Consider the following 44,585-nt stretch of genomic DNA (forward strand, 5'->3'; position numbering starts at 1 on the left):
CGTGCAGGAGGCGCCGCACCTTCCGATCGAGTCCCACGCGATCAAGATCGGCGGACACTACGACAGCAAACTCGTCGCCACCCAGCCGTGCCGGAAAACACCCACCGTCGCAGGCGACACGCAAACGATCGGCGACACAGCGTAATACCGCATCACCAGCTGCATGGCCAAGAACATCGTTGACGTCCTTGAACCCGTCGAGGTCGATCAGAAGCACTGCCACGTCGTTGTCCGCAGCGGGCGCCTCACGCAGCCGTGCATCGAGAACGCAGTGAAACTCCGCTCGGTTGGCCAATTGGGTCAGGTCGTCAGTGCGGGCTTGGTGGCGTAGGCGCTGCTCCAGCTCGTACCGCTCGGTGATGTCTTGGATCAGACCAATGAGCGCGACGGGCTTACCATTGGCCAACTCGATCTCGCACGAGCACCGCACGCGCCGCGCGTTGCCTTTGGCGGTTACGAGGTCGGCATCCATCTCGAACGGTTCGCCCGTGTCCAACGTGCGCATCACCGCAGCGACGAACGTCGAGCGGTCCGGCTCGGGAAAGTGGTTCATGATTTCGCCGTTCGGCACACCGCCGCTGACCGGTCGCTCGTGGATGGCAAAGACGCCGTCCGACCAAGCGGTAGTCCCCTGCTCGATGTCGTACCGGTACGATCCCATCTCGGCCATGCGCTCGGCCTGCTTGAACTGACGCCGCTCGCGCTTCAGCCGTTCAACGACCAGACGGTGCTCCTCGGCAGCCTCGGCGGCGCGTAGTGCAACGGTCCGAGCCTGGATCAAGGCCTCGGCGACACATGCCAACTGCTCCAGAACCTCCAGGTCGGTCGGTGTTGGCTCGCGTGGCCGCTCGTCGAGGACGCAGAGCGTGCCGATCGCCACTCGGTTACCGTCGGGCTGCTGGATGCGAACCGGAACGCCCGCGTAGTAGCGGATGTTCGGTGAGCCGGTGACGAACGGGCTTGCGGCGAACCGAGGATCGAGGCGGGCATCCGCTACGGTGAGCGGCGCGTCGGTCTCGACTACGACTGGGCAGAACGTCTGAGCCCGCACAGTCTCCGGTGCCAGAGGCCCGCAGCGTGCCTTGAACCACTGACGCTCCGGAGCGATCAGGGTGATCGAGGACATGCTGGTGCCGAGCATGCGTTGTGCGAGCTTGGCCAGCACATCGAACTCGCGCTCGGGCGGCGTGTCGAGGAGGGCGATCTCAGCCAATGCCTTCTGGCGAAGCGATTCGCGCTGATTGTCCGACATGCGCCGCTCTAACCTACGTGGCCCTGTATAAGCCACGATGCAGCACTGTTTTTATGCTAGGTCGAGTTAAGTAACCGTGAATTAGACCGAAATGCTATCATCCCGTGAGTTTAGATGGCCCGATTACTGCCCTTTCACCATCGATGTAAAGCCCTCGCTTGTACTTCACATCCCTGCGCTAATTACAGATCGCAATCAGGCGACCATGGACCGATTAGCTAAACAAGCTGCTTGCAGCGCGGAGAGCGGACCGGGTTTGCCGAGGAGGTAGCCCTGACCCCTGTCGGCCCCGATCAATTTGAGCGTTGCGAGTTCAGCTGCCGTTTCAATCCCTTCGGCGACGACCTGCGCGCCGGTCTCGCGGGCATAGAACACCATCGCGCTAGCCAAGGCGCGCCGCGCCGGGTCCGTATCGACCGAGCGGGTGAGGCTCATGTCCATCTTAATCAGGTCCGGAGCCAGTTGCACGATATGCTGCAGACCGGAATACCCCGCCCCGGCGTCATCGACGGCGATGCGGACGCCAGCCCGCTTCAGGGGGGCGAGACACGTGTGCAACGCGGGATAGCTCGGAACTGGAGCATGCTCGGTTATTTCGACAATCGTGCGTGCCGCGAACTCGTTGGGAATCAGCTCGACCAAGCGTCCGGTGAGGACGGCCAGAGGCGAGGCGTTGATCGAAAGCGAGAGCGCGGGAGGTAATTCCGGAAACATCGCCAGCGTCGTTCGGATCACGGCCAGTTCGAGGTCGATGCCGAGGTCGACCGAGGCGGCATCGGCGAACCACTGGTCCGGCGAGCGGTAGGGTGTCGGTCGGAAGCGACAGAGAGCCTCGCAACCGGCGATCTGTCCGGTTGGCAGATGGACAATCGGCTGGAAGACAATGTCGTAGTCCTGTGTGGCGATCAACGTGGAGAGGGCGGCGTGGACCTGTTGCGTGCCGCGGTGACGCTGCAGGTCTGCATCGACCTGCTTGGCGGCCAACCCGGCGAACACACGCATCGTCGCCAGATCGCGTTCATTGAGCGATGGGATCGGCCGCGGGCTGAGGCAGCAAAACATCCCGAATGGCGTCCCGTCAGCGAGCCGGATCGGAATGCTGACGTGCGAGCCGATCGGTACGGCGGAAGTGATCGGCAGGTCGCGGGCGAAGGGTAGCTGAGCGGTGTCTGGGATCAGTTCGGGAAGGCGTCCAGCGAGGATGTGGTTGCAGTACACATCGTCGAGGGACTGAGAGTCACCCGGTTTGATGAGGTGTTCGAGGCCCGGGGCATCCACGCGGCGGAACACGGTGCGGCCGGCAACAAACTCGGAGAAATAGGCGATCTCCATACCCAAGTGGTTGCGGATCGCTACGAGCGCTTCTTGGATCACATCAGCCCCAGCCGCAGCCCTTGCAGCGATCGGGCGCAAACGTTCGGATGACTGGAGCATAAGTGGCTCTGCGAGCTGGAATGGTTTCCTTTTGTTTTATACCGAACAAAAAAATAGAACGTTAAAATGGATAAATCCGCGCTGTTACGCTTCAAAGGGCGAAAGATGATGCCCCCCTGCAGCTGCACGACTTGGTCGACTAGTTGACCCTGCGCGACGACTGCGATGGTCCGTACCGGGAGGAGTGAACGGCTAGGCTCCGATCCGCAAGAGGAGCCATGGCAGCAATCCGCTCGACCCGGTTCACACCGTTGTGATGGACTGGACCGCAATACGGTCTGCATCGTGCGTGAGACCCTATCGCCGTCCGGCGGAACTCGTCGTAACCGCCGGACGGCATCGAGACTTCAAAAGCCGATACCGAAAACCTCAGGAGCCGATCAACGATGCAGATGAAGCCCGTTTCCTACGCCATGATCGCCGTGTTCGCCTGTGGCCTTATCGTAACGGTCATTGGCTCGGCGAGAGTGCTGATGGGCATCTGACGGCACCGTAGCTGGAACAGGGTTTGGACGGCGGGGCGCAAGCTTCGCCGTTTCTGCATCTGCGACCTGCTAGAGCCCTTGGCCGGGTGAGGCGGATGGCTCGGATACCGGCTGCAGGCAGTCCGCTTGGTCCTGTCGATGATTAGCAGCACGATCAGGATGCCGGCCCAGGTCGAATTCAGTTCCGTAAGCCGCCTGAATGCGAACGGCCCTGCTGCAGGGCCTGTGGCGATGCCCTATGCCGGTCTCAGGATTTTCAGCCCGCCCATCATAGAACCCCGGCAGCGGCTCAGCAGCTGCTTTCTGCTACGGTTTTGATTTCTACATGGGGTTTCTGCGCATATCTGAGTGACTCGAAAACGGTCGTTTTCTGCACATTAGTTGCCCTATGGACCACACCTCCCAAAATCCTCGACGGCGAGCAGCCTAACGCATTGACGTGGCTGCAAGCTTAACCATACGCCACGTTATGCGCGCGAGTCGGACAGGCTGGGCAGTCTGCCGCGCGGCCATCGCCGTGGCCGCGCTTTACGTGCTCGTGCTGCATGCTGTGCTCGGCAGTTTGATCGTTCTGGCTACGGCCGACCCGCTGCATGTCCTCTGTCTGACAGAAGCCACGCAGAGCGATGCGCCGGTCAAAGCCCCCACTGCGCATTGCCAGTTGTCATGCTGCACGACCGCCTGATCGGCCCCCACGCGGTGGTCCAAGTTCTAAGTTAGTGCAGGGTCGGCCTTTGCTCCACGGATAGCTTGGCCGGCGGAGCCGACCGGGTGAGCGCAGCCGGCCAAGCGGTGAAGGCCGGCACGAACACCTCCGGGGCTGGCGGCCGGTAGCCGAGCGAGGCGTGCGGGCGCACGCTGTTGTAGTGTCGACGCCAGCTCTCGATCACAATCTGTGCCTCCTTGAGCGTGTGTAAGCGCTCGGTGAGAGGCCGGCCGGTCAGGCGGCGTGCGCGGCCGGCTGGGCGAGCGTCCAGTTCCAAGGTAGCAGGTCGGCCAGCCGCTTGGCGGGGTGATCGGCGATGCGCGTGAGCACGTCGCGCAGGTAGACCTCGGGATTGAGCCGGTTCAGCTTGGCCGTCTCGATCAGGGTGTAGAAGACGGCCGCGCGCTCGGCCCCGAGGTCGGAACCGGCGAACAGGTAGTTCTTGCGCCCGACCGCCACGCCGCGCAGTGCCCGTTCGGCCGCGTTGTTGTCGAGCGCGATGCGTCCGTCGTCGAAGGCGCGGGTCAGCGCCAGCCAGCGCGCCAGCATGTAACGCAATGCCTTGGCCAGTTCGGATCGACCCGGCAACTGGGTCAGGCTCCGTTCCGCCCATACCTTCAGCGCGGCCGCCACCGGCTTCGCGCGGGCCTGTCTCTCATGGGTGCGGGCGTCGGGCGGCTTGCCGTGCAACTCGCGTTCGATCCCGTAGAGCGCGCCGATCCGCGCCAGCGCCTCCGCGGCCAGCGCCGAGCCGGTCGCGGCATGCACGTCGAAGATCTTGCGGCGCACGTGCGCCCAGCAGGCCGCCTCGGTGAGTGGGCCGCCCGGTCGGGCCTTCTCGTAGAGCCCGTTGAAGCCGGCATAGCCGTCGGCCACCAGCACGCCGGAGAAGCCTACCAGATGTGCGAGCGGACGCTCGCCCCGACGGTCGGGCGAGGCGAAGAACACCGCCGCCGGCGGACGGGCGCCACCGTGGGGGCGCTCGTCGCGCACATAGGTCCAGAGCCGGCCGGTCCGGGTCTTGCCGCTGCCCGGCGCCAGCACCGGGATCGGCGTGTCGTCGCCGTGCAGGACGGCCGAGCCGGCGATCACCTCCCGGCGCAGGAGATCGACCAGCGGCCTCAAGCTGGCCGCGGTGGCGCCGAGCCAGCCCGAGAGCGTCGAGGTGGCCAGGTCCACCCCGTCACGGGCATAGATCTCGGCCTGGCGGTAGAGCGGCAGGTGATCGTCGAACTTCGCCACCGCGATGTGGGCAAGCAGTCCGGGTCCGGCCCGCCCGCGGGGAACGGCGTGGTGAGGCGCGGGCGCCTGCATCACCTGCTCGCAGGCGCGGCAGGCGAAGGCCTCGCGCACGTGGCGCACGACCTTGAAGCGGCCCGGCACATAGTCGAGGCTCTCGGTCACGTCCTCGCCGATCCGGCGCAAGGCCCCGCCGCAGGCCGGGCAGGTGCAGGGGCCGGCATGAACCACGCTCTCGCGTGGCAGGTGCTCGGGCAGGGCCCGCCGGGCCGGTCTGAGGCGTGCCGCCTCCACCGCCTCGGCCACGACCGGCGCGGCACTCAAGCGCTCGGCCGCGTCGGTCTCCAGCGCCTCGATGGCCAGTTCGAGCTGCTCGACCCGCTCGCCGAGCTTCTCGGAGGAGGCGCCGAACCGCGCCCGCTTCAGCCGGGCGAGTTCGAAGCGCAGCTTCTCGATCAGGGTGTCGGCCTGGACCGCCTCGCGCGCCATGCCGACGATCAGACGCTTGAGCGCGTCGACGTCGTCGGGCAGCAGGGCAGGATCGAGAGCCACGCCAACAGCTTAGGCCTTGCTGAAGGCGCTCGCCACATCCATGCGCCCGGACGCTGCCGCCTCGGTAGTCTACCTCAGCCCGCGATCCTCGGCCGGTCGGTGCGCAGCGGCGTGCGCCAGTCGATGCCCTCCAGCAGCATGGCGAGTTGGGCCGGCGTCAGCGCCGCCGCGGCCCCGGCGGTGGCCGGCCAGACGAAGCGGCCCTTCTCCAGGCGCTTGGCGAACAGGCACAAGCCCTGGCCGTCCCACCACAGCACCTTGATCAGGTGCCCCTGCCGCCCGCGGAACACGAAGGCCTGCCCCGAGAACGGATCGCGGGAGAGATGGTCCTGCACGAGCGCGGCCAGACCGTCGAAGCCCTTGCGCATGTCGGTGTGTCCGGTGGCCAGCTAGACGCGCGAGCCGGACGGGACCGGGATCATCGGTGAAGCAGCGCCGCGATCACGCCCTGCAGCAGCGCCAGGTCCGCCCCAGCTTCGGCCCGCAGCCGGTGACCGCCGGCCAGCTCGATCTCGACGACGCCCGACCCGGCCGGCCTCTCGGCGGTCGCAGCGGCGGGAGGCGGCAGGGCGAGCGGGACGAAGGTCGGCGGGGCGGAGGGCGTCCGGGCCTGCTGCTCGGCCAGCACGGCGCGCCGCCAGCGGAACAGCAGGCTGGAATGCAGGCCGTGTCGACGCGCCACCGCCGAGGCGGTCGTGGCGGGATCGTCCGCCTCGGCCAGGATGGCGCGCTTCTGCTCGGGCGACCAGCTTCGGCGCGTGCCGGCGACGATGATGTGAGGATTGGTCATAGGTCCAGACACAGGGCCGATACAGCGTCATCCGACGCCAGTTCCTGTATCCAGAGCGGAGCGCTACCCACACAAGGCGGCCGTCACCGAGCGCTTACGAGCGTGTAGAAGATCTCACCGTTCAACAGCTCGTCTCGTAGTCGTGCGTTGAAGCTCTCAACGTAACCGTTCTCCCATGGCGAGCCGGGTGCGATGTAGGCTGTTCTGGCGCCGACACCGGTGATCCAGGCTTGCACCGACTTGGCGATGAACTCCGGACCGTTGTCCGAGCGGATATGGCCGGGCACGCCGCGCAGGATGAACAAGTCAGACAGCACGTCGATCACGTCCGCCGCCTTGAGCTTGCGTGCGACGCGGATCGCCAAGCACTCGCGCGTGAACTCATCGACCACGTTCAGCATCCGGAACTTGCGGCCCTCGTGCGTGCGGGCTTCGACAAAGTCGTAGGACCAGACGTGATCGCGATGCTCCGCCCGCAGTCGCAGGCAGGAACCATCCCCGTCCCAAATGCGGCCGCGCTTGGGCTGCCGAGCCGGGATCTTCAGCCCCTCGCGCCGCCAGATCCGCTCGACCCGCTTGTCGTTGACCAGCCAGCCGGCCGCCTTCAGCAAGGCGCTGATCTTCCGATAGCCGTAGCGACCATACCGCTCCGCCAACTCGACGAGATCGGCTGTGAGAGCGGCCTCGTCGTTTCTCCCCCGCGGCGCCTTGCGCTGCGTCGAGCGATGCTGCCCGAGCGCCCGGCAGGCCCGGCGCTCGGACACCTTCATCGTCTGCACGATGTGCTCGACACACGCTCGTCGGCGCGCGGGGCTCAGAAGTTTCCCTTTGCCGCCTCCTGCAGGATCAACTTGTCGAGCGTGAGGTCGGCAATCGCCCTACGCAGCCGCTGGTTCTCGACCTCCAAATCCTTCATCCGCCGGACCTGATCCCTCTTTAGGCCGCCGAACTCCTTGCGCCAGCGATAGTACGTCACCTCGGTCACACCGAGGGCTCGGATCACATCGGCTACGCTCTGGCCCTGCACGATCAACACGTCCGCCTGCCGCAGCTTGGCGACCACATCCTCGGGCTTGTGTCGCTTCGTTCCCATCTGTCCGTCCTCGTCCTGGCTCGAAAGCCATACCTCAGGGCGGACCACTTCCATGGGGGCGGATCACCTCGCCAGCCTCGCCGGGTTGCATCCCGCCGGCCGTCGGCGGAGGTTGCCAAGCAACTGGGGGATGTACTGCCGTCCCGGAGAGCACGCCATGACCCAACCGGACATGCTGCCTCGCGCTGTCGAGACCGTCCTCACTGACTACCTGGAGCGCCTGGATGCAGAGCGGGTGCCGTCGCTCCATGGTCTCTACCTTGTCGGCTCGGTCGCGCTGGACGATTTCCGGGCCGGTGCGAGCGACATCGATTTCGTCGCAGTCATGGACTCTGAGCCTTCGTCTGGGTTGCGTGAGCGGCTGGCCCAGGTCCACGCGGGCCTGACCGAAGCGGGAGGGCCGCACCTCGACGGCCCCTACCTCACCGTCGAGGTGCTCCGGCGGGTGCCAACCGATTACGCGTCGGTGCCCTTCAGCCTGGAGGGACGCTTCCGCGACGGCGAGGTCTGCCGCGAGGTCAACCCGGCCGTCTGGCGTTGCCTCGCACGCCACGGGCGGACGGTGCTGGGGCCGCCGCCGTCCAAACTCGGCATCGCCGACGACGGCGAGGTGCTGCGAGCCTACCAAGTCGGCAACCTGCGAACATACTGGTCGCGGTGGATCGAGCAGGCCGAGACCGCACTCGCTGCGAAAGCCCCCGGCGATGATGCGAGCGCAACCGCGCTGGCTTGGGGCGTGCTGGGGGTGGCCCGCATCATCTGCGCCCTGGAGACAGACAGGGTCGTCTCAAAGTCCGGCGGGGGACGCCACGCGCTGGCCGAGCATCCGGGCCGCTGGCATCCGGTCATTCGCGAGGCACTCGCGGCACACGAAGGCGCAATGGAACGTGTGCCGGTCGAGACCGTCCGGGAAGGACTCGCCTACATGCGCGCGGCCATCGCGACCGCGACCGGTCAGACCGCCGCCTGCAACGACCGGACCTGAGGCGGATGGCCTCTCTACGTCCGGCATGATCCTTTCAAAGGCCATGGTCCCGTCATGACGAGCCGGTGGTAGCGCCTCGTCGCCGAAACGCCCGTTTCGAGGCTGAACCTGGCCGCCGCGGATCGAAGGAGCAGCCGTCGGCGTGGGACGACGACATTACCCTCTCATCGCGGATTGCAAGCCCTCAATTCGCGACCGCGGTCTATCGTTCTACGATTTCAGACCCGGGCATAACCGGAAGCTCTCACCGTTGCCGCCTGTCAGATCAGTGTAGCGATCAGGTCCATCGACGCGGATCGTGGAGCGGTCGGTGCTTCGCTCGACCTTCGGGCCGCCGAACTGACGGCAATCCTGCTCGATCTCAAACACGTTTCCCTGCTTGGGCAGCACCCGGCTCCGGCAACCATTCGCCTTCGAGCTTCCCAGGCCGCCGCCGTCGTAGGTGCGCAGCGCGACGTTCGGCGGGTCCTTGCAGTCGGTGCCCACGTCGACATACGCGCCGTGGCGCAGGGGCAAGGTGTCCGCCAGCGCCGGTCCGACGCCCAGAAGGAGGACGCAGGCCACAATGATTCGAGCAGTCATCGGTCATTCTCTTGGATGTCAGAATATCGGAGATCGGCCACGGTTGAGGAGCGCCGCTCAGGTTCCGACTGGGCCCAGCAGTCTGGCGAGGAAGCGGTAGTAGACCGGCTGCTTCTGACGCAGTTCGTCGCGGGTGAAGGGCTCACGCGCCAGCTTGCCATGCAGGTAGACGCTCGCCGTCATGGCGAAGAACTCGCCTTGGTTTTTCAAGAGATAGGCGTTGGCCGGGTAGAAGCCGCCATCCTTGGCGCGACCGTAGAATGTCAGGATCTCCGGGTTATTCCGGCCGCCCGGCATCTTCCGGAAGTGGTAGACGTGCATGTACTCGTGCAGCAGGATCGGGCGGTCGTCCTTCGGATCGTCGACCGTGATGTTGACGCTGTCGCCGCCGCTGTAGTGGCTGCCCTCGCCGGAGCCGGACCGGACGACGACCGGGAAGCGACGGAGGAACGCCTTCGTGCCTTCGTTCAGCACCGTCGCCTCGACGATGTCGACCTGATGCTCGGCCGCCTGCCACAATTGGCGGATCTCGGCGTTGGGGACGTCCTGGGCCATCTCGATGCGGTAGCCGCGGTAGGTCTCGCCCCCGTCGTCGAAGTGCTGCGCCCCGGCGGTCGCTTGCCGCGGGGCCGCGTGCGCCGGCCCGCCGTGGACCGCCAATGTCCCGGCCACGGCCACGGCCACGGCCAGGGCCGACACGACGTGCCGGATCGGGGATGTCGCCATGCTGATCCTGCCTCCGTTGCTCTCGCCCCGGCGAAGGGCCGGTTTCGATATCGGCGACCATCGCGCCCGCGCCGTTCCACGATGTGACGGGATGCCGGGGACGTGTAACGATGTGTAACGACGTCGGTTTTCGCGTTGCCGCTCCATCCGGCCGACCTATCCTCGGGACATGACCGACGCCGCCACCATCGCCATCGTCGAGGACGACGACGACATCCGCTGCCAACTCGCGAGCTACCTGGAGGACGAGGGTTTCCGCGTGATCTCCCTCGAAGGGGGCGCCGGGCTCGACCGCCTCATCGCGACGGGTCCGAGGCCGAACCTCGTCGTTCTCGACTGGATGCTTCCGGGTGAGGACGGGCTGTCGATCTGCCGCCGCCTGCGCGAGGCGGGAGGGCCGCCGGTCGTCATGCTGACCGCCAAGGACGAGGACATCGACCGCGTGCTGGGGCTTGAGATGGGCGCCGACGACTACGTGTCGAAGCCCTTCAGCTCCCGCGTTCTCCTGGCGCGCATCCGTGCCGTGCTGCGCCGGGCGAACGGCGCGCCGGCCGCCGCGGAAGCTGCCGCGGAGCGGCTCGCGGTCGCCGACCTCGTGGTCGATCTCGCGGGCCGCGCCGTCACCCTCGGCGAGCCGGCGAGGGATGTCCCGCTCACCAGCGCCGAGTACGACCTCCTGCACTGCTTCGTCACCCGACCGCAGCGGGTGCTTTCCCGCGACCAGCTTCTCGACTGGACCCGCGGCCGGACCGCCGACGCCTTCGACCGCACCATTGACGTGCAGGTGAGCCGCCTCCGGCACAAGCTCGATGACGCCGGGAGCACGGCGTCATCCCTGATCAAGACCGTCCGCAACGCCGGCTACATCCTCGCGGCGCCGGTTAAGGCCGCCCCGTGATGGCCCGCGTCGGCCTGCTCGGGCGGATCATGCTGGTCCTGCTGGGGGCGCTCTCGCTGCTGGTCGTGGCGACCTTCGGCATCGACCAGTGGCAACGCGGCCAGGAACGCTCGCCCTACGGCTCACGCTTCCCCCGCCTCGACCAGGCGGCGGGCATCATGGCCCTGATGAAGGACGCCGATCCCGGAAAGTGGCCGGCAATTCTCCGGGCTGTGAGCGGCGAGGCCCTCAGGGCCGAGATCGTCGACGCCCCGCCGGACGAGGATGCGCTGATCCGCGAACCGGTGCTCGAAGCGCGCCTTCACCGCCTGTCGGGCGATGCCGGTGACGGCATCCGGGCCTTCACCACGGCCGACTTGCTCTACCGCGGCAACGGGCCAGCGGATGCCGGCAACCGGCACAAATCCATCGGCAGCCTCGCCCAGGCGACCTACCGGCTGCCGGACGGGCGCACCCTGGTCGTCTCCGCCATCACGCGGCACCGCTCCCTCATGCCGTGGCTGCTCGGCCAGCCGTTGAGCCTGTGGGTGGCCGTCCTGGGCTTGGCGGTGGCCGGCCTCGTCACCATCGGCGCACGGCACGAGCTCGGCCCCCTGCGCCGCCTCACCGAGGCGGTCTCCCGGTTCGACGGCCGCGCGGCGGAGCCGGCCCTCGCCCGCCGGGGAGCCCCGGAGATCCGGCGCCTCGCACAGGCAGTGCAGGCCATGCAGGAGCGCATCGTGGGGCTGATGGGCGAGCGCTCGATGCTGATCGGCGCTATCTCGCACGACCTCAAGACCTACCTGACGCGCATGCGCCTTCGGGCCGAGCGCGTGGCAGAGCCGGAGCGCCGCGACCGACTGGTCGAGGACGTCGACGCGATGACCGCGCTGATCGAGACCTCCCTCGGCTTCGCCCGGGGCACCGCCACCGAGGTCGGCCGCGCCCCGGTGGACCTCGCCGACATCGTGGCGGTTGAGGTGGCCGAGCACGCCGCCCAGGGTGCGCGGATCAGCCTGTCGGGCGAGGAGGTGGCGGACGCCACCGTGGCCGGCGATGCCGTCGCCCTGCGCCGGGTGGTGGCCAACCTGATCGGCAACGCCGTCAAGTTCGGGCGCTCCTCCGTCGCCGTCGCGGTGCGGCGGGCCGGGGGAGCCTGCGAGGTCGTGGTCGAAGATGACGGACCCGGGATCCCGGAGGACGAACGGTCGGCGGTGTTCAGCCCGTACTACCGGGTCGAGCGCTCAAGGAATCGGCGCACCGGCGGGACAGGGCTTGGCCTCGCCATCGCCCGCCAGATCGCCGAGGCGCACGGCGGCACCATCGTTGCCGAGGCGGCCCCAACGGGAGGAGCCCGGCTCGTGGTGAGGCTGCCCGCCCTCGCGTGACGCCGGGCAACGCTTCGAGAGCGACCGTTACACGACGATAAGATCCGGCGAGGACCCGTCACACCCGGGATCATCGCGGGAGCGAACCTCCCTCTCGACCCGATGCGGCCCCGCCGCCGGGACGGGGCGGCATCGAGCCGTCCCGGTCCATTCGAGAGGGAGATCCCCGATGCTGAAGATCCTCGCCCCCGCCGTATTGCTGGCCACCCTCGCGGTGCCCGCCACGGCCATGCCGCTGGTCCAGGACGCGGTTTCCGACGGGTCGGACGGGGAGCAGGTCATCCAGGTCTACGGCGGCTGTGGCCCCTACGCTCACCGCGGTCCCTATGGGGGCTGCCGGACGGGCGGGCAGTGGGGCGGGTACGTCCGCGGCGCGTCCTGCCCGGCCGGCTTCCAAATCGGCCCCTACGGCCGTCGCTGCTGGCCGAACTGAGCCTCTCATTCCCGCAACCCTCCTCGTCCGGCCTGACGCCGGACGCCTATGGAGCGCGTCATGATCCGCAAGCTCATCGTACCCCTCGCCCTGGCAACGGGCGTGCTACTCACCGCACCCGCCGCGGAGGCCCGCGACGGGTGCGGTCCCGGCTTCCATCGCGGCTATTACGGCTACTGCCGACCGAACTGGCGGCCCTACGTCTATCGTCCGTTCGTCTACGGTCCCGGCTATAGCCGCTTCGGCTACCGTCGCTGGGGCGGCTACCGCTGGCACTATCGCTATCGGTACAGCTGGCACCGTTCGTGGCACCGCGGCTTCGCCTGGCACCGGGGCGGGCACCGCTGGGGCGGCTTCCGGCACGGCGGCTGGCACCGGCGCTTCTGACGGGTGGAGGTCGATCCGCCGGAGCGCGGGTCGGCATGCGGCTGTGACCTCGCATCGATTGGCTCGCCTCCGGCCGCTCGTCGGCCGGCCCCGAAACAATCCGCGGCCTACCGCCAGCAGTAGGCCCGGAAGGACTCGACGAGGTGGCTGAACAGGGCGTCGATGCGCGCGCTGCGCCGCACGTCCTCGTGCGCCACGATCCAGGTGTCGAGGTCGAACACGACGCGGTCCGGCAGGACGCGCACGAGATCGCGCTCGCCGACCGGCACCTGCACCATGCCGATGCCGAGGCCGGCGCGGACCGCGGCGAGCTGCGCGGGATGGCTGTCGCTGCGCAGGGCGATGGGCAGTGGCCCGCCCGCCTCGCGGCCCAGGGCATCCAGAACCGCGACATAGGCCGGCATGCGGTCGGGCCCAACCATCCCGTGCCGGGTTAGGTCCGCGACGGTCTCGGGAATGCCGTTCCGGTCGAGGTAGGCTGGCGACGCGAAGAACCCGAGCGGGATGCTGCCGACGTGGCGCGCCACGAGCGAGTTCTGGCTCGGCTGCGCCATGCGCACCGCCACGTCCGCCTCCTGGCCGGGTAGGTCGGTGTTGATGTTGGTGAGAACCAATTCAACCACGAGGCGCGGGTGGCGCTCGCGCAAGGCCACTAGCATCGGCGGTACGACTTCGATGCCGACGAAGTCCGAGACGCTGAGACGGACTGGGCCGGCCACCTCGGACGCCGCGCCCTTCGCCTCGCGCCGGAACGCCTCGGACGCGTGGGCCATGCGCCGGACGTGCCCAACCAAGCCGAGCGCCTCGGGCGTCGGCGCCAACCCGTTCACACCGCGGACGAAGAGCGGTTGCCCTACGGCCCGCTCCAGCGCCTCGACCCGGTGCCGGACGGTGGGCTGGGTGAGGCCCAGCGCCCGCGCCGCGGCCGACAGGCTGCCGGTGTCGAGCACGGTCAGGAATGCCCGCTGATCGTCCCAGTCGAAGTCCGCATCGCTCATAAAAATTCGATAGGCGGCCCAACGGAGCTCGTCAATTTCATGGATCTCCCTCTGGGCGCATCAAGGCGGCGGCGAACGGAGGAACAGATGATGGGAACGGCTCTGGTGTTGGGTGCGACGGGCGGTGTCGGCGGTGCGGTGACCCGGGCGATGTTGGCACGCGGGTGGCACGTCACTGCCCTGGTGCGTGATCCGAGTCGAGCGGCGATTACCTGGGGCGCCCGGGTGGCGCCGGATTGGCAAGCGGGTGATGCCATGAGCCGGGCGGACGTGGTCCGCGCCGCGGAAGGGACGAGCGTCATCGTCCACGCCGTGAACCCGCCCGGCTACCGCAATTGGGACCGGCTGGTCCTGCCGATGCTCGACAACACGCTCGCGGCGGCGCGCAACGCCGGCGCCCGAATCGTCCTGCCGGGCACGATCTACAATTACGATCCGACCCTCGCCGCGGTGATCGACGAGACCACCCCGCAGCAGCCGCGCGGACGGAAGGGCGCCATCCGCGTCGAGATGGAGAAGCGCTTGGCGGGGGCCGCCCCGGAGGTGAGGAGCCTCATCGTGTGGGCGGGCGATTTCTTCGGACCGGGGGCTGGCCAGAGCTGGTTCGCGCAGGCCCTAGCGAAGCCGCCGCTTACGCGCATCCTCAATCCCGGAACGCCGGGCGTCGGGCATGCCTGGGCGTACCTGCCCGACCTCGCCGAGACCATCCTCCGTCTGCTCGAACTGCCGCCGGATCGGCTGATGCCATGCGAGCGGCCGCAGTTTCCCGGCCACTACGATGCCGACGGCGGCGGGATGGCGGCTGCGATCCGTCGGGCCTCGGGTCACCCAAACCTTCCCGAGCGGCGCTTCCCCTGGCCCCTGATGCGGGTGCTCGCGCCGTTCGGCGGGTTCCCCCGGGAGGTTATGGAGGTCCGTCCGCTCTGGGCGCACGCGATGCGCCTCGACGGAGGTCGGTTGATGGACCTTCTCGGCGATGTGCCGTGCACTCCGCTGGATGCTGCGGTTATCACCGCATTGAGAACTTGAGAGGTTCAGGACGCTCGTCTCTTCTTCACCTCAGTCAGTTCGTTTCAAGGCCGTTCGATTTGGCGACGAACGATCTCCGCCAGGTACCGCTATTTTCAGTCGGCTAAGCCCAATCGCCGGACGTCCCCTTTCTCCGATCTGCATCATAAAGCGGAAGGGCAGCAAACCATCCCATCCGGTCCTTCAGCGACAGCGCCGCGAATGTCTGCTTGGGGTCAGGAGTTCGCATCCCGCTTGTTCGGCTGTGCGCCATAAACAGACCTCGCCTGCAGGCCAGACTCCGCGGCGCCTGCCCGCGCGGGGTCCACGACACCGAGTGCCGTTCGCGGGCAGTGTCCGCGAGCGACGGCTTGACATCATTCTTCACGCATGAACCATTCACGATTGAAGGATATGTCAGCAATGGGCGCTCGCAAACGCCGTCTCAGGCTCGACGACCAGCTCTGCTTCGCGCTCTACGCCGCGACGAACGCGGTGGTGCGCGCCTACCGGCCCCTGCTCGGCGAACTGGGCCTCACCTACCCGCAATATCTCGTGATGCTGGCGCTCTGGCAGGACGGCGCCGCGCCGGCCCATACGCTCGCCGCGCGGCTGCAGCTCGGCGCCAGCGCGATCACGCCGCTGGTCGACAGGCTGGAGGCGGCCGGTCTCGTGACCCGCGCGCGAGGGACCGACCGGCGCGTCGTGCTCGTCGCGCTGACGGAAGCCGGCAGGCGTCTGGAGGAGAAGGTCGCCGTCGCGCAGCAGGCCGTCGTCTGCCGTACGGGCCTCGAAGAGGACAGCCTCGCCGCGCTGCGTCAGGAACTGAAGGCCCTTGCCGATCGCATCGCGGGGTCCGGCAGCGTGCCGCAGGACGAAACGGTCTGACGAAGGGCGGCATCCGCCGCGCCGGCCCGACGACGACGAAGGTCCGAAAAAGGGCCGACTTGGGAGGGACGCCAGTGATCGGGGTGACAACGCGGCCGTCGCGGACGGGCCTGCTCGCGGCCGTGCTCGCGCTCGCCCAAACCGTCCTGGGCGTCGCGGCGGGGCGCGCCGAGGATCGTCCGCCCTTCGTCTTCACCGGCATCCCGGATCAGGATGAGAGCCGCCTCGTCGAGCGCTTCGGCCGGGTCGCGACGTACTTGGAGGCCAAACTCGGCGTGCCGGTGCGCTACATCCCGGTGAAGAACTATCCGGCCGCCGTCACCGCCTTCACCAACGGGCAGGTGCAGCTCGCGTGGTTCGGCGGCTTCACCGGGGTCCAGGCCCGCAAGGCGGTGCCCGGGGCGCACGCCATCGCGCAAGGAGCCGAGGACGCGTCCTTCAAGACCTATCTCATCGCCAACGCCCGGTCCGGGCTCACCCCCTCGAAGGACTTCCCGCAGGCGGTCGCGGGGAAGACCTTCACCTTCGGGGCACGGGCCTCGACCTCGGGCCGGCTGATGCCGGAGCACTTCATCCGGCAGGCATTTCCGGGGAAGACGCCGGAGCAGGTGTTTTCCCGCGTCGGCTTCTCGGGCGACCACTCGCGCACGATCCAGCTCGTCGTGTCCGGCGCCTTCGAGGTCGGGGCGGTCGATTACACGGTCTGGGATCTCGACACCAAGGCCGGCAAGCTCGATCCCTCAGTGGTCAAGGTGATCTGGGAGAGCCCGCCCTACCCGGACTACCAGTGGACGGTGCGCGGCGACGTCGAGGCGACCTACGGCGCCGGCTTCACCGAGCGGCTGAGAGCCGCACTCGTTGGGATTGAGGACCCCGCAATCCTCGAACCGTTCGGGCGCTCGAAGTTCGTGCCCGTGACCGATGCGGCCTACGACCCGCTGATCGCGGTCGCCAAGTCCACCGGGCTGCTCGACTGACCCGCCCGTGGCCGCGCCCGCGCTCACCCTCTCGAACGCCTCGGCCGCCTATGGCGGGCGGACCGTACTCGCCGGCATCGACCTGACGATCCGGGCGGGCGAGCGCGTCGCGCTGCTGGGCCGTTCGGGCGCGGGCAAGTCGACGCTGCTCGGCCTCCTCCACGCGCAGGCGCCCGAGCGCATTGCCCTGGTGCCGCAGTCCGCCGCTCTGGTGCGGACGCTGTCGGTGTTCCACAACGTCTATATGGGCCGGCTCGACCGCCGCTCGACCCTGCACAACCTGCGCACCCTCGTCCGGCCGGCCTCGGCCGATTGGCGCGAGGTCGGCGGCGTTCTCGCCCGCGTCGGGCTCGCCGAGGCGATCCGCACCCGCGCCGGGGCGCTGTCGGGCGGGCAGCAGCAGCGGGTCTCGGTCGCCCGCGCCCTCTACAATCGCGGGCCGATCCTGATCGCCGACGAGCCGGTCTCGGCCCTCGACCGCGTCCAGGGCGCGGGCATCCTGGCCGAGATGGCCCGCACCCACGAGACGCTGGTGCTGGCGCTGCACGACGTGGCCCTGGCGCTCGCGGCGACCGACCGCATCGTCGTGCTGGATGCCGGCCGCATCGTCCTCGACGCGCCGGCCCGCGACCTCGATGCCGCGCGGCTTAGCCCCTACTATGCGGGGACGGCGTGAGCGGGCCCGGGCGCCTTGCCCCGCACGGGCCGTCCGCCGGCTACAGCGCCGTCAGCCGCTGGTTCGCGGCGCTCGCGCTCGCCGCCCTGCTCGCCGCCGACCTCCACGTATCGAGCCTGCAGCCCTGGGCCGAGCTGCGGCGGCTGCTCGCGGGATTCGTGCGCGCCGACTTCCCCTCGGTCGAGGCCTGGAGCATCGTCCACACGGTCGCCTTCGCCGTGCTCGGCGTCGGGATCGGCGCAGGGGCGGGCTTCGGGCTCGCGATTCCCTTCGCCCACTCGCGCGCGGTGCGCGGGCTCTGCGCGGCCCTGCGGTCCGTGCACGAGCTGTTCTGGGCGCTCCTCCTGATGCAGGTCTTCGGCCTCTCGGCGACGACCGGCATCCTCGCCCTCGCGCTGCCCTATGCCGGCATCTGCGCCAAGGTCTATTCGGAGATCATCGAGGAGGCCGACCTCGCGGCGCTCCGCGTCCTGCCGCCCGGCACCGGCGCGGTCTCGGCGTTCGCCTACGCCCGCCTGCCGGACGTGGCGGACAAGCTGCGCCACTACACCCTCTACCGGCTCGAATGCGGCCTGCGCGCGACCCTGGTGCTCGGCTTCATCGGCCTGCCGACCATGGGCTTCCACCTCGAATCCGCCTTCCGCCAGGGCCGCTACGGCGAGGCGGGCGCCCTGCTCCTCGTGTTCTATGTCCTGATCGGCACGCGCCGGCTGTGGCTGCGCCCGCTCACCTTGCCGTTCCTCGCGGTCGCGAGCCTGCTCGCTTTGCCCGCCACGGTCGGCAGCACCGCAATCGGCGCGAGCCTCGCCCGCTTCCTCGAGCACGACATCGTGCCGGCCCCGTTGCGCGGCGCGGCCCTGTCCGATCCCGACACCTGGGCCCAGTTCGGGGCGTGGCTGCGGCCGATCCTGACCGATCAGGTCGGCCCGGGCATCCTCCAGACCCTGATGCTGGCGCAGGTCGCGCTGGTGGCGACTGCGCTTGGGAGCCTCGTCCTATTCCCCCTCGTGTCCCGGCGCTTTGCCGGGCGCATCGGCCAGCCGCTCGGCCGCGTCCTCCTCGTCACCGTGCGCTCGACGCCGGAATACATGCTGGCCTACGTCGCCCTCCTGCTGCTCGGGCCCTCGATGCTGCCCGCGATCCTGGCGCTGTCGATCCACAATGCCGGCATCGTCGGCTACCTCATGGGCCGCCACGCCGACGACCTGCCCTACCGCCCGGACGCGCCGCGGGGGCTGAACCTCTACGCCTACGAGACCGTGCCGCGGCTCTACGGCCAGTTCCTAGCCTACCTGCTCTATCGCTGGGAGATCATCCTGCGCGAGAGCGCGATCCTCGGCATGCTCGGCGTGGCCACGCTCGGCTTCCACATCGACGCCGCGATCTCGGAATTGCGGCTCGACGTGGCCGTCATCCTGATCGCCGCGACCGCCGCGATGACGATGGCGGTCGATGCCCTGTCGCGGGCGCTGCGCCGCACCTTACGCATCGCCGACCTGCCGACGCGCCTGTCGCGGCCGCTGGCTCCGCGCACGGGGGCCTGAGATGGGCGCCCGCATCATCGTCGCCACGGCCGGACACATCGACCACGGCAAGACTTCGCTCGTGAAGGCGCTGACCGGCATCGATGCAGACCGGCTGCCCGAGGAGAAGGCGCGCGGCATCACGCTCGACCTCGGCTTCGCCTACCACCACGGCGACGATGGGACGACGCTCGGCTTCGTCGACGTGCCGGGCCACGAGCGGCTGGTGCGCACCATGGTGGCGGGCGCCACGGGCGTCGACGCCGCGCTCCTCGTCGTGGCGGCCGACGACGGCGTCATGCCCCAGACCCGCGAGCATCTGGCGATCCTCGACCTCCTCGGGATCGGCCGCGGCGTCGTCGCGATCACGAAGAGCGACCGCGTCGAGGAGACCCGCCTCGCCGCGGTAAGGCAGGAAGTCCGCGCCCTCGTCGCCGGCACCGCGCTGGCTGACAGCTTGATCCTGCCCTGCTCGGCTCGCACCGGCGCCGGGATCGCGGCGCTCGCCGCCGGTCTCGCCGCGGCGGTCGGAGAGAGCGCCGAGCGCGCGCCGCAGCGGGGGTTCCGCCTCGCGGTGGACCGCCACTTCACCGTGCCGGGCGTCGGGCTCGTGGTCACCGGGGCGGTCCATGCCGGGACGGTGGCGGTCGGCGACCGGCTCCTGCTCTCGCCCGGCGGGCGCGAGGTGCGGGTGCGTGGGCTGCGTGCGCAGGACCGGGAGACAGCAAGCGGCGCGGCGGGCGAGCGCTGCGCCCTCAACATCGTCGGCGCACGCCTGTCCCGCGAGGACGTGCACCGGGGCGACTGGCTCCTGGCTCCCGACCTGCACGCGCCCGCGACCCGCCTCGACGTGCGCCTGCGCCTGCTGCCCTCCGAGGCCGGGCCGCTGCGCCACCGCACCCCCGTCCAGGTCCATCTCGGCGCGGCCGCGGTCGCGGGCCGGGTGCTGCTCCTCGACGGGTCCTCGCTCGAACCGGGCCGGGAGGGGCTGGCCCAACTCACCCTAGACGCGCCGCTCGGTGCGCTCGGCGGCGATGCTTACGTGCTGCGCGACGCCTCCGCCCGGCGGACGCTGGGCGGGGGCCGCGTCCTCGATCCGTTCGGCCCTCGCCGCGGCCTGCGGACCCCGGGCCGCCGGACGCTGCTCGAAGCGCTCGGGGAACCGGACGACGCGCGCGCGCTGTCGCGGGCGCTCGACGGTACTGAGGGCGGGCTCGACCTCGACCACTTCCGCCGCGTCCGCAACGTCGTGCCTGCCGCCGAGGCCGCCTTATTTGCAGCAGCCGACCTGCGCGTCGTGCCCGGACCATCGGGCCGGCTCGGCTTCGTGGCTCCCCGCCTCGATGCGCTGGCCGAGCGGCTGCGCGCGAGCCTCGACGCGTGCCACCGGGACGAGCCGGACAATCCAGGCCTCACTTTCGAAGAGTTGCTGGGCTCCATCCCGCGGCCGCTGCATCCGGCCGTGCGCCCCGCCCTGCAGGGTGAGCTCGAGGCCGGCCGCATCGTGCGGCGCGGCGCCGTCCATCACCGCCCCGGCCACGTCATCCGCCTCGCCCCGGTCGATGTCGAGCTGTGGGAGCGGGTCCGCGCGGTCCAGCGCGCGGCGGGCCGCGACCAGCACCGTCTCAGCCGTCTCGCCGAACGGCTCGGCCACGAGCCCGACGAGATCCGGCCGCTGCTCGACAAGCTCGGGCGGATCGGCTGGCTGCGGCGGGTCTCGAAGGCCTACTACGTCCTGCCCGAGGCCGCCGCCGATCTCGCGGGCGTGGCCGAGGCGGTCGCCGCCGAGCATCCCGACGGGCTCCTCACCGTCGGCAACTTCCGCGCGGCGGCGGGGATCGACCGCCACATCACCATGCCGCTCCTCGAACATTTCGACGCCGCCGGCTTCACCACCCGCCTTGGCGAGGGCCGGCGCATCACCGGCGACCGCCGGGCGATTTTTTCGCCCGACGGGGCCGTCGCCGGCACGGAATCGACCCTTCCATGAACGCACCCGCGAAAAGCCCATCGGCGCCTACGCGCCCGCGACCACCCTCGGTCGAGCGCCTGCTCACGCATCACGGGGCGGCGGCACCGCTCGCGGCCTACGGGCGCACGGCGCTGACCGGGGCGATCCGGGCCGAACTCGCCGCGATTCGGGCGGGCGACGCCGAAATGGCGCCGGAAGCCGCGCTGCTGGCGCGTGCGGATGCACGTCTCGCCGCCGAGCGGCGCCCGTCGCTGCGCCCCGTCCTCAATCTGACCGGGACGGTGCTGCACACCAATCTCGGCCGCGCCCTGCTCCCGCAAGAGGCCGCGCAGGCTGTCGCCGCCGTGATGACGGGTGCGGCAAACCTCGAATTCGATCTGGAGCGCGGCGAGCGGGGCGAGCGCGACAGCCATGTCGAGGCGCTGGTCCGGCGGCTCACCGGGGCCGAGGCGGCGGTCGTGGTCAACAACAACGCGGCCGCCGTGCTGCTCGTGCTCAACGCGCTCGCCATGCGCCGGGAGGTGATCGTCTCGCGCGGCGAACTCGTCGAGATCGGCGGCTCGTTCCGGGTGCCGGACGTGATGGCGCGGGCCGGCTGCCGGCTACGCGAGGTCGGCACCACCAACCGCACGCATCTGGCCGACTACGCCGAGGCGATCGGCCCGAGGACGGGGCTCGTGATGAAGGTGCATCCGAGCAACTACGCGATCCACGGCTTCACCGCCGAGGCCGCCGAGGCCGATCTTGGGCGCCTGTGCCGGGAGCGCGGCGTGCCCTTCGCGGTCGATCTCGGCAGCGGCAACCTGATCGACTTCTCCTCCTACGGCCTGCCGCCGGAGCCGACCGTGCAGGCGGCGCTCGCCAACGCCGACCTCGTCACCTTTTCCGGTGACAAGCTGCTCGGCGCCGTGCAGTGCGGCATCATCGCAGGCCGACGCGACCTGATCGCCCGCGTGCGAAAGAATCCGCTGAAGCGGGCGCTGCGGGTCGACAAGATGACCTACGCGGCGCTGGAGGCCACCTTACGCCTTTACCTCCATCCCGAGACCCTGAGCGAGCGGTTGCCGACCCTGCGCCTGCTAACTCGCCCCGAGGCCGAGATCCGCGCGCAGGCCGAGCGGCTGCTCCCCCGCGTCTCGGAGCGGTTGACTGGACTGGCCGCGGTCGCGCTCGAGCCGTGCACGAGCCAGATCGGCTCCGGCGCGCTGCCGGTCGAGACGCTGCCGAGTGCCTGCCTCGCCCTCCGCCCGCCCGTCGACGAGCGCCGGGCCGGCGCGTGGCTGAAGCGGCTGGCGGAACGCCTGCGCGCCCTGCCGGTGCCGGTGATCGGCCGCATCGGCGACGGGGCGCTGCGCCTCGACCTGCGCACGCTGGAGGACGAGGCCGTCTTCCTCGCCCAGATCGATGCGCTGGCCGGGGCTGCCTTCCCTTCACGCGAGGAAACGTGACTGTCCTCCCCCATGCCGCGCTGCTACACCGACCGACGGAGGCGAACGGGGTCTGGTGGCCCTCCTGGTCTTCAAAACCAGCGGTACGCCAACAGCGTACGGTGGGTTCGATTCCCATCCGCTTCCGCCAACGCCATCGCATCGGATCGACGATGATCCCGGTCCGGCTCGCCGCCGCGCTCCTGCTCCTCGCCACCGGTGCCGCCAAGGCCGAGGGTGCAAAGGCCGAGGGCGATCCGGTCGCGGGCGCCACCGCCTTCCGGGCCTGCCTGTCCTGCCACGCCCTGGAACCCGGCCGCCACATGACCGGCCCGAGCCTGTCGGGCATCTACGGTGCGCCGGCCGGCAAGGCGGAAGGCTTCGATCGCTACTCGGAGGCGCTGGCCGCAGCGCACTTCGCCTGGACGCCGCAACGGCTCGACGCGTGGCTCGCGAACCCCTCCGCGCTCGTGCCGGGCAGCCGCATGACCTACCTCGTCGCCGACGCGACCGTGCGGGCCGACCTCATCGCCTACCTGAAGGCCCTGCACGACGGCCGGACCGACGGCCTCGCCATCCCCCAGGCGAGCGCGCTCGACCTCAAGTCGCTGGGCCGCGCGAGCAGGGTCGAGGCGGTCCGGCTTTGCCGCGACACCTTCCGCGTGACCCTCAAGAACGGCGTCACCCTGCCGCTGTGGGAGCGCAACCTGCGCCTGCGCGTCGACAGCTCCACGGAGGGGCCCGCTCCGGGCGAGCCCGCGCTCCTGCCCGGCGGCATGCAGGGCGACCGCTACACCCTGATCTTCCACCACCCGGCGGAGATCAGTGCGCTCATCCGAAGCGAGTGCCCGCCGGGCGAGCCGGCGCCCTGACGGCGAAGGCCCCGGAGATCTCTCCCCGGGGCCCTCTCGTTAACGAACGGCTGCAAGCCGATCAGCGCTCGACTACTTGCCCTTGACGATCTTCGTCTCGGCCAGTTCCAGCATGAACGTGTCGTAGGGCTGGAAGCTCACCCGGTTGCTGACCGCGAACAGCGTGTGCGGCGAGTAGAGGAACAGGACGTTGGCCTGGTCGTACTCGTACTTCTCGATGTCGCGCACGATCGGCTCCTGATCCTCGAGCTTGGGCGTCGCGAGGAGCTTGGTGAACATCGCGTCGAACTGCGGATCCTCCGGCATGGCGCGGAAGGCTCCGTCCTTGCCGAAGAACTCGCGATGGACGACGCCCACCGGGAATTGCGGCGACCAGTCGAAATGCCAGACCAGCTTCACGTCGAAGTCGTCGCCCTTCGGGTCGACCATCTTCGTCTTGAGACCGACCTTGGCGAGCTGCTCGGTCATCGCGTCGAAGAGGGCCTTCTGGTCCTCGCCCGCGCCGATCGCCACCGTGGCGTCCGGGATCTTGGCCGCCTTGAGCACCTCGCTCGCCTTGGCGGCGTCGAGGGCGTAGGGCTTGAGGCCGTCGTTGTAGCCGAAGCGGCCGGGCTGGATCATCGCCGGGATCAGTTCGGCATGGCCGCCTTCACCCTTCTCGATCAGCGTCTTGCGGTCGATCGCCATGTTCATCGCCTGCCGGACCTTGACGTCCTTCCAGGGCGAATCCGGCTTGTTCTGGTTTAACACGCCGACGAGCACCGTCTTGGCCTTGGCCATCACGATCTTGGCGTTGTCGCTCTTAAAGGCTTGCGCCTCCGCGGGCGTCACCATCGTCACGATGTCGACTTTGCCGTCTCCGGCCGCGACCGCCTTGAGGGCGTCGGACTTGGAGATGATGTTGTCGAACACGATCCGCACGCTCGGCGTGCGATCCTTGTTCCAGTACTTGGTGTTGGGCTCCATCACCACTTCGGGGGAGCGCTTATCGAGCTGAGAGACACCAGAGGTGAGCACGAACGGACCAGTCCCCCACGGACCGGCAGCGTCGATGACTCACCAGTTGCCTTCAGCCGACTGCTTCGTGGGGCTCACGAAGCCGAGTTTGTCCCAGAACGCGTTCGAGCCGACATGCATGCCGCGCAGCTTCATGAAGGCCGCGCCGTCGGGCTTCGTCATCTTGAACAGGATGGTGTTGTCGTCCACCACCTCCATCTGGTCGTCCTTGTCGTAGTTCAGGAACGAACCCGGCGGATGGGGGCTCTTCCACGACTGGACCTTGTCGAACGCCTTCTTGAAGGCGGCCGCGTCGAACTTCTGGCCATCCTGGAAGACGACGCCCTTGCGCAGATTGAGCTTGAGCGTTTTGGGATCGACCCACTCCCAGCTCTCGGCGAGCGAGGGCTGCTGCAGGCCCTTGAAGTCGACCCGGTTGGCCTCCTCCATCGTGTTCCACGTGATCGACAGCCAGTTCACGGGCGACGGGTCGACCACCGTCACCGTGTTGTCGGGACCTGCGGCACGGGCCCCTCCCGATCCCGCTGCGGCCATGGCGAACGCCGTGGCCGTCGCGAGAAGGGAGAAGCGCCGACGCGAGGGTCCCGCGGAGCGGGCTCCTGCTCTCATCGTGCGGTTTCCTCCTGAGGATGGGGCCTTCCGGCCCCGGTTGCAGGGCGTCCGCCGCGACGCACGCCCATCTCGGATCAGCCGGCGAGCGGGGCGAGGATCGCCTCCAGCTTGCCGTCCGGCGTGTCGCCCTTGATCGTCTCGACCACCTTGCCGTCCCGATCGAGGATCACGGTGAAGGGCACGGCGCCGACGTCGTTGCCGAGGTCGCGCCCGATCTGGATCGCGGAAGTCCCGCCGTAGACCGTCGGGTACGCGACGCCCATCTTCTTGGTGAAGGCGCGGACCTTGTCGGCGTTGTCGAGCGCGATGCCGATGACGACGACGCCCTTGTCCTTGAACTTGTCGTAGAGCCGAACGAGCTTCGGCGTCTCGATCTGGCAGGGGGCGCACCACGTCGCCCAGAAGTACACGACGCTGACCTTGCCCTTGTAGGCCTCCAGCGTCTGCGGCTGGTCCTGCAGGTTCTTGAGTTCGGTCGCGTAGAGGGAGGTGGTCGAGGGGGCAGCGGTTTCGGCGGCCCGGCCCGGCGCGGACAGCGCCCAGCCGAGACAGGCGAGGGCGATGAAACGCCCCGTTCGGCTCACGACCATTCCGGCTCCTCCCGATACCGGTTCCGGGCGCCAAGGCCCGATCCGGCACATCGCGAAATTTTGCACTAATTAGTGGTGTGCAATTGAACCTTTGATAGTACCGCTGGCAGGGACCGTCCAGCAGTCCATGCAGGATTCTTCACCCCGAAAGCTGCCGACCGACCCGGCTTGCGAAGGGCGAACGCTGCGCCGGTCGCGAAGACGTGAGAACACGGAGGCATCCGCATGAGCGCAGCGCGTCGTCTTTGGGCCCTCGTCGCCGCGATCGGCTGTCTCGTTGCCGGTCCCGCCGCGGCCCAGTCGTCCGCTGCGGCCAAGGATCTGGTGCGGGCCGAACTGGTGTCCGAGGCGAAGGCGTTGGTTCCGGGCGCCACGGCGTCGCTCGGCATCCGCCTGAAGATGAAGCCGGGCTGGCACGTCTACTGGCGCAATCCCGGCGATTCAGGCCTGCCGCCGGAGATGGCATGGCGCCTACCCGAGGGCGTTTCGGCGGGCGCCTTCCAGTGGCCGGTGCCCGAGCGCATCCCCGTGCAGCACCTGATGAACTACGGCTACGAGGGCGAGACCGTCCTGCTCGTGCCCCTGAGCGTGCCGGGCACGCTCGCGCCCGGCAGTGCGGCCACGCTCGGTGGCACCCTGTCCTACCTCGTCTGTGAGGAGATCTGCATCCCCGGCTCGACCGAACTGAGCCTGACCCTGCCGGTAGCCGCGGCGGCCGAGCCCGATCCGGACAAGGCGCCCCTGTTCGCTGCGGCGCGACAATCCCTGCCGATCGAGGCGCCCGTGCCGGTGCGGTTCGCGCGCGAGGGCGAGCGGATCGTCCTCACCTACGCGGCGACCGACCTCAAGCCGGAAGCGGTGAGCGCGGCGGCGTTCTTCCCCTACGCCGAGACCGCGCTCGACAACGCCGCGCCGCAGGATCGGCGCGTCGACGCGTCGGGGCTGCATCTCGCGCTCAAGCCGGGCGAGGGCGGCGCCGACTTGGCGACGGTTCCCGGCGTGCTGACCTACACCGAGGACGGCACCCGCCGCGCCTTCACGATCGGCGAGGCAGCGCCCGCGGGGCCCGCTGCGCTGGGGGGCGGGGCGGCAGCGGCGGAGGAGGTCCTGACGCTGTGGAGCGCGATCGGCCTCGCCCTCATCGGCGGCCTCGTCCTCAACCTGATGCCCTGCGTCTTTCCGGTGCTCTCGATCAAGGTGCTGAGCCTGGTCAAGCAGGCCGGCCAGTCGCCGACGCGCATCCGCGTTCACGGGCTGGCCTATACCGCCGGGGTGCTGGGGAGCTTCCTGGCGCTCGCCGGCACGCTCATCGCCCTGAAGGCTGGCGGGGCGACGATCGGCTGGGGCTTCCAGTTGCAGTCGCCGCTCGTGGTCGCGGCGCTGGCCTACGGCATCCTCGCCATGGGGCTGAGCCTGTCCGGCGTCGTGCATGTCGGCGGCGGCATCAGTGGGCTGGGCGACGGGCTGACCCGGCGCGGGGGCTACCAGGGCTCGTTCTTCACCGGCGTGCTGGCGACCCTCGTGGCGACGCCCTGCACGGCCCCCTTCATGGGCGCCGCGGTCGGCTTCGCGCTGACGCAGGGGCCGCTCGTCGGGTTGTCGGTCTTCGCGAGCCTCGGCCTCGGGCTCGCCCTGCCGTTCCTGGCGCTGACGCTGTATCCCGGCGCGGTGCGCCTCCTGCCGCGCCCCGGCGCCTGGATGGATACCCTGAAAGGTGCGCTCGCCTTCCCGCTCTACGCCACGGTCGCGTGGCTGATCTGGGTGCTGGCCCAGCAGGTCGGGCCGAACGGCCTGCTCGCCGCGCTCGTCGGCCTCGTCATGGTCGGGCTGGCCGCCTGGACCTGGGAGCGGGCCCGCTTCGCCGGGCGGGTCGGCGGCCTCCTGGGCCGCGCGGTCGCCGCTGCGGCGCTGGCCGCGACCGTCGGCCTCGCCGTGCTGAGCGACCGGGACCGGGCGACAGGTGCGCGCGGCGCGGTGGCCGAGGGGGTCGAGCCCTTCACCCAGGCCCGCCTCGACAGCCTGCGCGAGGGCGGGCGGACAGTGTTCGTCGACATGACGGCGGCGTGGTGCATCACCTGCCAGGTCAACGAGCGCACTGTGCTGGACCGCGCGGGCGTGCAGGCCGCCTTCAAGGCCGGCAACGTCGCCTATCTCAAGGGCGACTGGACCAACCAGAATCCGGAGATCACCCGCCTGCTGGAGCGGCACGGGCGCAGCGGCGTGCCGCTCTACCTAGTCTATCGCGACCGCGGCGAGGCGCGGGTGCTGCCGCAGATCCTGACCGAGGGGATCGTTCTCGACGCGATCGCGGCAGGGCCGAAGACCTGAGCGGCCGCGCTTCCGCCGATCAGACGACCGCGATGACGGGCGGACCTGTTTCGATGCGACCGACGATGGCAGCCTGCGCGAAGCCAGCATCGCGGATGGTGGAAAGTATCGTCTCGGCGCGCTCGGCCGCGCAAGACACGAGCAGGCCGCCCGAGGTCTGCGGGTCGGTCAGCAGGTGGCGGCGCCACTCCGAAAAGTCGGCCGGTAAGGTGACAGCCTCGCCGTAGGCCGCCCAGTTGCGGCGCGAGGCGCCGGTAACGAAGCCGTCTCGGGCAAGAGCCTCGGCATGGGCGAGCAGCGGCACGGCATCGGCCTCGATCACCACGCTCACGTCCGACCCGCGGGCGAGTTCGAGCCCGTGGCCCAAAAAGCCGAAGCCGGTCACGTCGGTGAGCGCATGCACGTTCGGGTCGCGGGCGAGTTCGGTGCCGATGCGGTTGAGCCGCGTCGTCGTCGCGATGAACTCGTCGTAGCCGCCTTCCGGCAGCGCTTCGCGCCGGATCGCCGCGGAATAGACCCCGACGCCCAGCGGCTTCGTCAGGATCAGCGCGTCGCCGGCCCGCGCGTCGGCGTTGCGGCGCACCTCCTCGCGGCGGCAGGTGCCGATGACGGCCAATCCGTAGATCGGCTCGGGCGTGTCGATGGAATGCCCGCCCGCCACCGGGATGCCGGCCTCGGCGCACAGGCTCGCGCCACCCTTAAGGATCTGCGCGACGATCTCGGATGAAATCTTGCCCACCGGCATGCCGAGGATGGCGAGCGCCATGATGGGCTTGCCGCCCATGGCGTAGATGTCGGAGATCGCGTTGGTCGCGGCGATGCGGCCGAAATCGAAGCCGTCGTCGACCATTGGCGTGAAGAAGTCGGTCGTGGCGATGACGCAGGTGCCGTCGTCGAGCGCCCAGACGGCAGCGTCGTCGGAGGTCTCGTTGCCGACGAGCAGGCGCTCGAACGGGCCGGCCATCGGCTGGTCCGCCAGCAGGCCCCGCAGCACCCCCGGATCGAGCTTGCAGCCGCAGCCGCCGCCATGCGCCAGCGTGCTGAGACGAACCGTCGATCCGCCCATGGTATCGCCTCCGAATGCCGCGGCCGATGGTTTCGAGAATGCCTACACTGTCGTTCCGTCGAAGGGCAGCTCCGTCCAACGGTGCGAAGATCAAAAGTCCGTTCGGTAGCCGGAAGCACGGGTTCGGATGGCGGGCGTTGGACATCAGCTTTGTGCCCCATCCGGACCTTCGGCGGATGTGGCACGAATGCCTGCAACGAGTCGAAAGTAGCGGTTCGAGGTGACCTTGCCCCCTGGCCTGCCCTCGTTCTGAAGCTAGGGTCCGTCGAGCAGGAGACGGACGATGAAGAAGAGCCGGTTCAGCGAAGAGCAGATCATCGGCGTCCTGAAGGAGCAGCAGGCCGGGCTTCCGGTGTCTGAGATCTGTCGCCGCCACGGCATCAGCGACGCGACGTTCTACACGTGGCGCTCGCGCTTCGGCGGCATGGAGGTCTCGGACGCGCGGCGTCTGAAGGCGCTCGATGAGGAGAACCGCAAGCTCAAGAAGCTCCTGGCCGAAGCGATGCTCGACGTGGCCACGCTGCGTGAGGCGCTGGGAAAAAACTTCTGACGCCCGGCGCACGGAGAGCGGCCGTGAACTGGGCCATCGAGGAAAAGGGCTATTCGCAGCGTCGTGCCTGCGGGCTGATCGGCCTGGAGCCGAAGACGTACCGCTACGCCTCGACCCGCGGTGACGATGCAGCCGTACGGGTGCGCCTGCGCAGCCTGGCCGGCGAGCGCCGCCGGTTCGGCTACCGGCGCCTGCTCATCTCGGCTCGCGACGGGAGGGCCTCACGCTGAACCACAAGAAGCTGTTCCGCCTCTATCGGGAGGAGCGGCTGTCCGTGCGCAGGCGGGGTGGGCGCAAACGAGCCCTTGGCACGCGGGCACCGGCCGCCGTGCCGCAGGAGCCGAACCAGCGCTGGAGCCTCGACTTCGTCTCCGACACGCTCGACGACGGTCGGCGCTTCCGCATCCTGGTCGTGGTCGATGACTGCACGCGGGAGTGCCTGGCGCTGGTGGTCGACACGTCGCTGTCCGGCCAGCGCGTCGCGCGCGAACTCGACCGGATCCTCGCGGACCGGGGCAAGCCGCTGATGATCGTCTCGGACAACGGCACCGAGCTGACCTCGCACGCGATCCTGCGCTGGCAGGAGGAGCGTGCGGTCCAGTGGCACTACATCGCCCCCGGCAAGCCGCAGCAGAACGGTTTTGTCGAAAGCCTGAATGGGCGCTTGCGCGACGAGTGCCTGAACGAGCATCTGTTCCGGAGCCTGCCGGCGGCCCGGACCATCATCGAGGCGTGGCGGGTCGACTACAACACCTGCCGCCCTCACACGAGCCTCGGTGGGCTCACCCCGAACGCGTTTGCAACCCGGTCCAAACAGGACCAGAACCAGAACGGACTCTGGTTATGAACGGGGGCAAACAGGGGGCAAGGTCACCAACCATCAGCTGATGTTTGAATTCCCCGAAAACGAGCGCATGCTCAATGTCGGTCATGTGCAGCGGATCGTCACCGAATACCGCAAGCAGGGCTTCCTGACGGCGCTGGACGACTTCGGTGCCGGGTGCGCTGGCCTCAATCTTCTGGCGAGTTTCCAGCCCGACTTAATTAAACTCGATATGGAGTTGATCCGCGGCATCCCAAACTCACCAGCCCGTCAGATCATCGTTGCTGGGGTTGCAACCATCGCGCGGGAACTCGGCATTACGATCCTGGCCGAAGGTGTCGAGACGGATGCCGAACTGATGGCGTTGCGCGCGGCCGGCATTCGCCTGTTCCAGGGCTACCTGTTCGCCAAGCCAGCGCTGGCGGGTCTGCCGCAGGTTCAATTTCCTGGAATGTGCGTCACGGCGACGATCGAAGCATCGAAGGTTGCCTGCGGGGCACTGATAGGGCTGCAGCCGCGCTGACCTATCAGCAAAACGAGCCGAGTGCGGTGCTGGAAAACGGTCGATTTCCCGACATAGGCCTCATTAGGTGGAAGGACCGCGGTTGGGGTGGGGAGCGGACTCTGACCCTCCCCCTAAGCGGACGTTCCGCCTCCGACCCGATTGCACCATCGCAGGGGATTCCTATCAGGCCCACAAGCGGACGTCCGATCGGCTTAGGCGTTCGATCCTGTGGTTCGAGCTTTGTCCTGCAAGGAATGCGCCGTCGCTGTATGCTCTTCAGAAGCGCCCCGATGACCGTGCGGTCGCGGCGCAACCGGACGACTTCGGCGGATGCCCGAAGCGATCTCGGGGGTCGCCTTCTACCGTGTTCCTGGCCGGGCAGGAGGCAACTGGAACAGGTTCGGCGCTTTGATAGGCCGGGCGCGATGGCGCTCGCCAAAAGGGACGCCAGCCATGCCCGGAACCGAGATCCGCCTTGCCCTCGACGCGATCCCGATGGGGGGTATGAAGGAGGGATCGGCCGGGGACGAAAAGGTGCTGTTCGTGCGCGACGCCTCCGGCGTGCGGGCGTTCCAGGCCAAGTGCCCGCATCTCGGGGCACCGCTCGCCAAGGGCGAGATCTGCGGCGGACGCCTCTACTGCCCCTGGCACAAGGCCGCCTTCGCGCTGGCTGACGGAAGCCTCGAAGAGCCGCCGGCCCTCGATGCCCTGACGCGCTACCCGGTCCGCATCGAGGGGTCCGAAGCCGTCGCGACCCTCACGCCGGAGCCGGCGCCGACGAAGACGGCGGGCGCGACTGTGAGGAACGTGCTCATCGTAGGCTCCGGTGCCGCAGCCGTCGCCTGCGTGAAGACGCTGCGCCGCGAAGGCTATGACGGGCCCATCACCATGGTCGGTCGCGAAGCATACCCGCCCTACGACCGGACCAAGCTCTCCAAGCAGTTCCTGGCCAAGCCCACCCCGCCGGAGAAGATGCTGATCGAGCCCGATTTCGACGGGATCAACAAGGTCGAACGCATCACCGCACAGGTCGCCAGGGTCGATCCCACGCGACGCAATATCACCCTGGAGGACGGCCGGACCTTGAGCGCGGACGCGATCCTCGTCGCCACCGGAAGCCGGGCGGTGGTGCCGGACTTCCCCGGCAAGGACCTCGGCGGGGTGTTCACCCTGCGCAGCCTCGACGACGCGCTGCATGTGAGCGAGGCGGCAGGCGAGGGCGGCGGGTCCGTCGTCGTGGTGGGCGCCGGCTTCATCGGCATGGAGGCTGCCGCGTTCCTCACGAAGCGCGGGCTGTCCGTCACCGTGCTGGCGCGCGAGGAAACGCCCTTCGCCAAGCGCTTCGGCGAAGTGGTCGGCACGGCGCTCAAGCGGTACCATGCCGGTAACGGCATCACCTTCGAGACCGGCTCCGTCGCCAGGATCGTCGGCACCAGCCACGTCGAAGCCGTCGAGACGGAGGACGGACGGCGCTTTTCGGCCGACATCGTTCTCGTCGGCGCTGGCGCCAAGCCGGAAACCAGCCTGATCGCGGACGTCGAGCTCGACGAGGCCGGCGGCCTCGCGGTCCCCGGCGACCTCAAGCTCGCGGAGGGTATCTGGATCGCGGGCGATATCGCCGCCTTCCCCGAGACGTCGAGTGGCCAGACCGCGCGGATCGAACATTGGCGTCTCGCGCAGCAGCACGGCACGCATGTCGCCCATGCTATCCTCGGCCGGAGCGGCGTGTTCGCGGGCGCTCCGTTCTTCTGGAGCAACCAGGGCGACAAGCGCCTCGATTACGGCGGATACGCCGAAGGGTTCGACCGGATCGTGATGCAGGGCGATCCTGCCGCCCTCGACTTCATCGCCTACTACGTCACGGGCGACAGGGTGACGGCCGCCTGCAGCATCGGTCGCAACAGTGCCTTCACGGCATTCCTGCACCTGCTCGGTCTCGGCCGTCTGCCCTCGGCGGCCGAGATCGAGGCCGGGGCGGACCTGCCTGACCTTGCGCGGGAGGCTGCCTAGAGCATCAGAATGGGCGAAAAGCCGGTATGCGTCGCACCCTGCGCGAACGTCCGGTTCGCTCGGGGTTGCGTCGAGGTGAGGCAACCCCGTTCCGCAACGTGGCCCTATTCAAACCGTTCGCGTTCTTCCTACCTCCAAGCCCCAGAGCGAGCCGGCTTCGACCGCGCGATGTCGTCGGAGCACTTCAAGCGCTGGAGCGCCCCACCGCCAGGAACCGCTCCGCCGTCCGCAGCGCCAACGCCATGATCGTCAGGGCCGGGTTCGCGGCGAGCGAACTCGGGAAGGTCGAGCCGTCGCTGATCCAGAGGTTGTCGATCTCGAAGCTGCGCCCGTACGGATCGACGACCGCCGTGTCGCCGTCGTGGCCCATCCGACAGGTGCCGAGGGTGTGGGCGACGCGCTCCAGCACCCAGACGTCCTTGGCGCCGGCCGCCTCCCAGAGGTCGCGCATGACCTTCGTGGCGTGCACGTTCAGCCGGTTCTCGTTGGTGCTGTAGCCGAAATCGATCCGCGCCTTGCGCATCCCGCGGGCGTCGGTCTCGTCGGAGAGGGCGAGAACGTTGGCGTCGCAGGGCAGCGTCTCGCCGTTGATGCCGATCCCCGCGAGGTGGTTGTAGCGCCCGAGATAGTCGAGGAGCGGCTGCCCCCACAGGCCGCGGCCGCGGGCGACGGCGTTCGCGAAGGTCACGGGAACCACGCCGAGACTCTGGATCAGGTAGCCCCCCGCGAAGTCCGCGTCCTCCGGGCGGATGAAATCCTCGGTGATGAGGGAGGAGGGGTAGCCCCGGTTCATCCGCACCTCGTGATCGAAGGTGCCCCAGACCTGCGTCGCGACATGGCCCATGTAGTTGCGACCGACCTGCCCGCTGCCGTTGGCGAGGCCGGTGTGCAGGAGGAGGCGCGGCGTCTCGACGGCACCCGCGCAGAGAAAGACTGCCCGGCAGCGCTGGCGGCGCTCTCGCCCATCCTTCATGTAGAGTACCGCCGCGATGCGGCCGTCCCGATCCCGCTCGAAGCCGTGGGCGAAGCTCTCCGGCCGGATCTCGGCGCCGTGGGAGACGGCGAGCGGCAGGTAGGTGACGTCCATGCTCGCCTTGGCGCCGGTGCGGCAGCCCTGGTGGCAGAAGCCGCAATTGATGCAGCCCTGGCGCACCGGCCCGCCCTCGGACTCGAAATCCCGGGAGACGACCGCCGCCGGCGCGTCGGCCCAGCGGATGCCCCGGGCCTCGCAGGCCCCGGCCATCAGCTCGGCCGGGCCGTTGCGAAGCACCGGGGGAAGGGGATACCGGCGCTCGGCATCCCACGGGTAGCTCCGCGGCCCCGATACGCCGAGGAACGCTTCCACCCGCTCGTAGAACGGCCGCAACTCGCCGTGCGAAATCGGCCAGTCGACGCCCTCACCGGTCTCGGTGTGCAGCCGCAGGTCGCGGGCATCGGCCCGGGGGACGAAGGCGCCCCAGTGCAGCATCGAGCCGCCGACGCCGGTGCCGCTGTTGTTCCCGCCGAACGCCTCGGGCGTAGAGCCGCCGCTGAGACGCTCCTCCGTCCAGTAAATCTCCTCGGCAAGGGTCTCGTCGAAGGCGAATGTCTCCGGCGTGAAGTTCGGCCCGGCCTCCAGGGCGACGACCTTCAGGCCCGCCGCCGCGAGGATGGCGAGGACGGGCGCGCCCCCCGCCCCGGTGCCGATGACGACGGCATCGACCGTCTCGTCCTCGGAATGGGTCCGCATCGCGTCGAGATTCATCGTGCGGACTCCTCGGCCAAGGGCTTCGAAGGCTCGGGCTTCCAGGGCTTGGGCTCCCAGGGCTCGGGCGTATCGAGGCGCGTGTTGGTAAAGCCCGGCAGACCCCGGGCGATGGGAGCAGGGCTGTCGCCCCCCGCCCCGATGCCGGAGAAGCCGAGCCGCGCGAGGGCGGCCGGGTGGGACAGATAGAGGCGGGCGGCATCGGCCCGTGCATCCTCGAACCAGAACCGCATCCGGTCGGCGTCGAGCCTCCCGCCGAGGGCGGGCGGCACTGCGAGCTCGCCCTTCTGCGCGAGGGTCAGAAGCGCGTCCTGCCGGTCCCCGGCGAGGACGACGAAGGGGCGCTCATGCGTTGCACGGGAGGCGGCGTCGAGGGTGCGCAGGGCGGCGCGATACGCCTCGTCGTCCGCGGGCAGGGCGATGAATCGCCAACCGTCGCCCCTGCCGGCGGCGAGGCGTGCATCGACCCGCGCCGCGGCATCGAGGCCGGCGACCGGCAGGACCCGCGCGAAGACCGCCCGCAGGATCGCGAGTTCCACCGGATCGAGGGCCTGCGGGGCATAGGCCGGGTCGTCGGCCGCGGCCCGCTCGTTCAGGGCCGAGCGCAGCCGGGAATTCACCCGGTCGCTGGCGATCAAGTCGGCGTAGCCCGGGGGAATCGTGGGCGGGGCTGCGCGGGGCTCGCTCGGCCCGGCGGCATGATCGAGGATCGCCCGCGCGAGCGCGTCCGGCTTCTCGAGCGGGAGCAGGTGGCCGACGCCGTCGACGGTGGCGAGGTGGCCGTGGGCGAGGTGAGGCAGGGTCAGCGCCGCCTGCGCGTCCGGGCCGAGATCGGCATCCGCGCTGCCGGCCAAGACCAGCGCAGGGGTACGCAGCACGCCGACCCGGCGGCAGAGATCCTCGCGGGCACCGGAGTCGAGCCACGCCTTCCAGGCCGCGGGCGCGGCCCGGAGCACGTCGTCCGTCGCCAAGTCTTCGAGGTCGGACGGAAGGGAGGCGCCGACATTGGCCTGAACGAACTTGCGAGCTTCCCTGGCACGAGTCTCGGAATCGGCATCGATCCACGACAGCATCCGGCTACGCCGGTCTTCCGGGATCGGCTCCGGGCTCGGCGGCGAGCCTGAGACCAGCACGAGGCCGCTCAGCCCGGCAAGGTGTGTATCCCCGTCCTCCGCCCGGCGGGCGAGGGTGAGGGCGACCTTGGCGCCCATGCTGTGACCGGCGAGACGATAGGGGCCGGATCGGGCCGCGATGGCCCCGGCGATCCTGTCGGCCATCGCATCGACGCTGTATCCGCTTTCTTCGCGGGCGTCGCCGAAGCCGGGCAGGTCGAGGGGGACGACCCGCATGGCCCCGGCCAAAGCCTCGACGAGAGGAGTCCACGTCCGGGCGCTTCCGCCGAGAAAGTGAAGGCAGAACAGTGTGTCGGGGGCGCGTCCGGTCATGCGCCGGACATCGCACGAGCTTGACTGAGTTCAAGCCAGTGCGACATCGCAGGCGAGATCAACCGTGGCAGGTGAAGACCGTTACCCGCTTCGCCCTGGGCGCGGGGTGCGAAGACCCCGTTTTCCCGGCCCGAGGCCTGGACCGCCGTAAGCGTCACGCCTGCAGAGCCACCTCGTTCCGGCACTGTCTCGCATCAGGCAACACGACACGAAGACGATGCCGGGCGGGCCGCTCGTTCCCATCAGGATCGCGCGCTCGACGGTTCAGCCATCCGGGTCAGCAAGAGGGCTGCGGCGGTTCCGATGGCGCTGGATACGAGGAATGCCGCGGTGAACCCGCTGAGGTCGACGATGCTGCCGGCAAGCACGTTCGAGAGGGCAATGGCGACCCCCTGGATGGTCGCGATGGCCCCCGAGGCGAGGTTGTAGCGGCTCTTGTCCTCCATGAAATCGGCGATCATCAGCGGCTTGATGGCGCTGTAGAGGCCGGTGCTTACGCCCTCCAAGGACTGGACCGCGAAGAGCCAGATGGCGTCGTCGGACACGGTGTAAAGCAGCGCCCGGACGGGCAGCATCGCGAACGCGAACAGGATGATAGGCTTGCGCCCCCAGCCGTCGGCGAAGCGCCCGACCATGATGGCCATGGGCAGCATCACTACCTGGGCTGCGATGATGGTCGTTGACGTAATCGCGGCCGACCAGTTCTCGTGCGCCAGCGAGATCTTCTGGGCGACGAGTGAAGCCATAGGTCCGTTCGCCAGCTGAAACAGGAAGATCGACGCTGCGAAGACGAGAAGGGGACGGTTGCCGAGCAGCACCTTGAGCGCGGCGCCGCCCTTCGCCTTGGGCTTCACCTCCTCGGCGAGCTCTTGCCCGACGATGTCGCGTGGGATGGACAGCACCGCCGCGGCGGCGGCGAGCGACAAGGCAGGAACCAGGAAGAAGACGCTCCGGTCCGGGAAGCCGTACCCTACCAGGGCGATCAGGACGGCAATGCAGACGTTGCCGCCGCGGTACCACGCGCTGTTGCGGCCCATGCGGCGCGAGAGGCGCGCCTTCGGAAAGATGCCGAGCGTAAGTCCGGCGACGGTCGGGGTGAAGCTGCTGCCCGCCGCGGTCAGCACCGTGAACGCCACCAGCACCGGCCAGAACTGCGGCCAAATCGCGATCACCGCGGCCCCGATCGACGCCGCCAGCAGGGCGGCCACGATGGCCATTCGCTTGTCGCGCGCTGCGTCGATGACGGCGCCGAGGGGGGCCTGCAGGCCGACCCCAATGAGACCCGCGATGGTGGTCACCAACCCGACCGTCGTCGCGCTCCATTCCCGATGGACGAGCAGGAAGACGTTGAGGTAGGGCCGGAGCCCACCGTTCACGTCGACCAGGGTCAGATTCAGCAAGTCGAACTTGCGCGGATGCAGATCCCGCGCCCCTCTGGTTTCGTCCGGCCGTTCCGCCGTCCCGCTCATGCTCTCATGACACCTGTTCTCGTCTCGACGTGACGGGAAGTGACGTTCCTGCACCGATTGCGTTCCATCGGCGCGCTCGCTCCCTCTCTCGCAGCCATGGATGTCGTCGCAGCGGTGTGGCTCGGCGCGCGGAGCCGCATGAGTGACCTACGCCCCCGCCATCAACGCACCGCCTCGATGGCTTCCTTGGCGTCGCGGTGATCCTTCTCCGAGGCCGTCGGGGCGTCATGTCGTGCGGGTGCGTGCGGCGCGCGGCAAAGGCTGACCGTGATCGGAAAGTGGTCCGAGCCGACGTCGTCCAGGCGTTCCATGTCGACGAGCAGGAAGTGCTCGCTGAAGAAGATGTGGTCGAGGGGCCAGCGCGCGAACGGGTACTGCGCATGGAACGTCGCGAAGAGGCCACGTCCCTGGCGGGGATCGAGCAGGCCGCTGAGATTCTGGAAAAGCTGGTTGGTGCGCGACCAAGCCACATCGTTGAGGTCGCCGGCCACGATGGTCGGCCCCTTGGTCCGGGCGACCTCTCGGGCCACCATTACGAGTTCGCCGTCGCGCGGTGCGCTGCTGTGGCCCGGATGGGGTGGCCGCGGGTGCAGCCCGTGGAAGGTGACGGCCTCCCCGCTGGGCAGGACGATGGTGGTGCGCAACGACGGGACATCCTTCTGCAGAAGGAAGCGGATCGTCGGATCGCGCAGCGGGAGCCGCGAGTAGAACAGCAGGCCGTAAGTGTTATCCTGGGGCTGCTCGACCTTGTTCGGATAGCGGTCGCGCAAGGGCGCCATCGCCGATTGCCAGCCGGCGTTGGTTTCGAGCAGCAGAACGATGTCCGGCGACTGTCTCTCGATCAGGTCGAGGGTGACGCCGTAGTCCCGGTTCGACTGCAGCACGTTGAGCACGACCAGGCTGACCCGGTCGCCCGCGTCGCAGCTCTCGGCCGCCTTGGCCTGGGTCGCGGCGAGCGGCGTGAACGGCAGAATGTGGCTGCCTTGAAGCGCTAGCGCAGCCAGCATCGCAATCGACAAGATCACCGCCGTGGCGTCCCGTGACGTCACGAGAAGCGCGAGGATACAAGCGCTGAGGGCCACGGCGATCTGCAGACGAGGAAAATCCAGGCTGCGCACGAAGCCGAGATCGGTCGGCACGAGGGGCAGAAACGTCGCCACGGTCAACAAGGCCGCGACGGCCTTCAGGGCTGTCGAAAGATACGTCAAAGCCGTTCCGTCGCTTAGGTACCGCGGGAATCCGAACAGGTATCAGGCTGCACACGACCATCCTGCCGATGGCGAGCCGAGGCGCGATGTTATCAGCCCGTCGCGATTTCGATTTCTGCATGGGGCTTCTGCACACACATCAAAACGGTTGGAAAACGGCGGGTTCTTCGCGCACAGCTTCTGATTGGCTGTAACCCAACTCGATGTCCGACGAACGCTATGGAACCAGTTCGCCTTCGGAGCTCACCATGGCGCCTCGCCCCTTTCGTCGTCTTGCCGTTCTGCTGCCGACCCTGCTCCTGTCCGGCGCCTCCCAGGCACGACCCGTCGTGCTGGAACTGTTCACGTCTCAGGGGTGCTCATCCTGCCCGCCGGCCGAGGCCCTGCTCGGCGAGCTCGCCTCGGATGCCGATCTTCTGCCCCTCGGTTTTCATGTTACCTACTGGAACCATCTCGGGTGGAAGGATACCGCCTCCTCCCAAAGCGCGACGGAGCGGCAGGCCGACTATGCTCGGCGCCTCGGCGAGAGAAGCTTCACGCCGCAACTCGTGATCGACGGATGCCGGAGCGTCGTGGGATCGCGCCGTACGGAGGTCGCCGCGGCCGTATCGCAGGCCAAGGCCGAGATCGGTTCGGAGGTCGCGACGACACTCTCGCGCCGGAACGATCGCATCGACGTCCGCCTCGGTTCCGGTGTGGGGAGCGCCCAGGTGATCCTCCTCGGCTTCGACAAATCCGTGCGCACGCCGATCGCTCGGGGCGAAAACGGAGGGCGGACGATCCTGCAGACCAATGTCGTGCGCTCCATGCGGACGCTCGGCATGTGGTCGGGCAAACCCCTGGAGTTCAGCGAGGCCCCACCTGCCGGTCAGGAGGTGGCCGTGATCGTGCAACGATCGGACGGTCGAATCGTCGGGGCCGCCCGTCTCACGCCGGAACTCTGAGGCGCCGATGGACAGCGAACAGCTCCGGCGCCGGCAACACGGGGCAGAGTGCAAGCCGCCCCGGTCCATGCCGGAGCCTCGGCCGGACGCCGTGCGGCGAAAAATTTTCCCGCCAGGCGTAACCGCGAGGAGCCTGCTGGCGAAACACCGTGCAGTGCCATCCTCCCCCTCGGCACCGCCACGAAGGATCACCCCATGAGCATGTTCCTGCGCATCGCCTCCGCTCTCGTCCTCGCCACGACCTTTGCGGCCGCCCCCGCGCTCGCGACCGAGACCATGTCCAAGGATTCCATGTCGAAGGACGGCATGGCCAAAGGCACGATGGCCAAGGATTCGATGGCCAAGGACGGCATGAGCAAGGACTCGATGTCGAAGGACGGGATGGCCAAGGACTCGATGGCCAAGGACTCCATGTCGAAGGACGGCATGGCCAAGGACTCGATGAAGAAGTAGCCTTTCGAAGACGGCACGGTGCGGGTGACCCGTCCGGGCCGCCCGTTCCTGCGGCCTGCCCCCATGGCCTCCGGAACCGCCCTGATCATGCCCGCTCAGCCGATGGCGTCATCGGAAGAGGCGTCGCTCCGCGCTGCCATGACGGCGGCTCAGAACGGTGACGCCGCGGCCTATCGTGCCCTCTTGCGCCTGTGTGTTCCCCTGATCTCCGCCATGGTGCGGGCCAAGGGGGTACGGGGTGCCGCCGTCGACGACGTCGTTCAGGAGACGCTGCTGACCGTTCATCGCGCCCGTGCCACCTACGATCCGTCCAGGCCCTTCCTGCCCTGGCTCCGTGCGATCGCGCAGAGGCGGGCGATCGATGCGTTGAGACGGGCCGGGCGCCGCCCGCGCGAGGTCCACGACCCACTGGCCTACGAGGCGGGCGTCGACGACGGCCCCTTGCCCGGCCAGGCCCTGGACGTGGGCGAGCGCGGCCGGATCCTCGCGGCGGCGGTCGCGCAGCTTCCGGAGGGACAGCGCCAAGCGATCGAACAGATCGCTCTGCGCGAACTCTCGCTCGACGAGGCGTCCGCCTCTACCGGGCGGACCAAGGGCGCGTTGAAGGTCAATTTTCACAGGGCCCTCAAGGCCCTGCGCACCTCTCTCTCATCCGCCAAGGGGGACACGGATGCCTGATCCGGCCGGCCACGACCAGCGCGTCACCGACCTCGTCGACGATCTGGCCCGGTCGCTCACGCCGGTCCGCCGGCTGCCGGGGCCGGGCGTCCGAACCCTGGCGTGGTGCGGCGCGGTGCTGGCTCTGGGCGCGGCCCTCCTGCCGGTGGCCGATCTGAGCGGCCTGTGGGCCCGCCTCGGCGTGCCGGATCTGCGCTACGCGGCACTCTGCGCCTTCCTGACCTCCGCCTGTGCCGCCTTCGCGGCCTTCCAGAGCAGCGTCCCGGGGCGCAGTCCGATCTGGGCCCTGCTTCCGCTCCCGCCGCTCGTCCTCTGGATCGGGTTCAGCGGTCTGGGCTGCCTGCGCGGTTGGATCGCGCCGGCCGCCAATCTCGCCGAACCCGAGGAGCTGCGCGGCTGCTTCGCGTTCCTGATGAGCGTGTCGCTGCCGTTGTCGATTCTGCTCGTGACGATGCTGCGCCGGGCCTGTCCGCTCCGGCCGAACCTGACGGCCGCCCTCGGCGGGCTCGCGGCGGCGGCGGCGGCCGCAACGCTCCTGGTGCCGTTCCATCCCCACGACGCCACCGCGACCGATCTCCTGATCCATCTCGTCGCCGTCCTCGTCGTCGGCGGCCTCAACGGACTTCTCGGGGGTCGCCTCCTCGATCGGACCGCCTGAACCGACGACGGGCGGCCCACCGGCCCAAAAAATCGATCCGCGCCCGTAACCCCGTCGCCCGGCCGGCGAACTCCCTTCAGCACCGGGCTTCATTGCCTCCGTCGGGGCGGCTGGCCCTCCGCCGCCCGAAAACACCCTCGACCGCGGGGAGCCGTCGGTCGGCCAGCGCGCAGAAAGGTTGCCATGTCGGCCTCCCCACGACGGGCCGAGCGCCCGATCCATCCCCTCGTCGTGCGGATCACTCACTGGGTGAACGCGCTCGCCATGCTGATGATGATCACCAGCGGATGGCGCATCTACAACGCCTCGCCGATCTTCGGCGATTGGGCGTTTCCCAAAGCGATCACTCTGGGCGGCTGGCTGGGCGGGGCCCTGCAATGGCACTTCGCGGCGATGTGGCTGCTGGTGGCCAACGCGTCGGTCTACCTGACCTACGGCCTTGCCTCCGGGCACCTGCGGCGGCGCCTCACGCCCCTTCGACCGGCCGAGATCGGGCGCGACCTCGTGGCGGCCCTGACGTTCCGGCTTCCTCACAGGCCGGGGGTCTACAACGCCGTGCAGCGTCTTCTCTACGTGGCCGTCCTGCTCGCCGGATTCGTCGCCGTGCTCTCCGGCCTCGCGATCTGGAAGCCCGTTCAGTTCGCCCCGCTCACGGTCCTGATGGGCGGCTACGACCAGGGGCGGATCGTCCATTTCCTGGCCATGGCCGGCATCACCGCCTTCGTCGGCGTGCATCTCGCCCTCGTCCTCCTCGTTCCGCGGACACTGCCGGCGATGATCGTCGGCCGCGATATCCGCCTCGGCCCCAAAGCGGGGTGATGTCATGAAGCTCTTCGACCGCGCCCGTCCGTTCGTTCCCACACGCGATCAGACGCGGCTTGCCCGGCCGGACCGGCGCCTTTTCCTGCGGGGCGGCCTCGTCGCCGCGGGCGGCCTCGCGCTGGGCGGCTGCGATCTTTCCGACAACGCTCGGACAGAGAGCGTCCTCAGTGGATTTTCGCGGCTGAACGATCGCCTCCAGGCCGCTCTGTTCGACAGCCAGCGCCTGGCGCCGACCTTCGGCGTTTCGGACATCACCCCGGATTTTCCGTTCAACGCCTATTATCCGGCGAGCAGGATTCGGGTGATCGACGGCGCCTCGTGGCGGCTCGAACTGGCCGGGCTGGTCGCCGACCGGGCACCGTGGACGCTCGACCGCCTCCGGGCGCTGCCCCAGGAGGGGCAGATCACCCGCCACGTCTGCGTGGAGGGCTGGAGCGCGATCGGGCAATGGTCCGGTGTTCTGTTCCGCACGTTCCTGGAGCGGATCGGGGCCGATCTGACGGCCCGCTACGTCCGCTTCGACTGCGGGGACGATTACTGGACGAGCATCGACATGCCCAGCGCGCTCCATCCTCAGACGATCCTGGCCCTGGACTATGCCGGGGCCCCGCTGCCGCCGAAATACGGTTTCCCGGTCAAGCTGCGCATCCCAACCAAGCTCGGGTTCAAGAATCCCAAGCACATCATGGCGATCACGGTCACCAATGATTATCCCGGCGGATATTGGGAGGATCAGGGATACAACTGGTTTTCGGGCTTGTGACCGGCCTTTGCGGCGCCGGTGACGCGGCATGCGGCAACGCGTTCGTCCGTAGGCCGCGGATTTGCTGGGTGGGGCTCGCCGATGATCGACGCCGTGCCCTTGATCAACCCGAGGCTCGTGCGAAGCACCACAACGGCGAGGAGTCCATAAGCATGCCCAGTGCGATCGAGTTCACGGGGAGCGAGAGGGGCCCATGGCGCGTGACACACATGGAGGCCACGACCGGGACCGGACTGCCCGAGGTGGCTTGCATTTCGGTTCACCTCAGAAACGATAATATCGAATCGCTGTCTTCGGCTTCAACTGACGTAACTTGGCGCTTGCGTGGAGCGATCAGCAATTTACGCTACGCCACTCGCGAAGAAGTTGCCATTCTGCGCAGTCTTCAAGCGTCCCTCGATCGCCCTGCCGCGACTTCCGCGGCTCTGATCCCCATTAAGAAATCGCAAGCGTGGTGGGATTTGGCCCAAGACGAGCGCCGAGCAATTTTCGAGGAGGATTCGCAGCACACCATGATCGGCCTTCGCTACCTCCCAGCGATTGCCAGAAGGCTTCATCACAGTCGCGACCTCGGAGAGCCGTTCGATTTCCTGACTTGGTTCGAGTTTGCGCCGGAGCATGAAGCAGATTTCGAGGCTCTGCTGAAAGATCTCCGATCAACCCGCGAATGGACCTTTGTGGAAAGAGAGGTCGATATACGGCTTTCACGCAGTGAGCTCGATTGAAATTAGATTATACCCCGTGCAACTGAGATCGCGGTTCTAACAACATGCCTTAGGGTCAAAACCGCATCAAGCCATTGATCTGTCTTCGGAACGCGGGTTCAATGGCTGGTTTCGAGGCAGGGAGGCGCGCTATGGCGGACTTGTTCTGGCTGTCGGATACCCAGTGGGCGGTGATCGAACCGTTCATGCCGAAGAACCAGCCGGGTCCAGAGCGCAACGACGATCGGCAGGTGATCTCCGGTATCATCCACGTCCTGAAGACGGGCTGCCGCTGGTGCGACTGCCCGCCGGAGTACGGTCCGCCGACCACGGTCTACAACCGCTTCAACCGCTGGTCCCGGCGCGGCTTCTGGAAGGCGATGCTGGCCGCGCTGGTCAAGGCCGGCTGGAACGGCGAGGCCAACGCCATCGACGCCACCTACGTCAGGGCCCACCGCTCCGCCCAAGGCGGAAAAGGGGGGCCAAGGCGCAAGCGATCGGTCCTTCGTGTGGTGGCCAGACCACCAAGATCCATGCGCTCGTCGACGTCGTGGGCCGCCCGGCGGTCCTCCTTCTGACGCCTGGCAATGCCAGCGACGTCAAGACCGCCCCGGATGTGCTAGCCGAGGCGCCCGGCCGCATCCGGCGCCTGATCGGCGACAAAGGCTACGACGCCAACTGGCTGCGAAAGGATTTGCGCGAGCGCAATACCACGCCGATCATCCCCGGCACCCGCGCACGCAAACGCAAGATCAGGCTCGACAAGAAACGCTATCGTGAGCGCTGGCGGGTGGAGGCGACCTTCTGCCGACTGAAGGACTTCCGTAGGATCGCCACCCGCTACGATAAGCTTGCCCGCAACTTCGCCTCAGCACTCGCCTTGGCAGCCATCATTGCTTTCTGGTGCTGATTGAGTCTCGACCCTA

At 68.7% G+C, this 44,585-nt stretch carries 38 protein-coding genes, 1 tRNA gene and 5 pseudogenes (1 of these 44 cut by a window edge); 27 read left to right on the forward strand and 17 right to left on the reverse strand.

All coding sequences use genetic code 11. The annotated features are described in order from the left end of the window. Positions 1-1,252, reverse strand: the 5' portion of a protein-coding gene (locus tag BM140_RS18685; RefSeq protein WP_091949883.1) for a diguanylate cyclase domain-containing protein. The gene continues 200 nt to the left of window position 1, outside the view; the window shows 1,252 of its 1,452 coding nt (coding positions 1-1,252); the start codon lies at positions 1,250-1,252; its stop codon lies beyond the left edge, outside the window. 195 nt (positions 1,253-1,447) lie between these two features. Next, positions 1,448-2,686 carry a sensor domain-containing phosphodiesterase gene (locus BM140_RS18690; RefSeq protein ID WP_091949885.1) on the reverse strand — a complete coding sequence of 413 codons (1,239 nt, stop codon included), beginning with the start codon at positions 2,684-2,686 and terminating at the stop codon, positions 1,448-1,450. Positions 2,687-3,688: 1,002 nt separating this feature from the next. Here BM140_RS18690 and BM140_RS25950 point away from each other — a divergent pair. Further along, a complete protein-coding gene (locus BM140_RS25950; RefSeq protein ID WP_165616496.1) occupies positions 3,689-3,856 on the forward strand; it encodes a hypothetical protein in 168 nt (55 codons plus the stop codon). A 31-nt stretch (positions 3,857-3,887) separates the two neighbouring features. Here BM140_RS25950 and BM140_RS18695 read toward each other — a convergent pair. The 5 genes and pseudogenes from BM140_RS18695 to BM140_RS18715 form a co-directional block, all read right to left on the reverse strand. Continuing rightward, a pseudogene (locus tag BM140_RS18695) lies at positions 3,888-4,079 on the reverse strand (integrase core domain-containing protein); the annotation flags it as partial. 32 nt (positions 4,080-4,111) lie between these two features. After that, complete coding sequence (gene tnpC / locus BM140_RS18700; RefSeq protein ID WP_425287069.1) at positions 4,112-5,605, reverse strand: IS66 family transposase; 1,494 nt, start codon at positions 5,603-5,605, stop codon at positions 4,112-4,114. Between the two features lie 137 nt (positions 5,606-5,742). Beyond that, positions 5,743-6,057 carry an IS66 family insertion sequence element accessory protein TnpB gene (tnpB, locus tag BM140_RS18705; RefSeq protein ID WP_280142609.1) on the reverse strand — a complete coding sequence of 105 codons (315 nt, stop codon included), beginning with the start codon at positions 6,055-6,057 and terminating at the stop codon, positions 5,743-5,745. A 29-nt stretch (positions 6,058-6,086) separates the two neighbouring features. After that, the gene (tnpA, locus tag BM140_RS18710) at positions 6,087-6,458 is read right to left on the reverse strand and encodes an IS66-like element accessory protein TnpA (protein WP_091949890.1); all 372 of its coding nucleotides are present in this window, start codon (positions 6,456-6,458) and stop codon (positions 6,087-6,089) included. Between the two features lie 86 nt (positions 6,459-6,544). Further along, positions 6,545-7,551, reverse strand: a pseudogene (locus tag BM140_RS18715) (IS3 family transposase); the annotation flags it as partial. A 157-nt stretch (positions 7,552-7,708) separates the two neighbouring features. Between BM140_RS18715 and BM140_RS18720 the strand changes: the two are divergent. Then, positions 7,709-8,536, forward strand: a complete 828-nt coding sequence (locus BM140_RS18720) for an aminoglycoside adenylyltransferase domain-containing protein (protein ID WP_091949892.1) — start codon at positions 7,709-7,711, stop codon at positions 8,534-8,536. A gap of 210 nt (positions 8,537-8,746) precedes the next feature. Here the strand turns inward: BM140_RS18720 and BM140_RS18725 are convergent, their stop codons facing one another. After that, positions 8,747-9,118, reverse strand: a complete 372-nt coding sequence (locus tag BM140_RS18725) for a hypothetical protein (RefSeq protein WP_131803889.1) — start codon at positions 9,116-9,118, stop codon at positions 8,747-8,749. A gap of 57 nt (positions 9,119-9,175) precedes the next feature. Further along, positions 9,176-9,844, reverse strand: coding sequence for a hypothetical protein (locus BM140_RS18730; RefSeq protein ID WP_091949896.1), 669 nt, complete (start codon positions 9,842-9,844; stop codon positions 9,176-9,178). Between the two features lie 169 nt (positions 9,845-10,013). Here BM140_RS18730 and BM140_RS18735 point away from each other — a divergent pair, with 169 nt between their 5' ends. From BM140_RS18735 to BM140_RS18750, 4 genes are all read left to right on the forward strand, one after another. After that, the gene (locus BM140_RS18735) at positions 10,014-10,742 is read left to right on the forward strand and encodes a response regulator (protein WP_091949899.1); all 729 of its coding nucleotides are present in this window, start codon (positions 10,014-10,016) and stop codon (positions 10,740-10,742) included. Then, complete coding sequence (locus BM140_RS18740) at positions 10,742-12,109, forward strand: sensor histidine kinase (RefSeq protein WP_091949901.1); 1,368 nt, start codon at positions 10,742-10,744, stop codon at positions 12,107-12,109. Before BM140_RS18735 ends, BM140_RS18740 begins: the two co-directional genes overlap by 1 nt. 169 nt (positions 12,110-12,278) lie before the next feature. Further along, on the forward strand, positions 12,279-12,542 hold the full coding sequence (locus BM140_RS18745; protein ID WP_091949903.1) for a GCG_CRPN prefix-to-repeats domain-containing protein: 264 nt from the start codon (positions 12,279-12,281) through the stop codon (positions 12,540-12,542). Positions 12,543-12,602: 60 nt separating this feature from the next. Next, positions 12,603-12,929 (forward strand): GCG_CRPN prefix-to-repeats domain-containing protein, encoded by a 327-nt coding sequence (locus tag BM140_RS18750; RefSeq protein ID WP_091949955.1) that lies wholly within the window; start codon positions 12,603-12,605, stop codon positions 12,927-12,929. Positions 12,930-13,036: 107 nt separating this feature from the next. On the opposite strand, the gene BM140_RS18755 is transcribed toward BM140_RS18750, so the two are convergent. Then, on the reverse strand, positions 13,037-13,927 hold the full coding sequence (locus BM140_RS18755; RefSeq protein WP_207549481.1) for a LysR family transcriptional regulator: 891 nt from the start codon (positions 13,925-13,927) through the stop codon (positions 13,037-13,039). Between the two features lie 39 nt (positions 13,928-13,966). Here BM140_RS18755 and BM140_RS18760 point away from each other — a divergent pair, with 39 nt between their 5' ends. From BM140_RS18760 to BM140_RS18800, 9 genes are all read left to right on the forward strand, one after another. Continuing rightward, the gene (locus tag BM140_RS18760; protein ID WP_244535496.1) at positions 13,967-14,956 is read left to right on the forward strand and encodes an NAD(P)H-binding protein; all 990 of its coding nucleotides are present in this window, start codon (positions 13,967-13,969) and stop codon (positions 14,954-14,956) included. Positions 14,957-15,358: 402 nt separating this feature from the next. Beyond that, entirely contained in the window at positions 15,359-15,823 is a 465-nt protein-coding gene (locus tag BM140_RS18765) for a MarR family winged helix-turn-helix transcriptional regulator (RefSeq protein WP_091949907.1), read from the forward strand. 74 nt (positions 15,824-15,897) lie between these two features. Then, entirely contained in the window at positions 15,898-16,800 is a 903-nt protein-coding gene (locus BM140_RS18770; protein ID WP_244535497.1) for a putative selenate ABC transporter substrate-binding protein, read from the forward strand. A gap of 7 nt (positions 16,801-16,807) precedes the next feature. Continuing rightward, positions 16,808-17,476, forward strand: a complete 669-nt coding sequence (locus BM140_RS18775; protein WP_091949909.1) for an ATP-binding cassette domain-containing protein — start codon at positions 16,808-16,810, stop codon at positions 17,474-17,476. After that, positions 17,473-19,020, forward strand: a complete 1,548-nt coding sequence (locus BM140_RS18780) for a PhnE/PtxC family ABC transporter permease (RefSeq protein WP_091949911.1) — start codon at positions 17,473-17,475, stop codon at positions 19,018-19,020. Before BM140_RS18775 ends, BM140_RS18780 begins: the two co-directional genes overlap by 4 nt. A 1-nt stretch (position 19,021) precedes the next feature. Next, complete coding sequence (gene selB / locus BM140_RS18785; protein WP_244535498.1) at positions 19,022-20,989, forward strand: selenocysteine-specific translation elongation factor; 1,968 nt, start codon at positions 19,022-19,024, stop codon at positions 20,987-20,989. Continuing rightward, positions 20,986-22,419: an L-seryl-tRNA(Sec) selenium transferase gene (selA, locus tag BM140_RS18790; RefSeq protein WP_091949913.1), complete on the forward strand. Its 1,434-nt coding sequence runs from the start codon at positions 20,986-20,988 to the stop codon at positions 22,417-22,419. The genes selB and selA overlap by 4 nt, the downstream gene beginning before the upstream one ends. A 37-nt stretch (positions 22,420-22,456) precedes the next feature. Further along, positions 22,457-22,549: transfer RNA gene (locus BM140_RS18795), tRNA-Sec, on the forward strand. Positions 22,550-22,571: 22 nt separating this feature from the next. Further along, positions 22,572-23,270, forward strand: a complete 699-nt coding sequence (locus BM140_RS18800) for a c-type cytochrome (protein ID WP_131803890.1) — start codon at positions 22,572-22,574, stop codon at positions 23,268-23,270. A gap of 72 nt (positions 23,271-23,342) precedes the next feature. Here BM140_RS18800 and BM140_RS18805 read toward each other — a convergent pair. Continuing rightward, a pseudogene (locus BM140_RS18805) lies at positions 23,343-24,896 on the reverse strand (ABC transporter substrate-binding protein). Between the two features lie 77 nt (positions 24,897-24,973). After that, positions 24,974-25,489, reverse strand: coding sequence for a TlpA family protein disulfide reductase (locus tag BM140_RS18815; protein ID WP_165616497.1), 516 nt, complete (start codon positions 25,487-25,489; stop codon positions 24,974-24,976). 225 nt (positions 25,490-25,714) lie between these two features. Between BM140_RS18815 and BM140_RS18820 the strand changes: the two genes are divergently transcribed. Continuing rightward, positions 25,715-27,817 (forward strand): protein-disulfide reductase DsbD family protein, encoded by a 2,103-nt coding sequence (locus BM140_RS18820; protein ID WP_091949924.1) that lies wholly within the window; start codon positions 25,715-25,717, stop codon positions 27,815-27,817. Positions 27,818-27,836: 19 nt separating this feature from the next. Here the strand turns inward: BM140_RS18820 and selD are convergent, their stop codons facing one another. Next, on the reverse strand, positions 27,837-28,883 hold the full coding sequence (gene selD / locus BM140_RS18825) for a selenide, water dikinase SelD (protein WP_091949926.1): 1,047 nt from the start codon (positions 28,881-28,883) through the stop codon (positions 27,837-27,839). A gap of 283 nt (positions 28,884-29,166) precedes the next feature. On the opposite strand from selD, the pseudogene BM140_RS18830 reads away from it, so the two are divergent. The 3 genes and pseudogenes from BM140_RS18830 to BM140_RS18840 all read left to right on the forward strand — a co-directional run bounded on the left by BM140_RS18830 (position 29,167) and on the right by BM140_RS18840 (position 32,771). Further along, a pseudogene (locus BM140_RS18830) lies at positions 29,167-30,280 on the forward strand (IS3 family transposase). A 34-nt stretch (positions 30,281-30,314) separates the two neighbouring features. Next, positions 30,315-30,779: pseudogene (locus tag BM140_RS18835) on the forward strand (EAL domain-containing protein); the annotation flags it as partial. A gap of 435 nt (positions 30,780-31,214) precedes the next feature. Beyond that, positions 31,215-32,771, forward strand: coding sequence for an FAD-dependent oxidoreductase (locus BM140_RS18840; RefSeq protein ID WP_091949930.1), 1,557 nt, complete (start codon positions 31,215-31,217; stop codon positions 32,769-32,771). A 184-nt stretch (positions 32,772-32,955) separates the two neighbouring features. Here the strand turns inward: BM140_RS18840 and BM140_RS18845 are convergent, their stop codons facing one another. The 4 genes from BM140_RS18845 to BM140_RS18860 form a co-directional block, all read right to left on the reverse strand. After that, entirely contained in the window at positions 32,956-34,515 is a 1,560-nt protein-coding gene (locus BM140_RS18845) for a GMC family oxidoreductase (protein WP_091949932.1), read from the reverse strand. Beyond that, positions 34,512-35,960: an alpha/beta hydrolase gene (locus tag BM140_RS18850; protein ID WP_091949934.1), complete on the reverse strand. Its 1,449-nt coding sequence runs from the start codon at positions 35,958-35,960 to the stop codon at positions 34,512-34,514. Before BM140_RS18850 ends, BM140_RS18845 begins: the two co-directional genes overlap by 4 nt. Positions 35,961-36,202: 242 nt before the next feature. Next, complete coding sequence (locus BM140_RS18855) at positions 36,203-37,429, reverse strand: MFS transporter (protein WP_091949936.1); 1,227 nt, start codon at positions 37,427-37,429, stop codon at positions 36,203-36,205. A gap of 161 nt (positions 37,430-37,590) precedes the next feature. Beyond that, on the reverse strand, positions 37,591-38,637 hold the full coding sequence (locus BM140_RS18860) for an endonuclease/exonuclease/phosphatase family protein (protein WP_091949938.1): 1,047 nt from the start codon (positions 38,635-38,637) through the stop codon (positions 37,591-37,593). 203 nt (positions 38,638-38,840) lie between these two features. On the opposite strand from BM140_RS18860, the gene BM140_RS18865 reads away from it, so the two are divergent. The 8 genes from BM140_RS18865 (at position 38,841) to BM140_RS18900 (ending at position 44,569) form a co-directional block, all read left to right on the forward strand. Further along, positions 38,841-39,581, forward strand: coding sequence for a DUF1223 domain-containing protein (locus tag BM140_RS18865; protein WP_244535499.1), 741 nt, complete (start codon positions 38,841-38,843; stop codon positions 39,579-39,581). A gap of 195 nt (positions 39,582-39,776) precedes the next feature. Continuing rightward, on the forward strand, positions 39,777-40,034 hold the full coding sequence (locus tag BM140_RS18870) for a pentapeptide MXKDX repeat protein (protein ID WP_091949940.1): 258 nt from the start codon (positions 39,777-39,779) through the stop codon (positions 40,032-40,034). Between the two features lie 87 nt (positions 40,035-40,121). Continuing rightward, complete coding sequence (locus BM140_RS18875; protein WP_244535500.1) at positions 40,122-40,712, forward strand: sigma-70 family RNA polymerase sigma factor; 591 nt, start codon at positions 40,122-40,124, stop codon at positions 40,710-40,712. Next, positions 40,705-41,370: an NrsF family protein gene (locus BM140_RS18880; protein WP_091949942.1), complete on the forward strand. Its 666-nt coding sequence runs from the start codon at positions 40,705-40,707 to the stop codon at positions 41,368-41,370. Before BM140_RS18875 ends, BM140_RS18880 begins: the two co-directional genes overlap by 8 nt. Before the next feature lie 183 nt (positions 41,371-41,553). After that, a complete protein-coding gene (locus tag BM140_RS18885; protein ID WP_091949944.1) occupies positions 41,554-42,189 on the forward strand; it encodes a cytochrome b/b6 domain-containing protein in 636 nt (211 codons plus the stop codon). 4 nt (positions 42,190-42,193) lie between these two features. Further along, the gene (locus BM140_RS18890) at positions 42,194-42,955 is read left to right on the forward strand and encodes a molybdopterin-dependent oxidoreductase (RefSeq protein WP_091949946.1); all 762 of its coding nucleotides are present in this window, start codon (positions 42,194-42,196) and stop codon (positions 42,953-42,955) included. Between the two features lie 209 nt (positions 42,956-43,164). After that, positions 43,165-43,680: a chlorite dismutase family protein gene (locus tag BM140_RS18895; protein ID WP_244535501.1), complete on the forward strand. Its 516-nt coding sequence runs from the start codon at positions 43,165-43,167 to the stop codon at positions 43,678-43,680. Between the two features lie 131 nt (positions 43,681-43,811). Next, a protein-coding gene (locus BM140_RS18900) for an IS5 family transposase (protein ID WP_091949951.1) occupies positions 43,812-44,569 on the forward strand; the annotation gives its coding sequence in 2 pieces (ribosomal slippage) (positions 43,812-44,142 and positions 44,142-44,569; 759 coding nt in all). Positions 44,570-44,585: the final 16 nt, after the last annotated feature.

Origin of the sequence: Methylorubrum salsuginis, assembly GCF_900114375.1 — a bacterium.
In the GTDB taxonomy this organism is placed as follows: domain Bacteria; phylum Pseudomonadota; class Alphaproteobacteria; order Rhizobiales; family Beijerinckiaceae; genus Methylobacterium; species Methylobacterium salsuginis.

Bases quoted from the DNA above. Each gene is read 5' to 3' on its own strand.
- BM140_RS18690 (WP_091949885.1), bottom strand. From the start codon at position 2,686: ATGCTCCAGTCATCCGAACGTTTGCGCCCGATCGCTGCAAGGGCTGCG.
- tnpC (WP_425287069.1), bottom strand. From the start codon at position 5,605: ATGGCGCGCGAGGCGGTCCAGGCCGACACCCTGATCGAGAAGCTGCGC.
- tnpA (WP_091949890.1), bottom strand. From the start codon at position 6,458: ATGACCAATCCTCACATCATCGTCGCCGGCACGCGCCGAAGCTGGTCG.
- BM140_RS18720 (WP_091949892.1), top strand. From the start codon at position 7,709: ATGACCCAACCGGACATGCTGCCTCGCGCTGTCGAGACCGTCCTCACT.
- BM140_RS18725 (WP_131803889.1), bottom strand. From the start codon at position 9,118: ATGACTGCTCGAATCATTGTGGCCTGCGTCCTCCTTCTGGGCGTCGGA.
- BM140_RS18730 (WP_091949896.1), bottom strand. From the start codon at position 9,844: ATGGCGACATCCCCGATCCGGCACGTCGTGTCGGCCCTGGCCGTGGCC.
- BM140_RS18735 (WP_091949899.1), top strand. From the start codon at position 10,014: ATGACCGACGCCGCCACCATCGCCATCGTCGAGGACGACGACGACATC.
- BM140_RS18740 (WP_091949901.1), top strand. From the start codon at position 10,742: ATGGCCCGCGTCGGCCTGCTCGGGCGGATCATGCTGGTCCTGCTGGGG.
- BM140_RS18745 (WP_091949903.1), top strand. From the start codon at position 12,279: ATGCTGAAGATCCTCGCCCCCGCCGTATTGCTGGCCACCCTCGCGGTG.
- BM140_RS18750 (WP_091949955.1), top strand. From the start codon at position 12,603: ATGATCCGCAAGCTCATCGTACCCCTCGCCCTGGCAACGGGCGTGCTA.
- BM140_RS18755 (WP_207549481.1), bottom strand. From the start codon at position 13,927: ATGAGCGATGCGGACTTCGACTGGGACGATCAGCGGGCATTCCTGACC.
- BM140_RS18760 (WP_244535496.1), top strand. From the start codon at position 13,967: ATGGATCTCCCTCTGGGCGCATCAAGGCGGCGGCGAACGGAGGAACAG.
- BM140_RS18765 (WP_091949907.1), top strand. From the start codon at position 15,359: ATGGGCGCTCGCAAACGCCGTCTCAGGCTCGACGACCAGCTCTGCTTC.
- selB (WP_244535498.1), top strand. From the start codon at position 19,022: ATGGGCGCCCGCATCATCGTCGCCACGGCCGGACACATCGACCACGGC.
- selA (WP_091949913.1), top strand. From the start codon at position 20,986: ATGAACGCACCCGCGAAAAGCCCATCGGCGCCTACGCGCCCGCGACCA.
- BM140_RS18800 (WP_131803890.1), top strand. From the start codon at position 22,572: ATGATCCCGGTCCGGCTCGCCGCCGCGCTCCTGCTCCTCGCCACCGGT.
- BM140_RS18815 (WP_165616497.1), bottom strand. From the start codon at position 25,489: ATGGTCGTGAGCCGAACGGGGCGTTTCATCGCCCTCGCCTGTCTCGGC.
- BM140_RS18820 (WP_091949924.1), top strand. From the start codon at position 25,715: ATGAGCGCAGCGCGTCGTCTTTGGGCCCTCGTCGCCGCGATCGGCTGT.
- selD (WP_091949926.1), bottom strand. From the start codon at position 28,883: ATGGGCGGATCGACGGTTCGTCTCAGCACGCTGGCGCATGGCGGCGGC.
- BM140_RS18840 (WP_091949930.1), top strand. From the start codon at position 31,215: ATGCCCGGAACCGAGATCCGCCTTGCCCTCGACGCGATCCCGATGGGG.
- BM140_RS18845 (WP_091949932.1), bottom strand. From the start codon at position 34,515: ATGAATCTCGACGCGATGCGGACCCATTCCGAGGACGAGACGGTCGAT.
- BM140_RS18850 (WP_091949934.1), bottom strand. From the start codon at position 35,960: ATGACCGGACGCGCCCCCGACACACTGTTCTGCCTTCACTTTCTCGGC.
- BM140_RS18855 (WP_091949936.1), bottom strand. From the start codon at position 37,429: ATGAGCGGGACGGCGGAACGGCCGGACGAAACCAGAGGGGCGCGGGAT.
- BM140_RS18865 (WP_244535499.1), top strand. From the start codon at position 38,841: ATGTCCGACGAACGCTATGGAACCAGTTCGCCTTCGGAGCTCACCATG.
- BM140_RS18870 (WP_091949940.1), top strand. From the start codon at position 39,777: ATGAGCATGTTCCTGCGCATCGCCTCCGCTCTCGTCCTCGCCACGACC.
- BM140_RS18875 (WP_244535500.1), top strand. From the start codon at position 40,122: ATGCCCGCTCAGCCGATGGCGTCATCGGAAGAGGCGTCGCTCCGCGCT.
- BM140_RS18880 (WP_091949942.1), top strand. From the start codon at position 40,705: ATGCCTGATCCGGCCGGCCACGACCAGCGCGTCACCGACCTCGTCGAC.
- BM140_RS18885 (WP_091949944.1), top strand. From the start codon at position 41,554: ATGTCGGCCTCCCCACGACGGGCCGAGCGCCCGATCCATCCCCTCGTC.
- BM140_RS18890 (WP_091949946.1), top strand. From the start codon at position 42,194: ATGAAGCTCTTCGACCGCGCCCGTCCGTTCGTTCCCACACGCGATCAG.
- BM140_RS18895 (WP_244535501.1), top strand. From the start codon at position 43,165: ATGGAGGCCACGACCGGGACCGGACTGCCCGAGGTGGCTTGCATTTCG.